Source organism: Cyanobium sp. LEGE 06113 (genome assembly GCF_015207615.1).
The window spans coordinates 108549-163423 of record NZ_JADEWM010000005.1 but is presented as its reverse complement, the minus strand read 5'-3'; the positions used below and the strand labels follow the sequence as shown (position 1 = coordinate 163423).

Annotated in this window: 54 protein-coding genes and 4 pseudogenes (2 of these 58 cut by a window edge); 35 read left to right on the top strand and 23 right to left on the bottom strand. The window is 70.1% G+C overall.

The genetic code is table 11. The features are described 5' to 3' along the window. Positions 1-17 carry the start of an aminotransferase class I/II-fold pyridoxal phosphate-dependent enzyme gene (locus tag IQ220_RS10260; protein WP_193914787.1) on the bottom strand. 1243 nt of this gene lie to the left of the window's left edge, so the window shows 17 of its 1260 coding nt (coding positions 1-17); it begins with the start codon at positions 15-17; its stop codon lies off the left edge, out of view. Positions 18-248: 231 nt separating this feature from the next. Between IQ220_RS10260 and IQ220_RS10255 the strand changes: the two genes are divergently transcribed. After that, a complete protein-coding gene (locus IQ220_RS10255; protein ID WP_370566433.1) occupies positions 249-1112 on the top strand; it encodes an acyl-CoA desaturase in 864 nt (287 codons plus the stop codon). A gap of 4 nt (positions 1113-1116) precedes the next feature. Here the strand turns inward: IQ220_RS10255 and IQ220_RS10250 are convergent, their stop codons facing one another. Next, on the bottom strand, positions 1117-1899 hold the full coding sequence (locus tag IQ220_RS10250; RefSeq protein WP_193814523.1) for a hypothetical protein: 783 nt from the start codon (positions 1897-1899) through the stop codon (positions 1117-1119). Between the two features lie 66 nt (positions 1900-1965). Between IQ220_RS10250 and IQ220_RS10245 the strand changes: the two genes are divergently transcribed. The 8 genes and pseudogenes from IQ220_RS10245 to IQ220_RS10210 all read left to right on the top strand — a co-directional run bounded on the left by IQ220_RS10245 (position 1966) and on the right by IQ220_RS10210 (position 10812). Continuing rightward, positions 1966-2943: a fatty acid desaturase gene (locus IQ220_RS10245; RefSeq protein ID WP_193914785.1), complete on the top strand. Its 978-nt coding sequence runs from the start codon at positions 1966-1968 to the stop codon at positions 2941-2943. A 56-nt stretch (positions 2944-2999) separates the two neighbouring features. Continuing rightward, positions 3000-3458, top strand: a complete 459-nt coding sequence (rplI, locus tag IQ220_RS10240) for a 50S ribosomal protein L9 (protein WP_193914783.1) — start codon at positions 3000-3002, stop codon at positions 3456-3458. A gap of 85 nt (positions 3459-3543) precedes the next feature. Further along, complete coding sequence (gene dnaB, locus IQ220_RS10235) at positions 3544-5010, top strand: replicative DNA helicase (protein WP_193914781.1); 1467 nt, start codon at positions 3544-3546, stop codon at positions 5008-5010. Further along, positions 5010-5762 (top strand): hypothetical protein, encoded by a 753-nt coding sequence (locus IQ220_RS10230; protein WP_193914779.1) that lies wholly within the window; start codon positions 5010-5012, stop codon positions 5760-5762. The genes dnaB and IQ220_RS10230 overlap by 1 nt, the downstream gene beginning before the upstream one ends. A gap of 33 nt (positions 5763-5795) precedes the next feature. Continuing rightward, complete coding sequence (gene mnmG / locus IQ220_RS10225; RefSeq protein ID WP_370566419.1) at positions 5796-7754, top strand: tRNA uridine-5-carboxymethylaminomethyl(34) synthesis enzyme MnmG; 1959 nt, start codon at positions 5796-5798, stop codon at positions 7752-7754. Positions 7755-7806: 52 nt separating this feature from the next. Next, complete coding sequence (locus IQ220_RS10220; protein WP_228009103.1) at positions 7807-8919, top strand: S-(hydroxymethyl)glutathione dehydrogenase/class III alcohol dehydrogenase; 1113 nt, start codon at positions 7807-7809, stop codon at positions 8917-8919. A gap of 22 nt (positions 8920-8941) precedes the next feature. Then, positions 8942-9813 (top strand): annotated as a pseudogene (gene fghA / locus IQ220_RS10215) (S-formylglutathione hydrolase). A 159-nt stretch (positions 9814-9972) separates the two neighbouring features. Beyond that, entirely contained in the window at positions 9973-10812 is an 840-nt protein-coding gene (locus IQ220_RS10210) for a hypothetical protein (protein WP_193914775.1), read from the top strand. Here the strand turns inward: IQ220_RS10210 and IQ220_RS10205 are convergent. Continuing rightward, a complete protein-coding gene (locus tag IQ220_RS10205; protein ID WP_193914773.1) occupies positions 10796-11890 on the bottom strand; it encodes a glycosyltransferase family 4 protein in 1095 nt (364 codons plus the stop codon). The two genes, IQ220_RS10210 and IQ220_RS10205, sit on opposite strands and share 17 nt — an antisense overlap. Before the next feature lie 56 nt (positions 11891-11946). On the opposite strand from IQ220_RS10205, the gene IQ220_RS10200 reads away from it, so the two are divergent. After that, complete coding sequence (locus IQ220_RS10200; RefSeq protein WP_193914771.1) at positions 11947-12531, top strand: chorismate lyase; 585 nt, start codon at positions 11947-11949, stop codon at positions 12529-12531. Positions 12532-12796: 265 nt separating this feature from the next. Next, on the top strand, positions 12797-13357 hold the full coding sequence (locus tag IQ220_RS10195) for a hypothetical protein (RefSeq protein WP_193914769.1): 561 nt from the start codon (positions 12797-12799) through the stop codon (positions 13355-13357). On the opposite strand, the gene IQ220_RS10190 is transcribed toward IQ220_RS10195, so the two are convergent. The 3 genes from IQ220_RS10190 to IQ220_RS10180 form a co-directional block, all read right to left on the bottom strand. Beyond that, positions 13278-13799, bottom strand: coding sequence for a DUF1269 domain-containing protein (locus tag IQ220_RS10190; RefSeq protein WP_193814512.1), 522 nt, complete (start codon positions 13797-13799; stop codon positions 13278-13280). The genes IQ220_RS10195 and IQ220_RS10190 overlap by 80 nt on opposite strands. A 25-nt stretch (positions 13800-13824) precedes the next feature. Continuing rightward, positions 13825-14481, bottom strand: a complete 657-nt coding sequence (locus tag IQ220_RS10185) for an RNA helicase (RefSeq protein ID WP_228009102.1) — start codon at positions 14479-14481, stop codon at positions 13825-13827. A gap of 152 nt (positions 14482-14633) precedes the next feature. Next, positions 14634-15206: a SprT family zinc-dependent metalloprotease gene (locus tag IQ220_RS10180; protein WP_186697565.1), complete on the bottom strand. Its 573-nt coding sequence runs from the start codon at positions 15204-15206 to the stop codon at positions 14634-14636. A gap of 54 nt (positions 15207-15260) precedes the next feature. Here IQ220_RS10180 and IQ220_RS10175 point away from each other — a divergent pair, with 54 nt between their 5' ends. Next, positions 15261-15680: a hypothetical protein gene (locus tag IQ220_RS10175; RefSeq protein WP_186697567.1), complete on the top strand. Its 420-nt coding sequence runs from the start codon at positions 15261-15263 to the stop codon at positions 15678-15680. A 31-nt stretch (positions 15681-15711) separates the two neighbouring features. Continuing rightward, complete coding sequence (gene ligA / locus IQ220_RS10170) at positions 15712-17859, top strand: NAD-dependent DNA ligase LigA (RefSeq protein WP_193914767.1); 2148 nt, start codon at positions 15712-15714, stop codon at positions 17857-17859. Here ligA and IQ220_RS10165 read toward each other — a convergent pair. After that, a pseudogene (locus IQ220_RS10165) lies at positions 17856-20593 on the bottom strand (HAD-IC family P-type ATPase). The gene ligA and the pseudogene IQ220_RS10165 overlap by 4 nt on opposite strands. Positions 20594-20737: 144 nt before the next feature. On the opposite strand from IQ220_RS10165, the gene IQ220_RS10160 reads away from it, so the two are divergent. Next, on the top strand, positions 20738-20905 hold the full coding sequence (locus IQ220_RS10160; RefSeq protein WP_186697572.1) for a hypothetical protein: 168 nt from the start codon (positions 20738-20740) through the stop codon (positions 20903-20905). 204 nt (positions 20906-21109) lie between these two features. After that, complete coding sequence (locus IQ220_RS10155) at positions 21110-22909, top strand: hypothetical protein (RefSeq protein ID WP_186697574.1); 1800 nt, start codon at positions 21110-21112, stop codon at positions 22907-22909. A 39-nt stretch (positions 22910-22948) separates the two neighbouring features. On the opposite strand, the gene IQ220_RS10150 is transcribed toward IQ220_RS10155, so the two are convergent. Further along, positions 22949-23527 carry a TVP38/TMEM64 family protein gene (locus IQ220_RS10150; RefSeq protein ID WP_370566432.1) on the bottom strand — a complete coding sequence of 193 codons (579 nt, stop codon included), beginning with the start codon at positions 23525-23527 and terminating at the stop codon, positions 22949-22951. A gap of 259 nt (positions 23528-23786) precedes the next feature. On the opposite strand from IQ220_RS10150, the gene IQ220_RS10145 reads away from it, so the two are divergent. From IQ220_RS10145 to IQ220_RS10120, 6 genes are all read left to right on the top strand, one after another. Beyond that, positions 23787-24335: a hypothetical protein gene (locus IQ220_RS10145; RefSeq protein WP_193914765.1), complete on the top strand. Its 549-nt coding sequence runs from the start codon at positions 23787-23789 to the stop codon at positions 24333-24335. Positions 24336-24380: 45 nt separating this feature from the next. Next, positions 24381-25079, top strand: coding sequence for a mechanosensitive ion channel domain-containing protein (locus IQ220_RS10140; RefSeq protein ID WP_193914763.1), 699 nt, complete (start codon positions 24381-24383; stop codon positions 25077-25079). 377 nt (positions 25080-25456) lie between these two features. Beyond that, on the top strand, positions 25457-26728 hold the full coding sequence (locus tag IQ220_RS16095; protein ID WP_193914760.1) for a mechanosensitive ion channel family protein: 1272 nt from the start codon (positions 25457-25459) through the stop codon (positions 26726-26728). Positions 26729-26760: 32 nt separating this feature from the next. Beyond that, on the top strand, positions 26761-27039 hold the full coding sequence (locus IQ220_RS16090) for a mechanosensitive ion channel domain-containing protein (protein ID WP_255510920.1): 279 nt from the start codon (positions 26761-26763) through the stop codon (positions 27037-27039). Between the two features lie 44 nt (positions 27040-27083). Next, positions 27084-27572, top strand: a complete 489-nt coding sequence (locus IQ220_RS10125; RefSeq protein WP_193914756.1) for a DUF1643 domain-containing protein — start codon at positions 27084-27086, stop codon at positions 27570-27572. A gap of 171 nt (positions 27573-27743) precedes the next feature. Then, positions 27744-28499 carry an STAS/SEC14 domain-containing protein gene (locus IQ220_RS10120; RefSeq protein ID WP_193914754.1) on the top strand — a complete coding sequence of 252 codons (756 nt, stop codon included), beginning with the start codon at positions 27744-27746 and terminating at the stop codon, positions 28497-28499. Here IQ220_RS10120 and IQ220_RS10115 read toward each other — a convergent pair whose 3' ends face one another. After that, positions 28500-29408, bottom strand: a complete 909-nt coding sequence (locus tag IQ220_RS10115; RefSeq protein WP_370566418.1) for a LysR family transcriptional regulator — start codon at positions 29406-29408, stop codon at positions 28500-28502. A gap of 93 nt (positions 29409-29501) precedes the next feature. Between IQ220_RS10115 and IQ220_RS10110 the strand changes: the two genes are divergently transcribed. Continuing rightward, positions 29502-30257 (top strand): SDR family oxidoreductase, encoded by a 756-nt coding sequence (locus tag IQ220_RS10110; RefSeq protein WP_193914752.1) that lies wholly within the window; start codon positions 29502-29504, stop codon positions 30255-30257. A gap of 11 nt (positions 30258-30268) precedes the next feature. Then, complete coding sequence (locus IQ220_RS10105) at positions 30269-30730, top strand: nuclear transport factor 2 family protein (protein ID WP_193914750.1); 462 nt, start codon at positions 30269-30271, stop codon at positions 30728-30730. Between the two features lie 11 nt (positions 30731-30741). Here the strand turns inward: IQ220_RS10105 and IQ220_RS10100 are convergent, their stop codons facing one another. Continuing rightward, positions 30742-33582: a valine--tRNA ligase gene (locus IQ220_RS10100; RefSeq protein WP_193914748.1), complete on the bottom strand. Its 2841-nt coding sequence runs from the start codon at positions 33580-33582 to the stop codon at positions 30742-30744. A gap of 165 nt (positions 33583-33747) precedes the next feature. On the opposite strand from IQ220_RS10100, the gene IQ220_RS10095 reads away from it, so the two are divergent. From IQ220_RS10095 to IQ220_RS10085, 3 genes and pseudogenes are all read left to right on the top strand, one after another. Next, positions 33748-34167 carry a nucleotidyltransferase family protein gene (locus IQ220_RS10095; protein ID WP_193914739.1) on the top strand — a complete coding sequence of 140 codons (420 nt, stop codon included), beginning with the start codon at positions 33748-33750 and terminating at the stop codon, positions 34165-34167. Further along, positions 34154-34417: a HEPN domain-containing protein gene (locus tag IQ220_RS10090; protein WP_193914737.1), complete on the top strand. Its 264-nt coding sequence runs from the start codon at positions 34154-34156 to the stop codon at positions 34415-34417. The genes IQ220_RS10095 and IQ220_RS10090 overlap by 14 nt, the downstream gene beginning before the upstream one ends. Positions 34418-34506: 89 nt before the next feature. Next, positions 34507-34680, top strand: a pseudogene (locus tag IQ220_RS10085) (IS5/IS1182 family transposase); the annotation flags it as partial. Here IQ220_RS10085 and IQ220_RS10080 read toward each other — a convergent pair. Continuing rightward, positions 34674-35306, bottom strand: coding sequence for a 2OG-Fe(II) oxygenase (locus tag IQ220_RS10080; RefSeq protein WP_193914736.1), 633 nt, complete (start codon positions 35304-35306; stop codon positions 34674-34676). The pseudogene IQ220_RS10085 and the gene IQ220_RS10080 overlap by 7 nt on opposite strands. 573 nt (positions 35307-35879) lie before the next feature. Here IQ220_RS10080 and IQ220_RS10070 point away from each other — a divergent pair. Then, entirely contained in the window at positions 35880-36134 is a 255-nt protein-coding gene (locus IQ220_RS10070; protein ID WP_193814128.1) for a hypothetical protein, read from the top strand. A gap of 6 nt (positions 36135-36140) precedes the next feature. On the opposite strand, the gene IQ220_RS10065 is transcribed toward IQ220_RS10070, so the two are convergent. Together IQ220_RS10065 and IQ220_RS10060 are read right to left on the bottom strand one after the other, a co-directional pair. After that, positions 36141-36473 carry a hypothetical protein gene (locus tag IQ220_RS10065; protein WP_193914733.1) on the bottom strand — a complete coding sequence of 111 codons (333 nt, stop codon included), beginning with the start codon at positions 36471-36473 and terminating at the stop codon, positions 36141-36143. Continuing rightward, on the bottom strand, positions 36467-37069 hold the full coding sequence (locus IQ220_RS10060) for an SGNH/GDSL hydrolase family protein (RefSeq protein WP_193914731.1): 603 nt from the start codon (positions 37067-37069) through the stop codon (positions 36467-36469). The genes IQ220_RS10065 and IQ220_RS10060 overlap by 7 nt, the downstream gene beginning before the upstream one ends. An 89-nt stretch (positions 37070-37158) precedes the next feature. Here IQ220_RS10060 and IQ220_RS10055 point away from each other — a divergent pair, with 89 nt between their 5' ends. Further along, positions 37159-39822: a cation-translocating P-type ATPase gene (locus IQ220_RS10055; RefSeq protein ID WP_370566417.1), complete on the top strand. Its 2664-nt coding sequence runs from the start codon at positions 37159-37161 to the stop codon at positions 39820-39822. Here IQ220_RS10055 and IQ220_RS10050 read toward each other — a convergent pair whose 3' ends face one another. The 3 genes from IQ220_RS10050 to IQ220_RS10040 form a co-directional block, all read right to left on the bottom strand. Then, a complete protein-coding gene (locus IQ220_RS10050; protein WP_186697603.1) occupies positions 39823-40401 on the bottom strand; it encodes a Crp/Fnr family transcriptional regulator in 579 nt (192 codons plus the stop codon). A gap of 350 nt (positions 40402-40751) precedes the next feature. After that, the gene (locus IQ220_RS10045) at positions 40752-41618 is read right to left on the bottom strand and encodes a DUF6671 family protein (protein ID WP_193914730.1); all 867 of its coding nucleotides are present in this window, start codon (positions 41616-41618) and stop codon (positions 40752-40754) included. Between the two features lie 5 nt (positions 41619-41623). Further along, a complete protein-coding gene (locus IQ220_RS10040; RefSeq protein ID WP_186697607.1) occupies positions 41624-42964 on the bottom strand; it encodes a cation:proton antiporter in 1341 nt (446 codons plus the stop codon). A gap of 405 nt (positions 42965-43369) precedes the next feature. On the opposite strand from IQ220_RS10040, the gene IQ220_RS10035 reads away from it, so the two are divergent. The 3 genes from IQ220_RS10035 (at position 43370) to IQ220_RS10025 (ending at position 46232) form a co-directional block, all read left to right on the top strand. Further along, the gene (locus tag IQ220_RS10035; protein ID WP_193914728.1) at positions 43370-45124 is read left to right on the top strand and encodes a SulP family inorganic anion transporter; all 1755 of its coding nucleotides are present in this window, start codon (positions 43370-43372) and stop codon (positions 45122-45124) included. 134 nt (positions 45125-45258) lie between these two features. After that, on the top strand, positions 45259-45504 hold the full coding sequence (locus IQ220_RS10030; RefSeq protein WP_186699286.1) for a hypothetical protein: 246 nt from the start codon (positions 45259-45261) through the stop codon (positions 45502-45504). 50 nt (positions 45505-45554) lie between these two features. Next, on the top strand, positions 45555-46232 hold the full coding sequence (locus IQ220_RS10025) for a CPP1-like family protein (protein ID WP_225875811.1): 678 nt from the start codon (positions 45555-45557) through the stop codon (positions 46230-46232). A 5-nt stretch (positions 46233-46237) separates the two neighbouring features. Here the strand turns inward: IQ220_RS10025 and hslO are convergent, their stop codons facing one another. Both hslO and IQ220_RS10015 read right to left on the bottom strand, forming a co-directional pair. Beyond that, positions 46238-47155, bottom strand: a complete 918-nt coding sequence (hslO, locus tag IQ220_RS10020) for an Hsp33 family molecular chaperone HslO (RefSeq protein ID WP_193914944.1) — start codon at positions 47153-47155, stop codon at positions 46238-46240. Between the two features lie 30 nt (positions 47156-47185). Next, positions 47186-47839 (bottom strand): ABC transporter ATP-binding protein, encoded by a 654-nt coding sequence (locus IQ220_RS10015; protein ID WP_193914726.1) that lies wholly within the window; start codon positions 47837-47839, stop codon positions 47186-47188. Between the two features lie 72 nt (positions 47840-47911). Here IQ220_RS10015 and IQ220_RS10010 point away from each other — a divergent pair, with 72 nt between their 5' ends. Next, complete coding sequence (locus IQ220_RS10010; protein ID WP_186699292.1) at positions 47912-48376, top strand: DUF3531 family protein; 465 nt, start codon at positions 47912-47914, stop codon at positions 48374-48376. Positions 48377-48383: 7 nt separating this feature from the next. Then, positions 48384-49220 (top strand): 16S rRNA (uracil(1498)-N(3))-methyltransferase, encoded by an 837-nt coding sequence (locus tag IQ220_RS10005; protein ID WP_193914724.1) that lies wholly within the window; start codon positions 48384-48386, stop codon positions 49218-49220. On the opposite strand, the gene IQ220_RS10000 is transcribed toward IQ220_RS10005, so the two are convergent. Continuing rightward, positions 49186-49590: a hypothetical protein gene (locus tag IQ220_RS10000; protein ID WP_193914722.1), complete on the bottom strand. Its 405-nt coding sequence runs from the start codon at positions 49588-49590 to the stop codon at positions 49186-49188. The two genes, IQ220_RS10005 and IQ220_RS10000, sit on opposite strands and share 35 nt — an antisense overlap. Before the next feature lie 177 nt (positions 49591-49767). Between IQ220_RS10000 and IQ220_RS09995 the strand changes: the two are divergent. Next, a pseudogene (locus IQ220_RS09995) lies at positions 49768-50486 on the top strand (TIGR00297 family protein). Here the strand turns inward: IQ220_RS09995 and IQ220_RS09990 are convergent. Together IQ220_RS09990 and IQ220_RS09985 are read right to left on the bottom strand one after the other, a co-directional pair. Next, positions 50426-51346: a sigma-70 family RNA polymerase sigma factor gene (locus IQ220_RS09990; protein ID WP_193914720.1), complete on the bottom strand. Its 921-nt coding sequence runs from the start codon at positions 51344-51346 to the stop codon at positions 50426-50428. The pseudogene IQ220_RS09995 and the gene IQ220_RS09990 overlap by 61 nt on opposite strands. Before the next feature lie 55 nt (positions 51347-51401). Then, positions 51402-52079 (bottom strand): GDSL-type esterase/lipase family protein, encoded by a 678-nt coding sequence (locus tag IQ220_RS09985; protein ID WP_193914718.1) that lies wholly within the window; start codon positions 52077-52079, stop codon positions 51402-51404. Positions 52080-52184: 105 nt separating this feature from the next. On the opposite strand from IQ220_RS09985, the gene mnmH reads away from it, so the two are divergent. Beyond that, entirely contained in the window at positions 52185-53267 is a 1083-nt protein-coding gene (gene mnmH / locus IQ220_RS09980) for a tRNA 2-selenouridine(34) synthase MnmH (protein WP_186699304.1), read from the top strand. Here the strand turns inward: mnmH and IQ220_RS09975 are convergent. Continuing rightward, positions 53194-54795 (bottom strand): ABC transporter permease, encoded by a 1602-nt coding sequence (locus IQ220_RS09975; RefSeq protein WP_228009101.1) that lies wholly within the window; start codon positions 54793-54795, stop codon positions 53194-53196. The genes mnmH and IQ220_RS09975 overlap by 74 nt on opposite strands. After that, positions 54792-54875: the final stretch of an ATP-binding cassette domain-containing protein gene (locus IQ220_RS09970; RefSeq protein WP_193914716.1), read on the bottom strand. It continues 672 nt past the right edge of the window; only the last 84 of its 756 coding nucleotides appear in the window; its start codon lies off the right edge, out of view; the stop codon is at positions 54792-54794. The genes IQ220_RS09975 and IQ220_RS09970 overlap by 4 nt, the downstream gene beginning before the upstream one ends.

Genomic DNA, 54875 nt, shown 5'->3' with positions numbered 1-54875 from the left:
CAGCAGGGGTTGGACATCGCTGGGGCCGGAGGGTCTCCCATGTTGCCCGTCTAGATTCCCGCCACTCGGGAGCCGGACACAGACGTCCAACGGCTTACGGCCTCCGCAGATCCCCAGACCGGCCGAGCCGGCCCGGGGGTGCACCGCCGCCGCACCGTCCACTCCCGCTCCCCACGCACTTGGTGATTCAGCTCAACCCCGCCCCGCCATTGCCGGCAACCACGGCCGGCAGCCAGCAGGAGCGCCAGCTGCTGGCTGCCCTGCGCAGCCGCCGCAAGCCCCTGCCCCCCCGGCAACGGCGCTACAAGCTCGGCACCACCGGCTTCATGCTGGCCATGCACGTGGGGGCCGTGGTGGCCCTGCTGCCGAGGTTCTGGAGCTGGCAGGCCCTGGTGGCCCTGGCGTTCCTCTACTGGATGACCGTGCTGGGCGTGACGCTGGGCCTGCACCGGCTGGTGACCCACCGCAGTTTCAGTACCCCCCTCTGGCTGGAGCGCACCCTGGTGCTGATGGGTGCCATGGCCTGCCAGAGCGGGCCGATCGAGTGGGTGGGCCTGCACCGCCACCACCACAAGTTCTCCGACCAGCCCAACGACCACCACGACGCCGGCCGCGGCCTCTGGTGGGCCCACAGCGGCTGGATGCTGCACCAGATCCCAGCCCTGGAGCACGTGGAGCGGCTCACCGGGGATCTGCAGCGCGACCCCTTCTACCGCTGGCTGGATCGCTGGTTTCTGCTGCTGCAGGCGCCCCTCGGCGTCGCCCTCTATGCCTATGGCGAGCTGGCCGGGGTGCACGGCGGCGGGCTGGGCCTGGTGCTCTGGGCCATCCCGCTGAGGCTGGTGCTCGTGTACCACGTGACCTGGCTGGTGAACTCCGCGACCCACGCCTTCGGCTACCGCAACTTCAACTGCCCCGACCGCTCGCGCAACTGCTGGTGGGTGGCGATCCTCACCTTCGGCGAGGGCTGGCACAACAACCACCACGCCTTCCCCCACTCGGCGCGCCACGGCCTGCGCTGGTTCGAGCTGGACATCACCTGGCAGCACATCCGCCTGCTGAGGGCCCTGGGCTGGGCGCGGCGCGTGCGGCTGGCCCACTACCGCCCCTGAGGGATCAGAGGCCGCCCAGCTGCTGGCGGATCGCCGCGCCAAGGTCAGCCTCGCCAGGGTCGGGCGCCAGGCCGCCGAGGCCCCGGGCCCGCTGACGCAGCAGATCGAGAAAGCGGGCCGGGCTGAGGTGCTGCTCCTCCACACCGCCCAGGGCCGCCAGGGTGCGGCGCAGGTCAGGCAGTTCGGCATCGAGCTCGGCGGCGCTGTAATCGCACTGGCCTGCGATCACCGCAGCAAAGCGCTCCCGCCGCGAGCGCTTGCTCACCGGATAGGCCGCCAGCACCGTGTCGCGGCACAGCCGCCAGGGGTGGCCGGCGGTGAGCAGCTCAGCCAGGGCGGCACTCAGGATCAGGGCCTCGCCCTCGGCAATGCGCAGGTCGAAGGCAGCCGGAGGATGGCGCAGACCCACGAACACCTCCAGCAGCTCGCCGGGCCCGAGCACCGCCTCGCCCGGCTCCTGCACCGGCAGGGCCGAGGCCTGCAGGTCGGCCAGCAGTGAGGGCTGGTCGGCGAGCTGCTGCCGCAGCGACTCGGAGAGGGTGCCATCCACCACCTCGGCGGCCAGCAACTGGTTGATGCGCCCCAGGGCCAGGAACACCTCCGGCCCCGGGGAGGCGAGCTTGCCGTTGCGCAACATCGAGAGCTGGGAATTGTGCACGCGGCCGAGATCGAGGGCCTCGGCCAGGGCGGGCAGCACGCGGTGGCTCCAGCCATTGCGGCCGTGCCAGAGGCGAACGAGATGGGCAAAGGCCACCCGCCCGGCCGCGAGGTCGTCCCGGTAACCCACTGCGAAGTCTTGCGATCAGGATTCGTATTGCTACCATCTTAGCCAGTGATCAGGAGTCGGTCCGTTATGACCGCAACAGCCTCCAGCCGAGCCCATCCGCGTCCCAGTGCCCGCAGCACCCGGCAGCCCGCCCGGATCAGCGGCGGCACCAGGGGACTGGTGCGGGCCGAGGCCCTGCGCCAACCCCGCAGCGGCGCAGCCGCGCCCCAGAGCGAACCGGGCATCAACTGGACCATCGTGGCCTACATGGGCGCGCTCCATGCGCTCGCCATCGTGGCCCTGCTGCCCCGCTTCTGGAGCCTGCCCGCCGTGGCCAGCTTCCTGGTGCTCTATTGGGTCACGGCCTGCCTCGGCGTCACCGTTGGCTACCACCGCCTGCTGAGCCACCGCTCCTTCCGCGTGCCCCACTGGCTGGAGCGCTTCTTCGCCACCTGCGGCGCCCTCAGCTGCCAGCACGGCCCGATCGACTGGGTGGGCCTGCACCGCCACCACCACAAGTTCTCCGACACCGACGTCGACCACCACAGCAGCCTCAAGGGCTTCTGGTGGAGCCACATGGGCTGGATGTTCGAGACCGTTCCCGCCATGGCCGCGGTGCCCCGCCTCACCGGTGATCTGGCCCGTGACCCCTACTACCGCTGGCTGAACAACTGGTTCCTGCTGCTGCAGCTGCCCCTGGCCGGCCTGCTGTTCTGGATCGGCACGGTCACCGGTGCCGGCGGCTGGGCCCTGGTGCTCTGGGGCATTCCGCTGCGCCTGGTGGTGGTCTACCACTGCACCTGGCTGGTCAACTCGGCCACCCACTGCTGGGGGAAGGTGTCCCATGACAGCGGCGACCAGTCCCGCAACAACGTGTGGGTGGCCGCGCTCACCTTCGGTGAGGGCTGGCACAACAACCATCACGCCTTCCCCCACTCGGCGCGCCATGGCTTCGGCCGCCAGCTCGACCTCACCTGGCAGCACATCCGGCTGATGCGTCGGCTGGGCCTGGCCAGGCAGGTGCGTCTCCCCGCCATCGCGGCCAGGCCCAGCCTGAGGGCCTGAGCCCGTCACGTAGGCTGCTGGATCGGCTCGTGATCAGACGTCTCTCTCCTTTTCCCATGGCCAAGCGCGTTCAAGTCGTTCTCAGCGAAGACGTCCTCAGCCTGGGCAAGGGGGGCGATCTGGTGGACGTGGCCCCTGGCTACGCCCGTAATTTCCTGGTCCCCACCGGCAAGGCCGTTCCCCTCACCCGAGCCGTGCTGCGGCAGGTGGAGGCACGCCGGGCCAAGGAGGCCGAGCGCCAGGCGGCCCTGCGGGCCGAGGCCGAGGCCTTCCGCACCGCCCTGGCCACGATCGGCCGCTTCACCGTGAAGAAGCAGACCGGCGGCGATGACGTGCTGTTCGGCACCGTGACCAACGGCGACGTGGCCGAGGCGATCGAAGCCGCCACCAAGAAGGATGTGGATCGCCGCGACATCACGGTGCCCGATATCCACCGCACCGGCTCCTACAAGGTGCACGTGAAGCTGCACCCCGAGGTGACGGCCGAGATCAACCTTGAAGTGATCAGCCACTGAGCGCTCGGTCCGCTCAGGCCAGAATGGGCGCCCACCGCCGCCAGCACCCCAGGGACTGGCCGGCCTCCCAGCGGGACATCCAGCCATGGTGAGCCTGCCGCTTTCAGAGCGCGAGCCCGACGGTCATCAAGCCGCCGATGCCGACCGCGATCCCGCTGCCGGGCAGAGCGACATCGCGCCGGTGCGGCCCGCCCCGCGGCGGGGACGGCTGCGGGATGAGGCCAGCTTCGAGGCCCTGCCCGACTCGGTGCCCCCCCAGAACCTGGAGGCGGAAGAGGCGGTGCTGGGGGGCGTGCTGCTCGATCCCGACGCCATCAGCCGGGTCGCGGATGTGCTCCAGCCGGAGGCCTTCTATCTGGGGGCGCACCGGGAGATCTACCGCACCGCCCTGATGCTGCACAGCCAGGGCAAGCCCACCGACCTCACCGCCATGACCGCCTGGCTGGCGGACACCGGCCTGCTGGAGAAGGTGGGCGGCAGCAGCCGCCTGGTGGAGCTGGTGGAGCGCACCATGTCCACCGCCTCGATCGACCAGGTGGCCCGCCTGGTGATGGACAAGTTCCTGAGGCGCCGGCTGATCCGCTCCGGCAACGAGGTGATCCGGCTCGGCTTCGATCAGGGCAAGCCGATGGATCAGGTGCTCGATGAGGCCGAGCAGAAGATCTTCGCGATCAGCCAGGAAAAACCAAGCCAGGGCCTCACCCCCACCGCCGAGATCCTCACTTCCACCTTCAACGAGATCGAGAGCCGCTCGCTCGGCACTTCGGTGGCGGGCATCCCGGTGAACTTCTACGACCTGGACGCCATCACCCAGGGACTGCAGCGCAGCGATCTGATCATCGTGGCCGGCCGCCCGGCCATGGGCAAGACCTCGATCGTGCTCAACATCGCCAAGAACGTGGCCCAGCTGCACCAGCTGCCGGTGTGTGTGTTCAGCCTGGAGATGAGCAAGGAGCAGCTCACCTACCGGCTGCTGTCGATGGAGGTGGGCATCGAGAGCGGCCGGCTGCGCACCGGCCGGCTGCAGCAGGAGGAGTGGCCCCTGCTCGGCCAGGGCATCAACAGCCTCGGCCAGCTGCCCCTGTTCATCGACGACAAACCCAATGCCGGCGTGCTGGAGATGCGTTCGCTCTGCCGCCGCTTGATGGCGGAATCAGGCAAGGAGCTGGGCCTGATCGTGATCGACTACCTGCAGCTGATGGAGGGCTCCACCCCCGACAACCGGGTGCAGGAGCTCTCCCGCATCACCCGGGGCCTCAAGGGCATGGCCCGGGAGCTCAACGTGCCGGTGATGGCCCTCTCCCAGCTCAGCCGGGGCGTGGAATCCCGCACCAACAAGCGGCCGATGCTGAGCGACCTGCGCGAATCGGGCTCGATCGAGCAGGACGCCGACCTGGTGCTGATGATCTACCGCGACGAGTATTACAACCCCGAAACCCCCGACCGGGGCATCACCGAGGTGATCGTGACCAAGCACCGCAACGGCCCGGTGGGCACGGTGAAGCTGCTGTTCGAACCCCAGTTCACCCGCTTCCGCAACCTGGCCGCCTGATGGCGCTGCAGGTGTTCACGGTGCTCACCGGCCGCAGCTACGGGCCCCACTACGCCGAGCGGCTGCAGCGCATGCTGAAGCGGCACCTGAGCGCACCCCACAGCCTCACGGTGCTGTGTGACGCGGCCAACCGTCCGGCCCTGGCCAGCCTCGGCCTGCAGCACCGGCAGCTGGAGCCCCTGGGCCTGCAGGGCTTCTGCAGCAAGATCCAGCTCTTCAATGCCGCGATCACCGGCGAGACGCCCTTTCTCTTCTTCGATGTGACCCTGGTGGTGCGCGCCGGCCTCGAGCCGCTGCTGCGGTTCGGCGCGGCCCATCCGGCCCCGCTGATCGGCGTGCGCGACTGGAGCTACCCCACCCTCAACTCCTGTGTGATGCAGCTGCGGCCGGGAGCGGCCACCGCCCGGGTGTGGCAGGCCTACCTGAACGGGGAAGACCACGGCACCCCAGGCCCCAACCAGAACTTCATCTACCGGGCGCTGCAGCGCCACTGCCCGGGAGCGCTGGCCACCTGGCCCGAGGGGCTGGTGGCCTCCTACCGGGGCCTGCGCAAGCTGGCCCGCCGCGATGCCGCCGCCGCCGAGCGGGCCCGCCAGGCGGCCTGCGTGCTCAAGTTCCACGGGCGGCCCCGCCCCCACGAGGTGCTGCGCCCCTGGCGCCATCCCAGCCAGACCGTGCTCAAGCACCCGCTCCGCCCGGATCTGTGGCGCTTCCTGGCGGAGGACATCACTGACCACTGGCTGCTGAGCTGAACAGCGGGGGCGTCCATACTCAAGGCTGTGCTGATGTCAAGGCCCGGGCCGACCATGACCCTTCCCCCCACCGAAACCTTCGACGTGATCGTCGTGGGCGGCGGCCATGCGGGCTGCGAGGCGGCGATCACGGCGGCACGGCTGGGTCTGAACACGGCCCTGTTCAGCCTCAACCTCGACCGCATCGCCTGGCAGCCCTGCAACCCGGCCGTGGGCGGGGCGGCCAAGAGCCAGCTGGTGCATGAGGTGGATGCCCTCGGCGGCGTGATCGGTCGTCTGGCCGACGCCACCGCCCTGCAGAAACGGGTGCTCAACGCCAGCCGCGGTCCGGCCGTCTGGGCCCTGCGGGCCCAGACCGACAAGCGCCAGTACGCCCGCCAGATGCTGCAGCTGCTGCAGCACACCCCGAACCTGTCGCTGCGCGAGGCGATGGTGACGGGGCTGGAGCTGGACGGCAGGCCGGGTGAAGGCGGCCGCATCAGCGGCGTGCGCACCTACTTCGGCAGCGTCTATGCCGCCCCGGCCGTGGTGCTCACCACCGGCACCTTCCTGGGCGGCCAGATCTGGGTGGGCAACCAGTCGATGAGCGCCGGCCGGGCCGGCGAGCAGGCCGCCGAGGGGCTCACCGAGGCATTGCAGGCCCTGGGCTTCCGCACCGGCCGCCTCAAGACGGGCACGCCGGCCCGGGTGGACCGGCGCAGCATCGCCCTCGACCAGCTGGAGGAGCAGCCCAGCGACGCGGCCGATCGCTTCTTCTCCTTCGATCCGGCGGCCTGGGTGAGCGGCGAGCCGATGAGCTGCCACCTCACCCGCACCACGGCGGCCACCCACCAGCTGATCCGCGACAACCTCCACCTCACGCCGATCTACGGCGGCTTTCTCGACAGCAAGGGGCCCCGCTACTGCCCCTCGATCGAGGACAAGATCGTGCGCTTTGAAGGCAAGCAGAGCCACCAGATCTTCCTGGAGCCCGAGGGCCGCGACACGCCCGAGATCTACGTGCAGGGCTGCTCCACCGGCCTGCCGGAGCGGCTGCAGCTGGACCTGCTGCGCACCCTGCCGGGCCTGGAGCAGTGCGTGATGCTGCGGCCGGCCTACGCCGTGGACTACGACTACCTGCCCGCCACCCAGCTCAAGCCCTCGCTGGAAACCAAACGGATCGCCGGCCTGTTCAGCGCCGGCCAGCTCAACGGCACCACCGGCTACGAGGAGGCCGCCGCCCAGGGCCTGGTGGCAGGGCTCAACGCCGCCCGCCTGGTGCGGGGCGAGGCGCCGGTGCACTTCCCCCGCGAGGGCAGCTACATCGGCACCCTGATCGACGACCTGATCACCAAGGATCTGCGCGAGCCCTACCGGGTGCTCACCAGCCGCAGCGAATACCGCCTGGTGCTGCGCGGCGACAACGCCGACCGGCGTCTGACGCCGCTGGGCCGGGAGCTGGGGCTGGTCGATGACCGCCGCTGGCAGATCTACAGCGCCAAACAGGAGGCGATCGAGGCGGAGAAGCAACGGCTGGCCACCGTGCGGCTCAAGGTGAGCGATCCCGCCGCCGCGGCCGTGGAGGCCCAGACCGGCGCCCCGATCCGCGGCTCGATCACCCTGGCCGACCTGCTGCGCCGCTCCGGCTTCCACAGCGCCGACCTGGTGGCCCATGGCCTGGCGGATCCGGCCCTGCCCCTCGAGGTGCGCGAGGGCGCCGAGATCGACATCAAATACAGCGGCTACCTGGCCCGCCAGCAGCAGCAGATCGACCAGGCCAAGAAACAGACCCACCGGCCCCTGCCCCCAGACCTCGACTACAGCGCCATCGGCACCCTCTCCCATGAGGCCCGCGAGAAACTCAGCGCCGTGCAGCCCCTCACCCTCGGCCAGGCCGGGCGGGTTCCAGGGGTGAGTCCGGCCGACATCACGGCCCTGATGCTGTGGCTGGAGCTGCGCAAGCGCCGTGAGGCCCAGCCCCTGGCCACCAGGCCCGCATCCCTGGGCGCCTGAGCCGCCGCGCCCTCCGGCCAAGGCTGAGGATGAGCACAGCCGCCCTGAGCCGATGATCCGCAGCCGAGCCGCCGTGGCCTGGGCCCCCGGCCAGCCCCTGGAGATCACCGAGGTGGACGTGGCGCCGCCCCAGGCGGGCGAGGTGCTGCTGCGCCTGGTGGCCACGGGGGTGTGCCACACCGATGCCTACACCCTCTCAGGCGCCGATCCCGAAGGGCTGTTCCCGGCGATCCTCGGCCACGAGGGCGGCGGCGTGGTGGAGGCAGTGGGCGCAGGCGTGAGCTCCGTGGCCGTGGGCGACCACGTGATCCCGCTCTACACCCCTGAATGCCGCCAGTGCCGCTTCTGCCTCTCGGGCAAGACCAACCTCTGCCAGGCGATCCGCAGCACCCAGGGCCGGGGGGTGATGCCCGATGGCAGCAGCCGCTTCTCGAAGGACGGCCGCATGCTGCACCACTACATGGGCACCTCCACCTTCTCCGAGTACACGGTGCTGCCGGAGATCGCCGTGGCGAAGATCAACAAGGCGGCAGCGCTCGAGAAGGTGTGCCTGCTGGGCTGCGGGGTGACCACCGGCATCGGCGCTGTGCTCAACACCGCCAAGGTGGAGCGCGGCAGCACGGTGGCGGTGTTCGGCCTGGGCGGCATCGGCCTGGCGGTGGTGATCGGGGCGGTGATGGCCGGGGCCTCCAGGATCATCGGCATCGACCTCAACCCGGCCAAGTTCGCCATCGCCCAGCAGCTCGGCGCCACCGAGTGCCTCAATCCCCGCGATCACGACGCCCCGATTCAGCAGGTGCTGATCGATCGCACCGATGGCGGTGTGGATTACTCCTTTGAGTGCATCGGCAATGTGGATGTGATGCGGGCCGCCCTGGAGGCCTGTCACAAGGGCTGGGGGGAATCCACGATCATCGGGGTGGCGGGAGCCGGCCAGGAGATCAGCACCCGGCCGTTCCAGCTGGTGACCGGGCGGGTCTGGCGCGGTTCGGCCTTCGGCGGCGTGCGGGGCCGCACCGAGCTGCCGCTCTATGTGGAGAAGGCCCAGCGGGGGGAGATCCCCCTCGACAGCTTCATCACCCACACCATGGGGCTGGAGGAGATCAACCGGGCCTTCGAGCTGATGCACGCCGGCGAGAGCATCCGGAGCGTGATTCACTTCTGAGCGCCACCCCAAGGCTTCTCCCGTGGCCCAGCTCGAACTGCTCAGCGACCAGCGCTGCTTCGGCGGCTCCCAGCGCCGCTACCGGCACCACTCCGGGCAGCTGAACTGCTCGATGCTGCTGGGGGTGTTCCTGCCCCCCGCGGCTCTGGCCGGGGAAAGGGTGCCGGCCGTGTACTGGCTGTCGGGCCTCACCTGCACCGATGAGAACGCCAGCCAGAAGGCGGGAGCCCAGCGGCGGGCTGCTGAGCTCGGCCTTGCCTGGTGATGCCGGACACCAGCCCCCGCGGGCCCGAGGTGCCCACCGACCCCGATGGCGGCTGGGATTTCGGCCACGGCGCCGGCTTCTATGTGGATGCCACCGAGGCGCCCTGGAGCCACCACTACCGCATGCACAGCTACGTGGTGCAGGAACTGCCGGAACTGCTGGAGGCGGCCTTGCCGCTGAGCGAGCGCCGCAGCCTCTGTGGCCACTCGATGGGGGGCCATGGCGCCCTGGTGGCGGTGCTGCGGCATCCGGGCCGCTTCTGCGCGGTGTCGGCCTTCGCCCCGATCGCCCACCCCTGCGCCTGTGGCTGGGGCCAGAAGGCCTTTGGCCACCTGCTGGGGCCCGATCCAGGCGCCTGGCAGGCCTGGGATGCCACCGCCCTGCTGCGCTCGGGTGCGCGGGCGATCGGACCGGACCAGGCTGCACCGCTGCCGATCCTGGTGGACCAGGGCCTGGCCGATCCCTTCCTGGACACCCAACTGAATCCGGAGGCCCTGGCCGAGGCGGCGGCGGCCGTGGGTCAGCCCCTGCAGCTGCGCCGCCAGCAGGGCTATGACCACAGCTACTTCTGCATCGCCAGCTTCATCGCCGACCACCTGGAACACCACGCCCACGCCCTGCGGTGCTGATCCGCCGGCTGGGGCGCCAGCCCGAGGCCGCTGCTGGCCGGGTTGCAATCCTTAAAAGAAATGGGTGTACTGTCGTTGGGATTCTCAATGGCAGGCGTGAGTCAAGGCAGGGGCATTTGCACCTCCAGGGCCTATTGGGAACTGCGGGCCGAGCAGGTCATGAACCGGGTCTTCTCACCGGAGATGGCGATCGAAGTGGAAGTCTTTGATCCGCCCTCCGCTCCGCCGCCACCGCCTGCTCCCCCGGCGCCGGGCCCCAGGACAGCGGCCAGCCCAGCGGCCACGCCCGGCGCCCGACGCACCGTGCCCAGAGGCCAAGCCAGCGCACAAGCACACCCCGCTGTCGGTCAATCGCCACCCTCGGCCCTGGTGCTGGCCAGCGTGAGCCTGGGCATCACCACCGTGGCTGGCCTTGGGCTCGTGGCACTGCAGCTGCGCAGCCAGGACCAGCAGGCCATCCGCCAGGAACGCAACCTGCTGATGATGGAACGGCTGCGCGCCATGGGCCCGGCCTCGCCCGATCCCGCGGCCTCCAGCGGCAACACCATCCAGGCCGGAGCCGCAGCTGGGGGCCTCGAAGCCCTGGCGGCTGCAGAGAATGGTTTGCCGCCACCGCCGCCAGCGGAGCCCTGGATGAAGGAGCTGGCCACCTTGCCGCCCAGCAGCGCACCATCGGCCCGAGTGCTCCAGGTGCCGATGAGCGGCAGCGTCGGCCGCTCGGCCCCGCCGGCTGGGCCGAGCGGGGCCCAACCCAGGCCTGGCGGCAGCACTGGCAGCGGCGGATCCGGGGGCGGCCCGGCACCGCAGCTGATTGGGGTGGTGAAGGCCCCGGGCCACGGCGGCTCGGCCATTTTTCAGGTGGGCAGCTCCTCCACCAGCGCGACGGTGGGGGAAACCATCGGCGCCTCGGGCTGGAAGCTGCACTCCGCCAACGCGGACAGTGCCGTGATCGAGCGCAACGGCGAGCAGCGCCTGATCAGCATCAGCAGCGGCGGCTGATCGGCGCCCTCGCCTGAGCGGCACCCTCCAGCAGCTGCCGGTAGAGGCCGTTGATCGCGCTGGCTTCGGCCTCGAGGGAATGGCGGGCCAGGGCGCGGCGCCGCGCCCGCCGGCCCATGGCCCGCAGCTCGCCGGGCTGATCGAGCAGCAGGGCCAACGCCTCGGTGAGCGAGGCGAGGTTGCCGGTCTGGAAGCGGCGGCCCACCTCCCCATCCACCAGCTCCGGCCAGGCTCCCGCCTCCGAGGTGAGCACCGCGCAGCCGCAGGCCATGGCCTCCAGGGGCGTCAGCCCGAAGCCCTCCCGGCGCGAGGCCGCCACGCACAGACACACGCGCCGGTACCAGTCCCGCACGGTGAGGCGGTCGAGGTCGCCGAGGAAGCGGATGCGCCGCTCCAGGCCGGCGGCGGCAATGCGCCGCTGCAAGCCGGCCAGGAACTCCCGCTCGGCGGGGCGCGCCAGGCCGGTGAACACGGCCCCGTAACCGGGGCGATCGGGCAGCAGGGTGATCAGGGCCTCCACCACCAGGTCCACCCCCTTGCTGGCGCGGATCCGCCCGAAACAGCCGATCAGCGCCGGGGGATCGGGATCCGCTGCCCCGCCCTCACCGCCTGGGGCGGCGGGCGCCGGACAGTAGAAGGCCGTGTCCACCCCATGGGGAATGGTGGCGCTGACGCACCCCTGGGGCAGGAACCCGGCCGAACGGCCTGAGGTGGCGATCACCGCGTCGCAGCGGCGGATCAGCCAGCGCAGCACAGGACCCGGCGGCTTGGGGGCCGCCGAGGTGAACAGCACCGCCCAGGGCTGGCGCAGCCCCTCCCGCAGCAGCAGACCCACCAGGATCTCCAGGTCACGGCGGGCATGCCAGACGCGGCGGGCCGCCCCTGGCGGCGGCCGCCAACCCTGCAGGAGCAGGTCGGCCGACGCCATGCCGACCTCCAGGCCCAGCTGGCCCCAGTCGATCAGGCCGATGGCCAGCTGGCGGCGCTGCAGCGGCACCAGGGCCCGCACCGTGGCGGACACGCCGGTGTAGCGGCGGTGGAGATTGGCGACCACCACCGGCGGCAGCAGCTGGGTCATGGCCGCGGCCCGCCAGGCGTGATTTCTAGGGTACGGAGGGACGATCGAGGATTCCGATGCCGGTGATGGCCCCAGCCCCCTCCCCGCAGGCCATCTGGCAGACCAGCCTGATCGGGGGGGCCCTGAGCCCTGGCTGCGGCGGCGATCTCACCGGGCCCTGGCGCTTGCTGCTGCTCGGCGATGGCAGCCCCACCCGACACCTGGAGGCCCTGACCGGCCTGCCCCTGGAGATCGAACTGATCGCCATGGGCCTGCAGCAGCCAGGCGATGGCGCCGTGCCGCCGCCGGAGGTGGAGGAGCTGGCGGCACCCCTGATCCGGCGCCAGGTGTGGCTGCGCTGCGGCCCTGACACCCTGGCCTGGGCTGAGAGCTGGTGGAACCATGACCAGGCCCAGGAGCATCTGCAGCGCCGGGACCAGCCGATCTGGCGCAGCCTCACCAGCAACCGCGCCGAGCTGTTCCGCGAGGTGGATGGACTGGCCCGGGTGGAGGCCCCCTGGCTGGCCCAGCGCTTTGGCCGCGAAGGTCCCTTCTGGAGCCGCCACTACCGCTTCTTCCGCGGCGGCCAGCCCCTCACCGTGATCCGGGAGGTGTTCTCCCCCGATCTGGAGCGCTGGCTGGGCCCGGCCGTCGTGCTTTGACAGCCGGCTTCAGGGCAGGCCTGCTGTCACCAAAAGCCGCGAAAACCACACCGGAGGGACGGCATGGCCCCCAGGGCCAGAGAGGGGAGGCAGCGCCCTGAAACCACGGCTCGCAGGGGTTTGGTGGCAGCAGCGCCGCCGCCGGCCAGCCAAGAGTTGCGGTGTAGAGATTGATGAAGTCTGTAACACTGGGCTACGCAGATCGCTTGACGAATTGACGGGAACCGGTGCGCAGTGATCATTGGGGCTGATCAGATCGAGGCCGATGGCCCCTACTCCTCTCCACCTGCGCCCCCGGGCACCGCTGCAGCAGCGGAAGTCAAGCGAGCCAAAGCCGGCCGACTGGCTGAGCCTCACCGAACTGGGCCGACTGTTCGGCATCTCGGCCGTGCTCTGCGGCCGCCAGCTCAGCGCAGCGGGCCTGCGCCAGCCCAATGGGGCCCCCAGCCGCCAGGCCCTGCACCAGGGGCTGGCCCTGCTGCCCCATCCCCGGGGCCATCACCGTTCTGCCCTGTGGCAGCGCCAGGGCTGCAGTGCGGTCCTGGAGGGTCAGGGGATGAGGCCGATGCTGCCCAACCGCCTGGTGACCCTCTGGGCCGACCTGTTGGAAGCCCTGATGCTGGGCTCCGAGGCGATCACCACCTCGGCGGAGGAGATGGCCAGCGACGTGCCCACGGAGCTGGTGAGCTCTGTGAACCAGGAGCTGCAGCAGCGGGGCAGTGGCTTCCGCGTGGCCCTGGCGGGCCTCAGCCGAGCCGCAAGGCCTCGGCCTGTTGGCGTGCCTTCTCCAGCAGATCCCGCAGCTGATCTTCGTCGGTGTGGCTGAGGTTGGTGCGCAGCAGGCGGGCATGGGGGGCGTGGGTCCTCAGGCGCTCGATCACCCGATCAGGGCTCGCCTCGCGCACCAGCAGGCAGAGGGCGGCGGTACCGGGGGGCAGGGTTTCCCCCAGTTCCCGCATGAAATCGTCGTTGATGCCGACATCGGAGAGGGAGCCTGAGGCGGCGCCGACGCCGGCCCCCACGGCCGCTCCCAGCAGGGGATTGAGGAACAGCAGCCCCACCAGGGTGCCCCAAAAGCCGCCGCCGAGGGCGCCGGCGGCGGTGAGGTTGAGGGCCTGGCGCAGGTGCACCTGTCCGTCGTTGTCGTGATCGACCACCACGGCATCCTCAAGGGCGATCAGTTGCTCGCGCTGGATCGTCACCAGTTCGCGCCGCACGGCTTCGGCTTCCTCGATCTTGGGGAAGCCCACCACCACCAGGCTGCTCATGAGGGGGTCGCAAGAGTTCTCCAGGCTACTCAGTAGACCGGCGCCGGCTTGAGCGGGGCAGGGAGCGCCCCGACGCCGCAGGGGCCTTGGCGGCTGGCCGTTGCCGCTCCGTGGGACCCGCCGCCGTCTCCGGACGGGAGGTGAGGGGGCGCTGCCAGCGGGGCAGGGCGAAGCTGTCCTCATCGGGCCAGTCTTCTCCCTCCCCATCCTGCCGCGCTGGCGGCTCAGCGCTGGGCCGGGAGGCGCCGCGGCGGGAGATCGCCTCCAGCGGGCGGCGCGGAGCCTGGGCTGGGCTGGGGTCAGCCCCTGCAAGCGACGATGCCGATGGCGCCGGCGATGCCGGTGGGAAGCGGCCGGGGCCGGATCGGGAGCGGCCCGAACCGTCCTGGGACTCCTCCCAGGGTTCGCGCCAGGAGTCCTCCTCATCGAGGATCCAGTCGAGCTTGGTCTCCACCCAGCGGCCCAGTTCGTTGAGGCGTGGCAGCCCGCCGGCGCCACGGCCGGCAGCGCGAGCCGACGGACGCGAGCCCGGGCGAGCCCCCGACACCCCATCCACCAGGTGGCGTCCTGCCGACACCAGCCGATCCAGCCCCTGCTCCAGGGCTTCGCCGCCGCCCCCGGAGGACTCGGCGGGCCGTCCGCGCCGCGGCGGTGGTTCAGGCTCGGACCAGGATTCGCGCATGGGGTAACACCATTGACCCCACGCTATCGAGCCTCAGCGACGCCGGGCCGCCAGCCAGCGCTCACGGCTCAGGCCCACCAGGGCGATGCCGAGGCCCGCAAATTGCAGGGTCCAGAGAAAGACGTCCACGCCGAGCCCCCACCGGTCTGACCCTAGACACCCTGCCCAGGGGTGCGGCCCGGCTCGGAAAAGTCGAGCAGGCAGCTGGCATGCCAGCGGCCGCCGTGGTGGCGCTCGCAGCAGACGCGGCAGGCGAGCCCACGCACGCGGCGGCGGTAGGGGGCCGTGAGGCCGCAGCGGGGGCAGCGGGCGATCCAGCGGCTGGCGGTGCTGGTGCCGCCACCCGGCAGGGGGTAGCGGTGCCGCAGGCTCACCTCGAAACCCTGCTGGGCCGCGTTGATGGCGGCCATGCGGGCGCGGAAGTGGGGGCCATGCACCTCCCGCACCTGCAGCACCCGGTCCACCCAGGCGTGGATCATCTCGTGGCAGAGGGTGCTGAGCAGGGCCTCCCGGGGCAGGGGATCCAGCAACGGCCGCGACAGCACGATCTCGCAGAGGTCGCGGCCGTCGGCGCGGCGCCCGCGGCGGTAGAGGCCGGCGGTGCGGCGCATGCGGCCATCGCTCCAGCGCAGCTCGAGCAGGGGCACGCCGCCAGGGGCGAGGCGGGCCTCGAAGTGCTCCCGGTTCAACCGGTGAAACAGCGGCAGCAGGGGCTCGAGCGGCACGCCGGGGCCTGGTCAGTCAGACTCTGGGGCCATTCAACACAGATTCACCGGCCTATGGACTGGGCTCTGACCCGTGACATCGGCAGCAAGGCCCTCCTGGCCGGCGCCGGAGCCCTGCTCCTCTACTGGACGATCACGGCCGTGAAGCTGGTGCTGAGCGCCCGCGGCATCAACCCGCTGCTGAAGCAGTTCTTCGCCCAGGTGGCCAACGGCCAGGTGGACGGCGCCTACCTGCTCACCACCAAGAACTACCGCAGCCATGTGAACCGCAAGCAGTTCATCCAGTACCTGGCCGGCCTGAAGCTGAACCGCTACCGCAACCTCAAGTCGGGGCGGCCGAGGCTGCAGGAGGGCCAGCTGATCCTCACCGTGAAACTGCTCACCGAGGCCAAGGAGGAACTCCCCCTCGACTTCACCTTCGTCAAGGTGGAGGAGCAGTGGCGGATCGACCGGATCCGCACGGTGGGCGCCTGACACTGCTGCAGACTCCTTCTCCCAGGGCCTGATGAGCAGCAGCAGGGCAGCCGCAGCCGGTGCCGAAGCCGGCCAGGGCCGGATCGCCGAGTTGCAGCGGCTGCTCAGCCAGGCCGCCCACGCCTACTACGTGCTCGATGCTCCCCTGATGGAGGATCCGGTCTACGACCGGCTCTACCGCGAGCTGGTGGCGCTGGAGACGGCCCACCCCGAGCTGATCCGGCCCGACAGCCCCACCCAGCGGGTGGGGGGGAGCCCGGCGGAGGGCTTCACGAGCGTGGAGCACCGCATCGGACTGCTCAGCCTCGACAACGCCTTTTCACTGGAGGAGCTGGAGGAGTGGTATGGGCGGCTGCTGAAGCGGCTCGAGCGCAGCCCAGCCCCCGGTGAGCCGCTGCCCGCCCTGGCGCTGGTGGGCGAGCTCAAGATCGACGGCAATGCCCTGGCGCTGAGCTACGAGCAGGGCGTGCTGGTGCGGGCTGCCAGCCGCGGCGACGGCGAGCGGGGCGAGGAGATCACGGCCAATGTGCGCACGATCGGCAGCGTGCCGCTGCGGCTGCAGCTGGAGCAGCCGCCGGCCTGGCTGGAGGTGCGCGGCGAAGCGCTGATCCCCGATGCCACCTTTGCGGCGATCAATGCCGAGCGGGAGACGCGCGGCGAGACCCCGTTCGCCAATCCCCGCAACGCCTGCGCCGGCACCCTGCGCCAGCTGGACCCGAAGGTGGTGGCGGCGCGGCGGCTGGATTTCTTCGCCTACACCCTGCACCTGCCCCCCGACTGGCAGCCCCAGGCAGATGGGGCCGGCGGCACGGCGCCCCTCCGCCCCAGCAGCCAATGGGAGGCCCTGGCCTGGCTGCGAACAGCGGGCTTCAAGGTGAACCCCAACGCGGCCCTGCTGCCGGACCTGCCGGCGGTGCAGGCCTTCTGTGCCCACTGGGAGGAGGCGCGGCAGCAGCTGCCCTACGCCACCGACGGCGTGGTGGTGAAGCTCAACGACCTGCGCCTGCAGGCCGAGGCCGGCTTCACCCAGAAGGCACCCCGCTGGGCGATCGCCCTCAAGTACGCCCCCGAGGAGGCCCCCAGCCGGCTGCTGCGCCTGGTCTGCCAGGTGGGACGCACGGGGGTGATCACGCCAGTGGCCGAGTTCGAGCCCGTGCCCCTGGCCGGCACCACGGTGAACCGCGCCACCCTGCACAACGCCGATCGCCTCGCTGAGCTGGATCTGCACGGCGGCGACACCATCGTGGTGCGCAAGGCCGGCGAGATCATCCCCGAGGTGGTGCGGGTGCTGAGCGAGCTGCGGCCGGCGGCGGCCCAGCGGCTGGAGCTGCCCCACCACTGTCCGGCCTGCGGTTCGGAGCTGGTGCGGGAGCAGGGCGAGGCGGCCACCCGCTGCGTCAATTCCAGCTGTCCGGCCATCCTGCGGGGCGCCCTGCGCCACTGGGTGAGCAAGGGGGCCCTGGATGTGGACGGCGCCGGCAGCAAGCTGATCGAGCAGCTGGTGGACCGGGGCCTGGTGGCTTCGATCGCCGATCTCTACCGCCTGGATGGGGCCCTGCTGGCCAGCCTGGAGCGGATGGGAGCCAGGAGCGCCGAGAAGCTGGTGGCCGCCCTGGCCGCCTCCAAGGGGCAGCCCTGGCACCGCCAGCTCTACGGCCTCGGCATCCACCACGTGGGCGAGGTGAACGCCAAGGCCCTGGCGCGGGCCTTCCCCTCGGCCGCGCAGCTGGCGGCGACCGCCGCCGCAGAGCCTGAGGTGATCACGGCGGTGTTCGGCATCGGCGCCGAGATCGCCCAGAGCCTGCAGCAGTGGTTTTCCACGCCGGCCAATCAGGCGTTGTTGGAGGAGTTGCGGGAGCAGGGCCTGTCCCTGGCCGCCAGCGAGGCGGAACGGGCCGCCAAGGCCGCCGCGGCGGGCGGAAACGAGGCAGGCCGGGAGCGCCCTGATTCCCCCCTGAGCGGCCAGACGTTTGTGCTCACGGGCACCCTGCCCAGCCTCAGCCGCCGCCAGGCCCAGGAGTTGATCGAGGCCGCAGGCGGCAAGGTGAGCAGCTCCGTGAGCAGGAAAACCAGCTACCTGGTGGCCGGCGAGGAGGCGGGCAGCAAGCTCAGCAAGGCCGAGGGCCTGGGGGTGGCGGTGCTCAGCGAGGCAGGCCTGCTGGAGCTGCTGGGGGCTTAGGCGTCGGGATCGAGCCGGTTGGCCAGCCAGGCCACCGGCAGCATCGCCCCCATGGCCAGAGCACAGACCAGGAGCTGCGGGCCGGCGATCGGCACGGTGCTGAACAGGCTGTTCATCGGCTTCCACTGGCTGAACAACAGCTGCAGCCCCGCGGCCAGGCCGATCCCGAGCAACAGCTGGGGAGCACGCGCCACCGCGTCGGCCCTGCCCAGCAGACGCCTTGCCAGGCTGCGGCCCAGCTGGCTGATGCTGAGCAGATAGATGATCCGGGCGGCGACGAGGGCCTGGATGGCGGCAGTGCGGGCCAGTTCCAGGCTGCCGCCGCCGCCCCGCACCCACTCGAACACGCCGAAGATCAGCACCCAGTTGTAGAGGGACACGACCAGAATCCGGCGCAGCAGGCGCGGCGTGATCAGCGCTTCGCCCGGATCCCGGGGCGGCTGAACCATGGTGTCATCGGCCTTGGGCTCGAACGACAGCGGCACGGTCATCGTGATCGAGTTGATCATGTTCAGCCACAGCACCTGAAGCGCCAGGATCGGCAGATCCCTGGCCAGCAGGGCACTGATCAGGATCGTCATCGACTCGCCGCCATTCACCGGCAGCAGGAAGGCGATCGCCTTACGCAGGTTGCGGTACACCGTGCGCCCCTCCTCCACCGCCGCCTCGATCGAGGCGAAGTTGTCGTCGGTGAGGAGCATGTCGGCAGCCTCGCGGGCCACTTCGGTGCCCCCTCTGCCCATGGCGATGCCGATATCGGCCTGCTTGAGGGCCGGAGCGTCGTTGACGCCATCGCCGGTCATCGCCACCACGGCGCCGCCGGCCTGCAGCGCCTCCACCAGCTGCAGCTTCTGGGCCGGCGCCACCCGGGCGAACACCTGACCATCGCGGGCCGCGGCGGCAAAGGCGGCGGCATCCATGGCCCCCAGGTCCTGGCCGGTGTAGGCCCGCAGCCCCTCGGCAGCGGCCGGGCCGATGCCCATGCGGGTGGCGATGGCGGTGGCCGTGGCGGCGTGGTCGCCGGTGATCATGCGCACCGAGATGCCGGCCCGCTGGCAGGCCTGCACGGCGCTGATCGCCTCGGGGCGGGGTGGATCGAGCATCCCCTGCAGGCCGAGAAACACCAGTTCGCCGTCCAGGTCGCTGCGTTGCAGGTCGTGGCGGTGATGGGGCATCGGCCGCGAGGCGAAGGCGATCAGCCGCAGGCCCTCTCCGGCCAGGGCCTCCACCCGGCGATGAATGGCCTCGGCCTCGAGGGGCACCACGGCGCCATCAGCGGCGAGCATGCCGCCGCAGCGCGGCAGCAGCGCCTCCACCGATCCCTTCACCTGCAGCGACCGCTCCTGCCCGTCGTGGAGGGTGGCCATGTACTGGTATTCGGAGGCGAAGGGAATCGCATCCAGTCGGGGAAAGGAGGGCTCCAGCCCGGTCTGGGTGAGACCGCCTTTCTCGGCTGCCGCCAGCAGGGCGGCCTCGGTGGGATCACCCTCCATGGTCCAGGCGCCGTGCTGCTGCCGGAGGCGGGAGTCGTTGCAGAGCACTCCGCAGCGCAGCACCTGCTCCAGGGCCGGCGGCAGGGGATCCACCACGGCTCCCTTGTCGTCGAGCAGATCACCTTGGGGGCTGTAGCCCGTGCCGCTCACCCCGTAGCTGACCCCACCCGCCACCACCACCTGCACCGTCATCTGATTTTCAGTGAGGGTGCCGGTCTTATCGGAGCACACCACCGTGGCGCTGCCCAGGGCCTCCACGGCCGGCAGCTTGCGGATGATGGCGTGGCGGGCGGCCATGCGGTTCACGCCGATGGCCAGGGTGATCGTGACCACCGCCGGCAGGCCCTCGGGGATGGCGCTGACCGCCAGGGCCACGGCCGCCTCGAACACCGCGGCGAAGGGCTGACCGCGGCCCAGGCCGATGGCCAGGGTGAGCGCTGCCACCGCCAGGATGAAATACAGCAGCACCCGGCTGAAGCTGGCGAAGCGGCGGGTGAGCGGGGTGCTCAGCGACACCCGCTGCTGCAGGGAGCGGGAGATCTCGCCCATCTCGCTGGCTTCGCCGGTGGCCACCACCACACCCCGGCCCTGGCCAAAGGTCACGAAGCTGGCGGCGTAGGCCATGCAGCGGCGATCGGCCAGGTCAGTGTCCTCCGGCAGGAGCGCCGGGTCCTTGGCCACCGGCAGGGATTCGCCGGTGAGCCCGGATTCATCGATCTGGAGGTCGCGCACCGCCAGCAGGCGCAGGTCGGCCGGCACCTTGTCGCCGGCCGACAGCAGCACCACATCCCCAGGCACCAGGTCCCGCGAGGGGACGCGCAGAGTCTGGTCATCGCGCAGCACGGTGGTTTCGGTGCTCACCGAGCGGGCCAGGGCGGCGATCGCCCCCTCGGCCCGGGCCTCCTGCACGTACCGATCACGGCATTGATCACCGCCACAGCCCAGATCACCAGGGCGTTGGTCCAGGAGCCCAGCAGGGCCTTGATCAGGCCGGCCGCCAGCAGGATGTAGATCAGGGGCTGGTTGAACTGCAGCAGCAGCTTCATCCAGGCCGGCTGGCCGCCCACCTCGGGCAGTTCGTTCCAGCCGTAGCGCTCATGGCGGTGGGCCACCTCGGCGGCATCGAGGCCACCATCCGGAGTGCTGCCCCACTGGCTCAGCACCGCCTCGGCTGCCTGGGCATGGGGCTGCTCACTGGCCTGCGGAGCGGTGCTGGGCGCGGCGGTGGTGGCAGGCGGCATGTCCTTCGGTATGGCTGCGGGGGGCTGCGGGGGGCTGGGACAGCGATGGCCGCAACCTAGACAGATCGCGCCGGGCCCACCGCCGCCGCCGCGGCCGCCACACTGGGATCACCAGACCCCCACCGGCCCAGCGGAGACGCAGCCATGGACGCCCCCAACGCTCCCGCACCAGCCCAGGCGCCGCGCTGGATCAAGACCGATTGCGGCCGCGCCAGGTATGCCGAGCTGGCCAGCCGCTCCGGCCCGCTGGCCTGGGTGCGGCTGGGGTGGTTTGTGCTGATCGCGGCGATCCGCGACTGGCGGCTGCCCTAGGTCGCGTCTGAACCCAGCAGCACTCTTTAACAGACGCGTTCGGCTGGCTTCATCGCCCCTTAACCCCTCACACAGTGAGAGGTGAGAGTGTTTCGGGTGGTTCTATAGCGCACGCTACCAATGGCAGCAACCTTCCTCGTGCCGCCCCTGGGATCCCTACTCGGCAGCCGCAACCGCGGCCGAAGTCCCGAGATGGAACCGTCCATGCCGCTGACGAGCCTGACCAACGACACCCTGTTCTCCGAGGACGTCAGCTTCGCCAGCTTCAAGAACACCTCCATTTCCGCCTTCTTCAAAAAATTGTTCAGGCAACGCCCCTGGATTGAACCGGCCATGCCACTGGTGGGCCGCATCGACCTCACGCCGTTCTCCCAGGACCCCAGCGGCGACGACGATGGACTGGTGGCGGAAATCAGCGCCTCGGTGTTCATCGGCCACAAGCTCTTCACCCTCTCCAGCGGCGGCAGCAATCTGGTGAGCCTCACCGACTGGAGCAATTCGGCCGATCCGGTGATGGCCGATCAGCTCGACTTCGCCGGCTTCGAAACCACCTCCATCGCCGCCTTCGGCAACTTGTTCGCCGTAGCCGCCACACCCGACGGCTACGGCGACTCCGGTGCCGACGGGAACACCGATCCCACGCCGGAGAGCCTGGTGCGCTTCTTCAGCATCAACCCCCGCGGCAAGCTCAAGGAACTTGGTGAAGTGAGCACCGGCTTCCTCAGCGACGGCACGGCGTTCAGCCGCAACGGCCGCCAACTCTATGTTGCCAACGAGGGCGAACCCAATGCCGATTACAGCGTCGATCCGGTCGGCAGCGTGTCGATCATCGAACTCAGCGGCAAGGGCAGAAACAAGAACTTCGAGGAAATCGAGATTGCCCTGCCCGATCTGAATTCAGACGTGGAGCTGCTGGGCTCGGGTATCCGCTTCGGGGGCAATCAGCCCGGCGTCACCGATAGCTTCGGCCAGGACGCCGAACCAGAGTACGTGGCGGCGGCCGGCAGCTACCTGTTTGTGACCCTGCAGGAAACCAACACGGTGGCCCGTATCGATTTGGACACCAACAAAGTGGACGCCTATATCGGCCTGGGCTGGGTGAATTACAGCAAGGTGTCGGTGGACCTCGATGACAGAGACGACGGTTTCGAGCCCAAGACCGGACAGCTGGTGGTTGGCCTCCGCCAACCGGATGGCCTGGCGGCCTGGGAAGCCGGTCGCTCAGTGTACTTCGCCACCGCCAACGAGGGCGACGGCCGCGAATATGGTGATTTCGAAGATGCGCGGCGTAACAGCAGCCTTGGCTATGTCAAAGTTCCAGAAAGGCTCGATCTGATCGTCGACGGCAACAACCGCGATCGGGCCCTGGTGCTGAGCAATGCCCTCGGCGACGCTGATGCCAGCAACGACTTCAGCTTCGAGGACACATCCGGCGCCCCACCTTCAGGCACCCCGGTAAGCTTTGGCTCCCGCAGCCTCAGCATCTACGACGGCATCACCGGCCAGCTGTTATGGGACAGCTGGATGACCGACAGCATCAACGGCACATCCTACAATACAAGCCTGCAGAACATCGCTCAGTTCGCTGGCATCTACGACGACGGGCGCAGCGATGCCAAGGGCGTAGAGCCCGAATCGGTGTCGGTGGTGAATTATCGGGGTTCCCGCTATCTCGTGGGCTCCCTAGAGCGCACCGATGCCGGTGATGCACCCGATGAGATCACCCAGGGGGGCCTTCTGGTGGTATATGACGTCTCAGAGACTAGCGACGTCGATTTCGTCACTTACCAGCAGGTGAGCCGCAGCCCGGAGGGTCTGGAGGTGATCGAAGCTAGAGAGAGCCCAACCGGCCGGCTGCTGCTGGGGGTGAGCAGTGAGTTCAACTCCAATTCCGTGGAGCTGCTCGATTTCGGCGCGTTGCTCAACAACGGCAACGGAGTCGATTACCTCAACAGTGATTTGGCCAACGCCAACCTCTACCAAACCCTTGATCCCATCATCTGAGACCGGAAGGCCTCAGCCCCAGGCTGATCAGCCCCTGGCTCAGCCCCTTCGATGGGGGGCTTTCTGTCCGGGCCCTCCACCGGCTCCAGCGCCCGCCGTGGCGGCCACCCCCACCAGCCGCAGGGCCCAGGTGGTGGCGTCGGCCCGACCGCTCAGCAGCTCGCCGAAGCGGGCCACATCGCCGGCCAGGCCCCCGAGGCTGCAGAACAGCACCGTGCCGGGCACGATGCCGATCAGGCCGATCGAATAGTCGCGCAGGCTCACGTCGCTGAGGCCGTAGGCGAGGTTGAGCAGGGAGAAGGGAAAGGCCGGTGACAGGCGGGTGAGCAGCACCAGCCGCAGGCCTTCGCGGCTCACGGCCCGCTCGATCGCCTGGAGCTTCGGTGCCGATGCCAGCCGCCGGCGGGCCCACTCCCGCAGCCAACCCCGGCCCAGCAGGAAGGCGGCCTCGGCCCCCAGGCTGGCCCCCACCAGCACCACCAGGCTCACCCACCAGGGGCCGTAGAGGGCCCCGGCCAGCATCGAGGCCCACACCCCCGGCAGCAGCAGCGTCACCCAGAGGGCGTAGAGGGGCACGAAGGCCACCGCTCCCAGGGGAGAGCGCAGCAGGCGCAGCAGCTGATCAAGCTGATCGGGGGGGCCATACGTTGCGGCGGGGCCCTGATGGGCAGCGGACCCCTTGCCTAGCCTGCACCCCCATGCCCGCCGCCATGAGGCCTGCCCGCCGCCGCTCCACCCCGCGCGCGCCCTGGCGATCGCCACTGCTGGCCGCCCTGCTCGCCCTGGTCCTCAGCGTGGCTCTGCCCCTGCTGCCGGCGCCGCTGGGGAACGGCGGCCCGGCGGGGGCGGTCCGGGCCCAGTCGGTGGCCCCCCGGCGGTGGGCGGCACGGTGGAGGAGCGCACCGCGGCGACCATCGAACTGGACGGCCGCAAACTGTTCCGCATCTGGCCCTCCAGCAACCTCAGCGCCGAGCAGCGCAGTGAGGCCATCAACCAGCAGCTGGCACAGGCAGCGGAAGCCCAGGGGGCGCTGACCCTGGAGCTGCGCCGCGCCAACAACCTGCCGGTGCTGGTGCTCAACGACCGCACCCTGCTCAGGGTCACCGAGCGCGACGTGGCGGAGGGCCTGGAGGCCATGGAACAGGCCGAGGCCTGGCGGCAGCAGCTGGAGCGGGCGCTGGCCCGCGCTCGGGCCGAACGGCGCCCGGACCACCTGCGCCGCCGGCTGCCCGCCCTACTGGCGGTGCTGGCCCTGGCCGCCGCCAGCCACTGGGCCCTGCAGACCTTCTGGCGGCGCCGCTTCCCCGACGCCTGGGCCCTCCAGAGCGAGGGTCAGGGGGAGCGGCAGCGCCGCGGCAGCCGCTTCCTGCAGCGGGCGGCGCTGCTGCTGCTGCAGACCGGCGTGTGGATCGCCGCTCTGGTGTGAATCAGTGACCAGTTCCCCCTCAGCCGGCGCCTGCTGAGCACCGCCGTGGAGACAGCCACCCACTGGTTGGCGGTGCCCTTCCTGCCCTTGGGGGAGCGCAGCTATTCGCTGCTGGATGTGGTGATTCTGGTGGCGCTGCTGGTGCGGGCCGTGTGGCTGGTGCTGCAGCTGTTGCGCAGCCGCGTACTGCGCTACACGGGCATGAGCGCCGGCGGCCAGGAGGCCGTGGCCTTTGTGGCCCGCTATGGCCTGCTGCTGGTGGGCACCTTGGTGCTGCTGCAGCTCTGGGGGCTGGATCTCACCTCCCTCACGCTGTTCGCCAGCGTGCTTGGGGTGGGCGTGGGCCTCGGCCTGCAGGGGATCACCAAGAACTTCCTCAGCGGCCTGATCATCATTTTCGAGCGACCGATCCAGGTGGGCGACTTCGTGGAGATCGGCGACCTGCAGGGCAGCGTCGACAGCCTCGGCCTGCGCAGCACCAAGGTGACCACCCTGCCGGCGGGCCACCTCGGCGGCCTCCAGGCCGCGGTCGGGCTGGCTGCCGAACTGAAGCAGCACCGCCTGGCCGTCCTCGGCGTGGGGCGGCCCAGGCCGCAACTCCGGGCCGTCGGGGCAAGCCTGGCTGGGAGGAACCGGCGGCATCGTTCTTCTGCACAGGCACCACTTCTGCAACTGTTGCAGAGTTGCCGAGGTGTTGTGTCTCAGCCGGTTGTTCAGCAAAGCCGCTCTCTGAGCTGCTGCTGAGGTGAGCGTCAGGCAAGGGCTGAGTGTGTCCTGAGGCGGTGTTCGATCAACCAGGAGCGCGGCAGCCACAGGCTGCTCTCGGTGTTCTGAAAGGCCTTGGCATCGGCCTACTCCCGGCGGAGGGTCTGGGTGTCGATGCAGTCGGCCGGTGACCATGCCGCTGGGCTTGGCCGCTGGTGCGGATGGGCCTGAGTCCCAGGGTGCGGCCGATGGCTTCCCTAGCGACCAGCGGCCCGGTTGCTGAAGTCAACGGTGGTGCGCTGGCCCCGGCCTGCCGGGGGTTGCCGGTTGGGTTCCTAACCTGATCGCAGTGCCGAGAAGCCATGACAGCGCGGAGGGGCCCGGCGGCACCGGCGGCGGGTCCATGGCTCAGCCGGTTGCTCCGCCCACTGTTCAGCCTGGTGCTGAGCCTGCTGCTGGTAGCCGGCCTGGGGCTCCCGGCCCTGGCGGAGCTGGGGGCAGGAGCCAACCCTGCCGCCAGCTCCGCCCCGATCGTGCTGGATGGCCGCCGGCTGTTTGAACTCTGGCCATCGCGCACGCTCAGCGCCCAGCAGCGCAGCGACACCGTGAACGAGCGGCTGGAGGAGGCGATCGCCTCCGGCGGGCCGGTGCAGCTGGAGGTGCGCCAGACCAACAACCTGCCGGTGCTGAGCCTCAACGGCCGCACCCTGGTGACGGTGACCGAGCGGGACGTGGCCGAGGGCCTCGAGGCCCGGGATCAGGCCGAACTCTGGCAACGAAAACTCGAGCAGGCCATCGCCACCGCCCGGCGGGAGCGCCGCCCCGAACACCTGGTGCGGATGCTGCCGGTGGCCCTGGCCATCCTGCTGGCGGCCCTGGGCCTGCACCTGCTGCTGCGGCGTCTGTGGCAGCGCTGGTTTCCCCGGGCCCTGGTGCCCCTGGGCATGGAGGGCGAGCGCCGCGACCGCTCCAGCCGGTTCCTGCTGCGCGCGGCCCTCTTACTGCTTCAGGCCGGGGTGTGGGTGGCAGCCGCGGCGGCCGCGATGGATCTGTTCCCCGCCAGCCGCCGGCTCAGCGCCGGCCTGGTGGCCGCCACGCGCAGCTGGCTGGGGTCCCCGTTCCTGCCACTGGGGCAGCGCAGCTACTCCCTCCAGGACGTGGCGGTGCTGCTGCTGCTGTTCGTGGCGCTGACCCAGGCCGTAGGGGTGCTGCAAAGCCTGCTGCGCAAACGGGTGCTGCGCTACACGGGCATGAGCGCCGGCGGCCAGGAGGCCGTGGCCTTTGTGGCCCGCTATGGCCTGCTGCTGGTGGGCACCTTGGTGCTGCTGCAGCTCTGGGGGCTGGATCTCACCTCCCTCACGCTGTTCGCCAGCGTGCTTGGGGTGGGCGTGGGCCTCGGCCTGCAGGGGATCACCAAGAACTTCCTCAGCGGCCTGATCATCATTTTCGAGCGGCCGATCCAGGTGGGCGACTTCGTGGAGATCGGCGACCTGCAGGGCAGCGTCGACAGCCTCGGCCTGCGCAGCACCAAGGTGACCACCCTGGATGGGGTGACGATCATCGTGCCCAATTCGGAATTCCTCGAATCGCGGGTGGTGAACTGGAGCCACGGCAGTCCGGTGTCGCGGCTGCAGGTGCCGGTGGGGGTGGCCTACGGCTCCGACACCTCGGCGGTGCGCGACGCCTGATCACCGCCTGCCAGGGCAACCGGGCCGTGCTGATGACGCCGACACCCCAGGTGTTCTTCAGCAGCTTCGGGGATAGCTCGCTCAACTTCACCCTGCTGGTGTGGACCCGGGAGCCCCGCCGCCAGTACGAGATCGTGAGCGACCTCAACTTCCGCATCGAGGCGATCCTGCGGGCCCAGGGGATCACCGTGCCCTTCCCGCAGCGGGACCTGCACCTGGGTGGGGAGGGGCTGCGGCTGCAACTGCCACCGGCCCTGGAAGCAGCGCTGCAGGCGCTGGTGGACCGCCGCGAGCCCCCCCCGGAGCCCTGAGCATCGAGGGGCTGCCGCGGCAGCGGAGCCAAGAGGATGGCGCCATGGAGAGGAGCGCCCTTCTCAGCCCCTGTGGCCGTTACCGCTACACCCTCTGGCGCCGCTGGGAGGCCAGCGGCGGCGTGCTGATGGTGATCGGTCTCAACCCCAGCAGCGCCGATGCCGTGCGCGACGATCCCACCCTGCGGCGTTGCCTGAGCTTCGCCCGCGACTGGGGCTTCGGGGCTCTCTGCCTCACCAACCTGTTCGCCTTGCGGGCCACCCAACCGGCCGCCATCAAGGCTGCGGCCGATCCCGTGGGACCGGACAACGACCGGCAGCTGCGGACGATGGCCCAGGCGGCAGACCTGAAGCTGGCCGCCTGGGGCGTAGGCGGCCAGTACAAGGGGCGTGCTGCCGCAGTGGCGGCCATGCTGACAGGCCTGCACTGCCTTCGCCTCAGCCGGGATGGCCATCCCATGCACCCGCTGTATCTGCCCAGGGGACTGGGGCCGCAGCCGTGGTCGCCAGCCGGTATGCCCCCAGAAGCATGAAGGAATCAATCGAAGCGAGGCCGCTTGACGCTTCCTCCAACCGACACCACTAAACTAGGTTTGCCAAGAAAAAGTTACCTCCAAGAATTACCAGATGCTTTCGCAGGTTCGCCAGCGATCTTGAGAGCGGCAACTTCAGCATGGCCAAGTCAAGACGTCAGGAGAACTCCCATGATCAGCATCGACAGCAGTCAGGCCCATGTCCTGAGTGTGCGCCTTGAGGGGCTGGTTGAGAAAGCCGATATTCAGACCATGGAGAAAGCCTTTGAAGCGGCCTTCGCCAGCCAGGATCGCGTCAATCTGATCGTGGACATGGCGCAGTGGTCGGACATGACAGCCGATGCCATGGCCGCGGATGCCCGCTTCGAGTTCAGCCAGCTCGACAAGATGGAGCGGGTGCCGCGCATGGCCATCATCTCGACCAAGCAGTTCATGCAGGCCTTGATGTCTCTGGTGCACGCCTTGATGCCGATGGTGGACATCAGGATGTTCGCCCCCGAAGCGATGGATGCCGCCGTGGCCTTCGCGGCCGAACTGCCTCCGATCGCGCCCGCGCCGAAACCAGCCCTGACGCTGATCGAGACGGGCAGCCCCAGCCTCATCGCCTACGAATTGGATGGCACCATCAGCGAAGACGACATCGACACCGTGATGCCGGTGTTGAACAAGATGTTCGCCCAACAGGAGCAGATCGACCTGCTGGCGCGCATCAAGAAGTTCCACGGCATCGTGCCCAGCTTGCTCACCAACGCCTCCCTGCTCTCCGCCAAGTTCACGGCCATCGGCCACGTGCGCCGCTACGCCATCGTCGGGGGACCCGGCTGGCTGGGCACGTTGACGCAGATGATGGGCTCCATGCTGCCGATCAGCATGCGCCACTTCAGCGCCGAGCAGGAAGCAGACGCCTGGGCCTGGCTGAAGTCTTGATCAGCTTGGCTGCTCAGGCCTCTGCGCAGAGATGGCCGTGCAGATAGGCCGCCAACTGCTGGATGAACTCCTCGGTCTTTCTTGGCCTGTAGGCCCGCTCGACGTGCACGGCCTGCACCGGGAAGCTCTGCAGGGGGTGGGCGGGCAGCAGGCGGCGAACCTCGCCCTGGCCCAGGCTTCGCGGAACACCCAGGCGGGCCCGAGGTGAACGCCCAAGCCATCCCGCACCAACTGACGGATGGCGTTGACGCTGTTCACGGTGATGTTGCTGCGCATCTTGGTGTGGGAAAACCTGCGGCCATCAGCAAACACAACGTCGCTTCTGGCCTGAACGGGGGAATAGAGGATGAAGTTGTGGTCGCTGAGGTCTTCGGGATCTTCGGGGGCACCATGGCATTTCAGGTAGCTGTCGCTGGCCACAAGCACGCGGGGAACCTCGCCGATCGGCCTGGCAATCAGGCTTGAGGTCGGCATCGATCCAATGCGCACGGCCACATCGATGTTGTCTTCCACCAGATTGGCGAAGTGGCTGCTGAACAGCAGCTCCACAGAGAGCTCCGGCGCCCGTTGCAGCATCTCTTGAACAACCGGAACCACGAATTCAGCACCGAAATCCACCGGCGCGCTCACCCTGAGCGTGCCCCTGAGCAGCTCAACACCGCTGGTGAGTTCCTCCTCCAGGGCAATCTCTTCATCCAGCAGTTGGCGCAGGCCTTCGTAGTAGCGCTGCCCGAGGTTGGTGGGCCGGGTGTGGCGCGTGGAGCGGTGCAGCAGTTTCACCTTGAGGCGTTTCTCGAGGGCCACCATCTTGCGGCTGAGCGAGGAGGGCTCCAGATGCAGCTGTTCGGCCGCCTGCTTGAAGCTGCCCGCCTCGACGATCTGAAGAAAGAGCTGCTGCAGGCTGTGCACGCTTCTTGCACTCAGCGCAATTTATAAATGACATCTTCCCCACTACCCCCATTCCTGTCAACTAACTAGGTTGGCGTCGTCAGCGAAAACGCCATGTCCAGTTGTGATCTCAAGAACGCCGTCGTGCTGATCGCCGGTGGCGCCAAGAACTTAGGAGGCTTACTCAGCCGCGACTTCGCCAGCCGTGGGGCCAACATTGTGGTGCACTACCACAGCCAGGCCGCTCAACAGCAGGCCGAGGCCACCGTGCAGGCCGTTCAGGATCTGGGCCGTGAGGCCTTTGCCATCCAGGCCGATCTCACAGCAGCAGCGACGGTTCAGCGGGTGTTCGAGCAGGCCAGGGATCACTTTGGCGGTGTGGATGTGGCGGTGAACACCGCGGGCATGGTGCTGCGCAAGCCGATCGTGGACACCACCGAGGCGGACTACGACACGATGTTCGACATCAACGCCAAGGCCGCTTACTTCTTCATCAAAGAAGCCGGACGCCAGCTCAACGACAACGGCAAGATCATCACGATCGTGACCTCGCTGCTGGCGGCCTTCACCGACGGGTACTCCACCTACGCCGGCAGTAAATCGCCGGTGGAGCACTTCACCCGAGCCGCGGCCAAGGAATTTGCCGCCCGCGGCATCTCGGTCACGGCGGTGGGCCCCGGCCCCATGGACACACCCTTCTTCTATGGTCAGGAAACACCCGAGCGGGTGGGATTCCACAAGTCCCAGGCGATGGGAAATCAACTCACCCAGATTGAAGACATTGCCCCGATCGTGCGCTTCCTGGCCACCGAGGGCTGGTGGATCACCGGCCAGACCATCTTCGCCAACGGCGGCTACACCACCCGTTGAGGATTCATCCCATGCGTCAGCAGTTCTGCAGCGTCTGGCCGGCAACCCTGGCCGGCATGCTCGTCTTCGCCGCCATCCCCCAATGTGGCCGCGCCCAACCACCTGCGGCCGAGCCTGGTGCTGCCCCCGGGGCTCCACTGGCCCAGGCGCTCCCGTCGGATCCAGGGGCGGTGGTGCGCCAGTTGCTGGAAGCGATGGCCAGCAACGATCCCGCACAGATCCGTGCCCTGTTCGCCGCCAACGCCTCCCAGGCCTACGGCAGCGGCCCTGCCAAATCAGGCGAGGCCTTTTTCCGCTGGCTCGACAGTGACATCATCGAGCGGGGCGGACGCGTGAACGACCCGCAGGTGGTGGTGACGGGTAACGACGTGGTGGTGACCGGCCAGTACAACAGCAGGGGTTATACGAGCCGGGCGGACTTCCTGTTCCGCGTCGAAGACGGGCGCATCGTCAGCTGGCGCATGCGCTACTGATCCAGCCCGCTTCAGCCCAAGCCCTCCAGCCGTCCCCGCGCCAGCGCGGCCTGGGCTTCGGCCTCGGCCAGGTTGGCGCGGCACTCGGCCACCACCTCAGGCGGTGCCTTGCCGGCGAAGTTGGGGTTGGCGAGGCGACCGGCCAGGCCCTTGATCTCCTTCTCGGCCTTGGCGATGTCCTTTTCCAGGCGGCCGCGCAGGGCGGCCAGGTCCACCAGGCCCTCGATCGGCAGCAGCACCTGGAGCTCCCCGCTCACGGCCGCCAGGCAGCGCTGGGGCCCCGCCGCCTGGGCTTCGGCTGCATCGCCTGCCGCGGCGCCCGGATCGCGCACCTCCACCGAGGCGGCGCGGGTGAGGGCGGTGATGTCGCCCGTGGCCTGGCGCAGCACTGCCGCCAGCTCCGGCCGGCCGGTGAGGAACACCACCGGAGCGCTCTGGGACGGCTTGAGCCCCGCCACGGCGCGCAGGTTGCGCACCACCCGGATCGCCTCGATCAGCTCGGCGAACTGGGCTTCGAGGGCGTCATCGAGGGCGGCTTCGTTCACGGCGGGCCAGCTCTGCAGGGCGAGGAAGCTGTCTTCCGCTTCGCCGCTGAGCCCGTGCCAGAGCTCTTCGCTCAGGTGCGGCATCAGCGGGTGCAGCAGCACCAGCAGTTCGGCGAGCACCTTGGCGAGCACCTGGCGGGCGACCCGCTGGTCGGCCAGGGCTTCAGCGCTGAGGGGCTCCCCTTCAACGGCGGGGCGAGGATTGAGGCGGCGTTTGAGCAGCTCGATCGTCCAGTCGCACACCTCATTCCAGGCGAACTCGTAGAGCCCCTTGGCCGCTTCGCCCAGGCCGTAGCTGCCGTAGCGCTCGGCGGTTTCGCGGTTCACCCTGGCCAGGCGGGAGAGGATCCAGCGGTCGGCGAGGGTTAACGCGGCCGGATCGGGCTCGCCGAGGCTGGCCGGGGTTTCACCGCCCAGGTTGAGCAGGGCGAAGCGGGTGGCGTTCCAGAGCTTGTTGGCGAAGTTGCGGGCCGCCTCCACCGTGGCTGAGCTGCCACTGGCGCGGTCGTAGTCGAGGCGGATGTCCTGGCCGGCGCCGGCCACTTCGCGCACCAGGGCGAAGCGCAGGGCATCGGCGCCGTAGCGCTCGATCAGTGGCAGCGGGTCGATGCCGTTGCCCGCTGATTTGCTCATCTTGCGGTTGTTCTCATCGCGCACCAGGCCGTGGATCATCACGTCGGCGAAGGGCATGCGGCCGGTGAAGGCGCCGGCCAGCATCGTCATCCGCGCCACCCAGAAGAAGATGATGTCGAAGCCGGTCACCAGCACACTGGTGGGATACCAGGTGGCCAGGTCGGCGGCGCTCTCATCGGGCCAGCCCAGGGTGGAGAAGGGCCAGAGGCCGCTGGAGAACCAGGTGTCGAGCACGTCGGGGTCCTGTTCCAGCTGTAACTGGCGGCCCGCCGCCGCGCTGGCGGCACCGAACTGAGCCTCCGCCTTCGCCTGGGCTTCGGCCGCATCACGGGCCACCACATAGGGCGTGGCCTCGGTGATCACGCCGCCGGTTTCACTCACCACGAACCAGGCGGGGATGCGGTGGCCCCACCAGAGCTGTCGGCTGATGCACCAGTCGCGGATGTCGGTGAGCCAGTCGCGGTACACCTTCTCCCAGCGCTGTGGCACGAAGCGGGGGGCGCCGCCATCGAGGGCCTCGCGGCAGCGGGCGGCCAGGGGCTCAGCCCGGGCGAACCACTGGGTGGAGAGCAGCGGCTCCACCGGCACCTTGCCGCGATCCGAAAAGGGCACGCTGTGGCGGTGGGGCTCCACCTTCACCAGGAAACCCTCGGCCTCCATCGCCGCCACCACCGCCTGGCGCGCCTCGAAGCGATCCAGCCCGGCGAAGCGGCCGGCGGCGGCGTTCATGCTGCCGTCCTTGGCCATCACCGTGATCAGCGGCAGGCCGTGGCGGGCGCCGATGGCGAAGTCGTTGGGGTCGTGGGCGGGGGTCACCTTGACGCAGCCGGTGCCGAAGGCCGGATCCACGTGCTCATCGGCCACGATCGGGATCTCGCGGCCCACCAGCGGCAGGGTGAGCGTGCGCCCCACCAGGGCGGCGTAGCGGGGGTCGTCGGGGTGCACGGCCACGCCGGTGTCGCCCAGCAGGGTTTCGGGGCGAGTGGTGGCGACGACCAGGTGGTCGGTGCCGTCGTCGGCGGCGCCGTCACTGAGGGGATAGCGGAAGTGCCAGAGGTGGCCGTCGAGCTCCTTCATCTCCACCTCGAGATCGCTCACCGCCGATCCCGAGGCCGGGCACCAGTTCACCAGGTACTCGCCCCGGTAGATCAGGCCCTGCTCGTGCAGACGCACGAAGGCCTCCACCACGGCTTTGTTGAGGCCGGGATCAAGGGTGAAGCGCTCCCGCCGCCAGTCCACCGAGTAGCCCAGCCGGCGCAGCTGGCCCACGATCGTGCCGCCGCTCTCGGCCTTCCAGGCCCAGGCGCGCTCCAGGAAGGCGTCGCGGCCGAGGTCGTCCTTGCTGCCGCCTTCAGCCTTGATCTGCTTCTCCAGGATCGACTGCACCGCGATCGAGGCGTGGTCGGTGCCGGGCAGGCACAGCACGTTTCTGCCCTGCAGGCGCTGGAAGCGCACGATCGTGTCGATCAGGGCCGTCTCGAAGCCGTGGCCCATGTGCAGGCTGCCGGTCACGTTCGGCGGCGGGATCACCACCGAAAACGGCTCACCCGGGGCCTCCGGATCGGGATGGAAGGCGCCGGCGGCTTCCCAGGCTGCCTGCCAGCGGGCTTCGGTGCTGGCCGGGTCGTAGGTCTTGGGCAGGGCGCCGTCAGGAGCTGGGGTGGCCTCAGCCATGGAAACGGTTCACTGGCGATGGCCCCATGGTCTCAAAGCGGTTCGCCGGCCGCCTGGCCGCGGTTCTGGGGAAGCGTGACCGGCACCTCAAGCAGGAATGCGCAGAACCTGGGAGGCGAGCAGCGGGCCAGGCTGCGGACGAGGGAGTGCCGATAGCATTGCCGCATGGCAAGCGCCGTTGCCCAGCCCTTTCAGCCGCCGGCGATCCCGTGGCGGCAGAGGCGGACGCTGCAGCCGCTGGTGGATCTGGGGCCGGGCTTGGATCCGCACCTCTGCGGCCTGGCCCTGGCGCGGCTTTGCGCGGAAGCGGATGTGCAGGCCGTGCTGGCCTTCGGGTCGCGGGCACGGGGCCACGCCCATGCCGATTCCGACCTGGATCTGGCCGTGATCGTTCGCCAGCCCCAGCTCACACCGACCGAGAAGGCCTCCTGCTGGCACCGGTTCCGGGAGCGGATCGGCCTGCTGGGGGTGGGGGTGGACCTGGTGGTGGCCGGCAGCACCGACGCTGAGCGACTGAGCGGCTCCCGCTGGCATGTGTTCGGGGATATTGCCCGGGAGGGGAGGGTGCTGCATGTCGCCTGCTGAAGACGCGCGGCTGCTGCTGGCGATCGTGCGCCGGCATCTGCGCAGCCTGCGCTTCGGCCTGGATCCCGCCTACCCAGAAGAGGACTGGGGCTTCACGGCGCAGCAGGCCCTTGAGAAGCTCCTGAAGGCCTGGATCGTGCTGGCCGATCGCCAGCCGCCAAGAGCGCACGATCTGGCTGATCTGGCGGTGCTGGCTTTGCTGGAGGTGGAGCTGGGTCGTTGCGAGCAGGCAGTTGAGGGGTTGGGCTGAGCGTTGCCACAAACTTCACCCTCCTTGAATCGCGCCTGGAGCACCTCCGCTTCAACAGAGTTCGTGCCGTCGGCATCGACCAAGACCCCCGTCAATCCCGTCGTCAATTCTTGGCAGTGGCAAAGAAGAAGCGTCCGCGCATCAGCACGTTTCAAAAAGCCATTGGGCAGCAGATCCGGTATCTGGCGCGAAACCTGGCCAACATCGATGCTCTGATCGCCTGCGGTGCAGAAGTTCTACCGCCTGGTCATCTCCGTCACTTCGCCGCCAGACGAGCCACGTAGGCCTCCAGGGTGCCGGCATTGATCCAGCCCGTGGCGATCGTTTTGCTGTGGTCGTGGCTCACCCGGCCGCGGTGGATGTGGGAGAGCCCAGCGGGGAAGAGCAGCAGCTTGCCCGCCTCGGCCTGCTCGTGGTGGCCCTGCCAGTGGAACTCGGTGCCCCCCTCGGGCAGGCTGTTGCAGTAGAGGATCCAGGCCAGCACGCGGCGATTCGGCTCGGTGTCCTCGTCGCTGAGGGTCCAGTCGCAGTGCCAGGCGTGGAAGGCCTCGCCGGGGGCGTAGCGCTGCAGGTTGAAGATCGGGTTCACGAACAGGGCCTGCTCCGGGCAGCACTGGCGCAGCAGCGGCCGCTCCCTCAGGTATTGGTTGAGGCCGGCCGTCACCCCCCGCAGGATCACCTCGGCCAGGGCGAAGGCCTCCGGATCGCTGCGGTCGATCGCCACCAGGCTGATGTCGGTGGACACCTTGGCGGGCGCGGCCCCGGGCCCAGCCTCCGGCCCGAAGGCCACCCCCGGGCGTTGCAGGTCGCTGCGCCGCTCGAAGAAGGCCATCACCGCATCGGCCAGGGCGCTGTAGCCGGGGTTGGTGTAGGTGGCGATCAGGGTCATGGCGTGGCGGCGGGCGATGGCAGCTGCCAGGGAATGGCCACCGCGCCCTCCAGGCTGCTCCAGCGCCCGCGGTCGGCCACCAGCTGGGCCTCCAGGCCCGCAGCGGCCACGGCCGCCGCCGCCCGCTGCAGATCAACGGGGGCCCGCCGGGGGCCAGCGGCAGCACCAGCGCCGCCCCCTCGGCGGGATCGGCCACCACCTGCAGCTGAAGGAGCTCCAGCTCCCGCGTGAAGAACTGCTGCCGCAGGCGGCGGCTCAGGGCCGGATCAAGGCAGGCCCGAAAGGCCCGCAGCCCGGCCTCGTCGCCGCTGCAGCCGCAGTTGAGCGCCAGCCAGATCAGCAGTTTCACCCAGCTCTCAGTGCTCCAGAGCGGCGCAAAGCTGCTGCGGTGCTGGCGCACCAGCTCGCCGATGGCGAACGCGGCAAGCCGGTCCCGGGTCGCCTCAGGAGCGCTTTGGCGAGGGGGCTGGGCAGCGGGTTCGGGCATGGTCTCGGTCAGGACAACCGGGAACAAGGGCTGCGCCATCCTCGCCAGTGGGCAAACTGCAGAGGCAACGTCCCTGGAGACGCCCAATGGCCCTGGATCTGAACGACCCGGAGCTCGAGTTCGCCGATCTGGTCACCGCCTATCAAAGCTGGGTGATGGCCGTGATCAACGACGAGAAGCTGGGCGGTGACCCCCTGCTCACCGACGACATCGCCGATGACGCGATCAATGCGATGCGCTTCCTGCCCGACGTGGTGACCAGCGCCATCGAGACCACCCTGGCCCGCGTCTATGACGTGGATCCCGAGGAGCTCGATGGCCTGCTCTATCCCGACGACTGAGCCTGATCAGGCTGAGAAGCCATAGCTGCTGAGGTCTCTCGAAGCGGCGATCCGCCGCACCACGGCATCCGCCAGCCGGCCTGCCGTGGCGGCCGTGGGGTGAACGTCGTCGAGGAAGCGGGGCCTGGCCACGCTGTTCCACACCTGGAAACCATCGATCACCTCCACCCCGTCGTTGCGGCGGGGGGCGTTGTAGCGGCGCGCGAGCTGGCGGTTGACCCGCCGGGCCGTCTGGTCGACGAAGCGGCGCAGGCCCCGGCCCAGGGCGGGTTGCAACCCGGCGGCCACCCCTTTCACCGCGGGGGTCTGGCTCAGGGGCGCCAGCCCCAGAATCACCACCTCATCGATGGCGAAGCGCCCCGGCTGGGGTTGCCGCTGATCGTGTCCACGGCCCGGCGGGTGTTGGCCACGATCCGGCGGGCCTGCTGGCGGCTCAAGCGCCGGTCATCCCGGCGGCCCGCACTGCGCAGCGCCCGCAGCACCCGGCCGGGGCGGTCGACCAGGTCGAGCAGGTCGTTGCTGCCCGCCACGATCAGGGCATCGACATTGGCGCGGCGCGGCGCATTGGCCGCCACCACCCGAGCCTGGGAGCGGAGCCCGAGCGGGAAGCGGGCCAGGGCGGCCCGGCGGGAGCCCCTCAGGCCGGAGTTGGCGCCCGCATAGGCGAAGTTCCAGAGCTGGGTGCTGCTGTCGAAGCCACCGGCCAGGCGCTGCAGGGGCAGGCTGAGCAGGTTGACCCGGGTGGTGGAGCTCAGCCTGGCCCCGAGGCGGCGGGCAATCTGCTCAGCCAGCACCGGGCCATCGGAGGCCTTGCGGTTACCGCCACGGTTGTAGATGCGGTCCGCGAAGGGATCCTGCCCCACCAGCCTGGCCAGGGCGGTGGTGTTGCCCGTATCCACCAGGCTGTCCCCCAGAAGCACCAGAGAGGAGGTCATCGGCGGCGGCGGGGTTCTTGGCTGTGGACCCATGCTGCCGGCCAGGCGGGCAATCTGAGCACACTGGTGAAGCTCGCCCTGCCGTGCCCGTGCCGCCAACTGCTCCCTCGGCCGGTCAGCCCCCCGAGCTGCTCGATCAGGCCCACAGCACCGCCGCTGCAGAGCTGATCGACGCCCTCGGCAGCGACCCGGTGCGGGGGCTGAGGGGCGCGGAGGCGGCGCAACGGCTGCAGCGCTGGGGCCCGAACCAGCTCAGCCAGCGGCGCGGCAGGCCCGGCTGGCTGCGCTTCCTCGGCCAGTTCCACGATCCCCTGCTCTACACCCTGCTGGCGGTGGGGGCCGTGAAGCTGCTGCTGGGCGAGGTGAGCGAAGCCTGGGTGATCTGGAGCGTCACCGTGATCAACGCCGTGATCGGCGATGTGCAGGAAAATCGCGCCGAGACGGCCATCGCGGCCCTGGCCCGCTCGGTGCGCACCAGCGTCGAGGTGGTGCGCGGTGGGCAGCCCGCCCGGCTGGCCTCCGAACAGCTGGTGCCGGGGGATCTGGTGCAGCTGGAGGCCGGCAGCAAGGTGCCCGCCGACCTGCGGCTGTTGACGGTGCAGCAGCTGCAGGTGGATGAATCGGCGCTCACGGGTGAGTCGATGCCCGTGCGCAAGGCCACGACGCCGGTGGAGCCGCGGACACCCCTGGCGGAGCGCCACGGCATGGCCTACGCGGGCAGCCTGGTGACCGCCGGCCGGGCCAGCGGCCTGGTGGTGGCCACCGGCAACGCCACCGAGGTGGGCCACATCTCCCGTTCCCTGGCCGACCAGACCAGCCTCAGCACTCCCCTCACCCGCCAGTTCCGGGGCTTCACCCACACCCTGCTGCAGCTGGTGCTGGCCCTGGCGGGAGTCACCTTTCTGGTGGGGCTGGCCCGGGGCCGAGCCGCCGCCGAGATGTTCGATGGCGCCGTGGCCCTCGCCGTGGGCGCCATCCCGGAGGAACTGCCGGCGATCGTCACCATCACCCTGGCGATCGGCGTGAACCGCATGGCCCGCCGCAACGCCATCATCCGCAAGCTGCCGGCCGTCGAGGCCCTGGGCAGCACCACGGTGATCTGCTCGGACAAAACGGGCACCCTCACCCAGAACCGCATGACGGTGCAGCAGATCCATGCCGGCGGGGAGCGCTGGCCGCTTGATCAGTTGGCGGGAAGCGAGCACAACCTGGCCCTGCGCGACACCCTGCTGGCCGGGATGCTCTGCAACGACGCCCGGCCCAGCCAGCATGAGGGCCTGGTGGGGGATCCCACCGAGACAGCCCTGCTGCAGGCGGCCGCCGTGGCCGGTCTGGATCGGCAGGGCTGCCTGCAGCGCCAGCCTCGTCTGGACGTGATTCCCTTCGCCTCGGAACACCAGTTCATGGCCACCCTGCATGGCGATGGGCGCATCCTGGTGAAGGGCTCGCTGGAGGCGGTGCTGGCCCGCTGCGACAGGCAGCTCTCGGCCGCGGGCGAGCCCCAGCCCCTCGATGGCGCGGCCATCAGCGCCGCCGTGGCCGCCATGGCCGGCGCCGGGCAGAGGGTGCTGGCCTTCGCCTCCGGGCAGGCCGCCCTCCACCAGCGGCAGCTGCGCCCGCAGCAGTGCAGCAGCGGCCTGGTGTTCCTGGGTCTGCAGGGCATGCTCGACCCACCACGTCCGCAGGCGCGCGCCGCCGTGCAGGCCTGCCAGCAGGCCGGCATCACCGTGAAGATGATCACCGGCGACCACCGCGACACCGCCCGCTGGGTGGCCACTGAGCTGGGGCTGGGCCGGGGTGGCGCCGTGCGGGCCATCGAGGGCCGCGCCCTGGAGGACTGTCCCCCCGAACAGCTGGGCCGGCTGGCGCAGCAGAGCGATGTGTTCGCCCGGGTGGCGCCGGCCCAGAAGCTGGCCCTGGTGCAGGCGCTGCAGGCCGGCGGCGCCGTGGTGGCGATGACCGGCGATGGCGTCAACGACGCGCCGGCCCTCAAGCAGGCCGACATCGGCATCGCCATGGGCGAGGGCGGCACCGAAGTGGCCCGCGAAGCCGCCGACATGCTGCTCACCGACGACAACTTCGCCACGATCGAAGCGGCTGTGGAAGAGGGCCGGGCCGTGTACCTGAACCTGCGCAAGGCGCTCGCCTTCGTGCTGCCGGTGAATGGGGGTGCCTCGATGACCATCCTGCTGGGAGCGGTGCTCGGCCTGCAGCTGCCGGTCACAGCGCTGCAGGTGTTGTGGCTGAACATGGTGTGCTCGCTGAGCCTGTCGGTGCCCCTGGCCTTCGAGCCCCAGCCGCCGCACCTGATGAGCCAGCCACCGCGGCCGCCCGGCGAGCCCCTGCTCAGCGGCCGTCTGGTGCGCCGGGTGCTGCTGGTGTCCGCCTTCTACTGGCTGCTGATCTTCGGGGTGTTTCTGCAGGTGTCAGGGTCTGGGGCCAGCCTGGAGCTGGCGCGCACGATGGCGATTCAGGCCCTGGTGCTGGCCCAGGTGGTGTATCTGATCTGTCTGAGCCAGGCCAGCCGCGGCGGCTGGCGCCAGTGGCGGCGGGTGCCGGTGCTGGTGGGCGGCATCAGCCTGGCTCTGCTGCTGCAGCTGCTGTTCAGCCAGTGGAGCTGGATGAACCGCTTCTTTGCCACCGCGCCCCTCAGCGGCAGCCAATGGCTGCTGTGCGGCCTGGCGATGCTGGCCATGCTGCCGGTGGCCTGGATCGGGGAGCGGCTCGACCCCACAGCGGGCTTCAGCGGCTGATCACTCCTCGCCCCAGAGTTCGGAGGCGGGCACCCGCAGCAACAGCCCACCGTTGCCATCACTGGAGAGCACGCCGGACTGGCGGAACTGGGTGAGGGCCTTGGTCACGGTGACCCGGGTCATGCCGGCGATGTCGGCGAGCTGCTGGTGGGTCAGGGGGCGTTCGCCGAAGCAGAGCCGCACGCCTTTGGTGGTCATCGTGCCGAAACGGGTGCCGAACCAGTCGAGCAATTGCAGCAGGCGAGCCTCAGCGGGGCGTACGCGGCTGAGCAGCAGCAGCAGAGCCGCCTGCCGCAGTTGATCCTCCAGAAAGCTGCGCTCCATCGGCACGGTGGTGTCAGCTTCTTCCACCACCACCACGGGGGAGAGGGAGCGCAATTCGATCGAAGGCAGACCGATCAAGGCGGGCATCACCATCTCGCCCGGGCCCCACACGCCCAGGGTGAGGGGATCGCAGCCGGGAACCCAGCGGGCAAGCCAGACGTAGCCCTTTTCCACGCGCCAGCAGAGATTGGCGGGAAGCGTCTCGCCGGCCCGGAGGCTGAGGCGCAGACAACGGCTTGACATGGAGACGGACATGATGGCAAAGGAGAAAGATGGAGAGATAGAGCGGCAGCGCATTGGAGCTCAGCGATACAACGATGTGCCGCTGGGCTGTGATGACTCAACTGTGGTTAACCAGGGATCTTGATCAACCCAGGCAAACCGCATCGTGTATTTCAACCTGGTGCAGTCATAAAAAGAATGTTGTTCAAATTTGGGTCTGCAAACCTTAAAGCCTCTGTCAGGAAATGTGCCAACTGACACGCGCAGGATCCCCGATTGGATGCATAAGCCGGCGTAATCGGCAGTGGTTGACCGTGGCTTCAACCACAGCGATCCGTGCCTCAGCCACGCACAATCCCGCCCCCCTCAGCTGCCTCTCAGCGTCAGGGGTTGCACCAGGGGCAATGGCCTGGATCGGCCTGCTGCAGGCCGTCGCGCCGGGGCCGCAGCTCGGTGTGGGGGCAGGCGGCACAGCCCCAGCGCTCCTGGGCTGTCAGGGCCGTGGCCGTGCCGCAGCAGCTGCAGGGCAGGCCGGGCAGCGTCGCCTGCAGCCCCCAGCCAGGGGCCCCGCAGGCGGGGCAAGGCCGCCCCAGGCGGCGCACCAGCTGGAAACCCAGCCGCCGGATACTCGCCATCCGGGTGGGGTTGCAGTGGGCGCGCATGTCGGTTTCGAGCCACACGCGCCCCTCAGGGCTGGCCGCCGCGCAGCGGGCCACCGCAGCCTCCAGCTCCACCTGGCTGCGAATGGCCTTGAGGCAGGGGCCGGGATGGCCGTCTGCCGGGCGGGCGATCAGCGCATGGCTGGGGAAACGCACCTGGGCCAGCCAGGCCTGAACGCCCTCTGTTTCGAGCTCGCCGGGCTCCAGGCTGCGGCGGGCCAGGCTGGTGGCCAGATCGAGGCGCTGCTCCAGCACGCTGAGGCCCCGCTCCAGATCCACGAAGAGCAAGAGCTCCTGGCCCACCGAGAGCAGGGGCACGGCGGGATGGGGGCCGAAGCTGGCCTCGCTGGCCAGGCCGAGGCTGAGGCCGCTGGCCTCGAGACCGAGCAGGGCCTTGCGATGACAGGTGGCGCGGGCGTCGCCCAGCCGTTCCACCTCACCGCTGAAGGTGCCGAGCTGGTCGGTGTCACAGGGCGCCACCTCGAGGATGGCGCCGAGCCCATGCAGGAAGGGCCTGGCCAGTGCCCGCTCCTTGCCATGGCGTGTGGTGAGGCAGACCCTGCGTCCCGCATAGGGCGACGGGGAGCCCATGGTGCTCAGCCGGGCTGGGTGGCCGGTTCGGCCTGGGAGCTGATCACCACCCGCAGCAGGATCGGGGCCAGGAAGGTGGTGCCGATCACCATCAGCAGGATGGCGGCTTCCAGGGACGGGGTGAGGATGTTGGCTTGAGTGCCCAGCCCGAGGAAGATCAGGCCCACCTCGCCGCGGGGCATCATCCCCAGACCCACCACCAGGCGGTTGGTGGGTTCCTTGCTGGTGTAACACCAGCCCGCCGCCACCTTGCCGGCCACGGCCACCACCAGCAGGAACATGGCCACGATCAGCCCTTCGCGGTTGGCCGGATCGAAGGGGTTGAGCACCGAGAGGTCCATGCCGGTGCCGATCAGCACGAAGAACACCGTGGCGAAGAGGGCCACCAGAGGTTTCACCGCCGTGTCGATGTCATGGGTGTGCTTGGAGGCACTGAGGATCAGGCCGGCGGCAAAGGCTCCCAGGGCCGCCTCCAGACCGATCGCCTGGGCCGCGAAGCAGCACAGGGTGAGCACCACGAAGCTGGCCACCGCCACATCGCCGGGGGCCTTGAGGCGGTCCACCACCCAGTCGAAGCCCGGGGCGGCCGTGCGGCTGAGGAAGAGCGCCGCCGCCACGAACACCACAGCCGCCGCGCAGAGCTTGAGCAACGGACCCACGGTGAAGGCGCCACCGCCGGCCAGGGAGACCACCACGGCCAGGATGACGATGCCGAGGATGTCATCGAGCACGGCGGCGCCGATCACGATCTGACCTTCCTTGCGCTTCAGCCACTGCAGCTCACCGAACACGCTGGCCGTGATGCCGATCGAGGTGGCCGTCATCGCCGCGCCGGCGAACACCGCCGGGATCAGGGGCACATGGAAGAAGTAATAGAGGCCAACGGTGCCGAGGGCAAAGGGCAGCACCACCCCGGTGAACGCCACCGTGCTGGCCTGAAGCCCCACCGCCACCAGCTCGTCGAGCTCGCTCTCGAGGCCTGTGAGAAACAGCAGGGCGAACAGGCCGAGCTGCGACACAGCCTGAAGGCTGGGGAAGGTCTCCCGGTAGATGGAATCCACCGTTTCGGGAGAGACATCGGCCAGGGAGCCCACCAGGTTCAGCACCGCGCCACTGAGTTCCGCCTGGGCCTCGGGGGGCAGAATCAGATGCAGGCCGCTGGCGCCGATGAGCACGCCAGCCACGAGTTCGCCGAGGATGGTGGGGAGCTGGAGCCGCACCATCACCTCAGCGATGGCTCGAGCGGCCACAAAAATGACGAGAAAGCGACCGACCCCGATCAGGGTTTCAGCCACTTCCGCCTGGTGACTGCCGATTTCCATCAGCAGCGTGGGCAGGGGAATCATTCACGAGAGAACAGGAGCGTGTCTTTTTAATGGGAAAAGCCGCATCGCGGCTGAAATGCCGGCATCGGAATCTCGGGCTTCCCAGGCCGGTCTGATCAGCTGGGGTGATCAATGACACCGGCAGGGGCGTGCGGCAGGCGGCAGCGCAGGACCGGGTCGGTGGCCAGCAGGGGGTTCCAGGACAGGGCCGCCTGGGCAAAGACAGAGGCAGCAACCAGTCCGGTGGCAGCGACGAACGCCGCTGATTCACGCCTGGCGGAGGTGCTGTGGGGGCACGCTCCAGGACCAATGATCACCCCAGCTGATCATTGCAATTCCCAGCCGTGGCGGTGCCGCGGGGGCTGAACGGCGCCGGCGCCAGCATTTTCGCCAGTAATGTGCCGGCCACCACACCCCCCTGTAGCGATGGCCACTGATACGGCCCCTCCGGGGCGCTCACCCCTGCAGCTGCTGAACCACTTCAGCGCCAACAACATCAAGGGCGATCTGTTCGGGGGGGTCACCGCGGCGGTGATCGCCCTGCCGATGGCCCTGGCCTTCGGGGTGGCCTCCGGCGCCGGCGCCGCGGCCGGCCTCTGGGGGGCGGTGCTGGTGGGTCTGTTCGCCGCCCTGTTCGGCGGCACCCCCACCCTGATCTCCGAGCCCACCGGCCCGATGACCGTGGTGATGACCGCCGTCATCGCCAGCCTCACCGCCCAGGACCCGGAGAACGGCCTGGCCATGGCCTTCACCGTGGTGATGCTGGCCGGGGTGTTCCAGATCCTGTTCGGCCTGCTCAGGCTGGGCCGCTACGTGACCCAGATGCCCTACACGGTGATCTCGGGCTTCATGAGCGGCATCGGCCTGATCCTGATCATTCTCCAGATCGGCCCCTTCCTGGGCCAGGCCATCCCCAAGGGCGGTGTGCTCGGCACCCTCGGTGCCATCCCCTCCCTGCTGGCCGGGGCGCGCCCGGCGGAAGTCACCCTGGCTGTGGTGACCCTGGCGATCCTGTGGCTGACGCCGGCGCGGCTGAAAAAGGTGGCGCCGCCCCAGCTGATCGCCCTGATCGCCGGCACCGTGCTCTCGCTCACCCTGCTGAGCGGCGCCGATGGCTCGGCTGAAGTGGAGGGCATCCGCCGCATCGGCGCCATCGCCTCCGGCTTTCCCCGGCTGGTGATTCCCCATGTGGAACTGCCCCAGCTGCAGCTGATGCTGATTGATGCCGCCGTGCTGGGGATGCTGGGCTGCATCGACGCCCTGCTCACCGCCGTGGTGGCCGACAGCATCACCCGCACCGAGCACAACTCCAACAAGGAGCTGATCGGCCAGGGCCTCGGCAACCTCGTCTCCGGCCTGTTCGGCGGCATCGCCGGCGCCGGCGCCACCATGGGCACCGTGGTGAACATCCAGGCCGGCGGCCGCAGTGCCCTCTCGGGCCTCAGCCGTGCCCTGATCCTGATGCTGGTGATCCTGGCCGGCAGTGGCCTCGCCGCCCAGATCCCCCAGGCCGTGCTGGCCGGCATCGCCCTGAAGGTGGGCTTTGACATCGTCGACTGGAGCTTTCTCAAGCGCGCCCACCAGATCTCGCTCACCGGCGCGCTGATCATGTATCTGGTGATCGGCCTCACCGTGCTGGTGGACCTGATCGCGGCGGTGGGCATCGGCGTGTTCATCGCCAACATCCTCACCATCGACAAGATGAGCGCCCTGCAGAGCCGCTCGGTGAAGTCGATCTCCACCGGCGATGGCGACCTGCTGCTCAGCGGCGAGGAGAAGGCGCTGCTGGATCAGGGCAAGGGCCAGGTGCTGCTGTTCCAGCTCACCGGCGCCATGATCTTTGGTGTGGCCAAGGCGATCGGCCGCGAACACAACGCCATCGGCGAGTGCAAGGCCGTGGTGTTCGATCTCACCGAGGTGTCCCACCTGGGCGTCACCTCCGCCCTGGCGGTGGAGAACGCCGTGGAGGAGGCGATCGAGAAGGGCCGTGAGGTGTTCGTGGTGGGGGCCAGCGGCACCACCCGCCAGCGGCTCGAGAAGCTCGGCCTCTACGCCAAATTGCCGCCGCAGCACCATCAGCTCAGCCGGGAGGAGGCCCTGCGCAGGGCTGTGGAGGGCCTCGCCATCAGCCCTGGCGCCAGAGCCGCCGCGGTCACCGATCTCCATCCCGCGGGGGCCTGAGGGCCTGGAAGCCCACAGCGGTGATGGCCCTGGGCCGTGCTGGCCCAGCGCTGCAGTGGGCCGGGATTCGGTGGCTGGTCTTCGCAGTCGCCTGACGGCTGCGCCAGAGTGTTGTGTAACGAACCATCACGGCGATGCTCAAGCCGCTCTGGCTGGTGCGTCCCCGCCCCGACGGGGGTTGCGACTACGTCAGTTTCCAATTCGAGACCCTCGGTGGACCACCCCTCACCGGCTCTGTTGAGATGCGGGAAGGCAGCCATCTCCCACCCCAGATGCCCCTGCTCAAGCGGCGGCATCGGCTTGATCCCGATGAGGCCGAGCGCTGGAGGCTGCGACTGGAACAGGAAGGTGGCTTCCGTTTCAGTGAGCCCCTCTTCTAGGCCGGCCTCGATACGCTCTATGCAGGCTTAGTTGTCCGCCGGCGATGGTGATGCCCGACCCTTCCGATCCGCAACCCCCAGCGGCCGAGCCATTGGAGCCCTATCAACGCCTTGGCATCAGCCCCGACGCCAGCTTCGAGGAGGTGCAGGCGGCCAAGCAGGCCCGCCTCGACGAGGCCGGTGAGGACACCATGGCCCGCTCGCGCATTGAGGCGGCCTACGACACCCTGCTGATGGAGCGCCTCAAGCAGCGCCAGCAGGGTCGGGTGAGCACGGCGGCCCGAACGGCTTCGGCACGGGAGCAGATCGCTCCGCCTCCGCCTCGCCTGGCGATGCCTGCCCTGCCCCAGCTGCCCCTGCCCAAGGTGGCGGCGCCGACCCTGAGCATGCCCGGGCTGGAGCTGGCCGAGGGCGGTGTTCTGAACCTGGCCCTCGGCGGCTTCGGGGTGCTGCTGGCCCTGCTGTTGCTGGTGCCCTCGGCCTCACCGGAATTTCTGCTGGCCCTGGCCACCGCCCTCACGGTGGTGTGTCTGCAACGCCGCCGCCGCCGCTTCCTGGCGGCTGTGGGCTGGGGCTTCGGTCTGCTCACGCTGGGGCTGGTTTTGGGTGGCCTGGTGGCCGGCCTGGCCGGATCCGGCCTGCCCCTGGGGCTGCCGCTCTCCCTGCAACAGCTGCAGAGCTTGCCCGCCTTCGTGCTGCTGCTGTTGGCGGCGCTGTTTGTGGCCTGAGCCGCTCAGGCGAAGGCAGCCTCCTCCAGTTCGGCGATCAGGCCCTCGAGCTCCCGGCCGCTCACCTCATAGACCGAGCTGCAGAAGTGGCAGGTGAGCTCAGCCCGGCCATCCTCCTCGAGGATGCTGCTGAGTTCGTCGCGGCCCAGGAGCTTGAGGGCGCCAAGGCTGCGCTGGCGGCTGCAGGGGCAGTGGAAGTGCACAGGCTGAGCCTCAGCTTCCAGAGGCTGGGGGTCGAGGTCGGGAAAGATGGCCTCCAGCAGCGTCAGCAGGTTGCCCTGGCAGGCCTCCAGGCGGGCACTGAAGCCCTGCACCGCCCGGCACCGCTCCTCCAGCAGGGCCACCAGGGCGGGCTCCCGGGCCGCCTTGGGCAGCACCTGCACCAGCACCCCGCCGCTGCAGCGCAGGCCGCCGCTGTCCATCCGTTCACCCACGAACACCGCCGAGGGGGTCTGCTCGGAGTGGAGCAGGTAGGTGGCCACGTCATCGCCGATGCCACCGCTCACCAGTTCCACCGTGGAGCTGAACGGCTGGCCCCGGCCCCAGTCGCGCATCACGTGGAGATAGCCCGTTCCGGTGGCGCCGGCCAGATCGAGCTGGGGTGAGCCGTCGGCGCCGGTGATCGGGTCGAGCTCCAGGGCCGGATTGCCCACGTAACCGCGCACGGTGCCATCCCGGCCGGCATCCACCATCAGGCCCTTCAGCGCACTGTCTGAGGAGATGCGCAGGTTCACCCTGCCGTGGCGGATTTTCATCGAGCTGGCCAGCAGCAGAGCAGCTCCCATGGCCCGACCGAGCAGGGCCGTGGTGAGAAAGGAGAGCTGGTGGTGCTCGGCGGCGGCGCGGCTGGTGGCTGTGGTGGACACAGCCACCAGCCGGATGCCGCCGTCGGCAGCTGTGGCCCGCAGCAGCCTGTCGCTCAGGCAGGACTCGCTCATGCAGCCGGTGCTCATTCAGACCATCGTAAGGAGCTCGCTCGTCTGCAGATCGGTGAGGGTGCCCTGCTCCAGGCGCCAGGCCCTGCCTGCTGCGCGCTGGAACAGCTCCGGTTCGTGGGTCACCACCAGCACGGCCCGCTCCCGGGCCAGCCCCTCCAGGAGTGCCACGATCTCGCCCCGCACCGTCCAGTCCAGCCCGGCGGTGGGTTCATCCAGCAGCAGCACCTGGGGGTGGCGCAGCAGCTGCACCGCCAGGGCCAGGCGCCGCTGCTGGCCGCCGCTCAGTTGTTCGGGCCGTTGCTGGAGGCTGAGCCCAGCGAGGCCCACCCGCTGCAGCACCGCCTCCAGCCGCTCGGACTCCACGCGGCGCTGGCCCAGCCGCAGTTCCTGGCCCACCGTGAGCCCGAGAAAATGGCGCTCGGGAAACTGGAACACCAGGCCGCACAGCCAGCGGCGCTGGCGAGCCCGGAAGCGTTCTCCGTTCCAGTGGATCGTGCCCTGATCCGGGTCGGCCAGGCCGCTGATCAACTCCAGCAGGGTGGTTTTGCCGCCGCCGCTGCGGCCGGCCACCAGGCCGATCGCCCCGGGCTCCAGCACCAGACTCACCTCGCGCAGCACCGCCTGGGGTGCTGTGGCGGGCTGGTAGCCGAGGCCGCGCAGTTCAAGCATGGCTCCAGCATGCCTGCGGTGGGGGAGAGTGGCCACTGCTGTTGTGGCTGCGGCCCAGCCCGATCGGTGCCGATGGACGTTCAATTTCGTGAGCTCGACCCCTTCAACTGCTGGATCTGGATGCGCTTTGCCGATCCCCTCGGCAGCGGCGAGAAGGGCTATCTGGAAACCGTCTTCGACAGCTGGTTCTTTCTGGGCAAGCTGGGTGGCTTCAATGCCGAGTCGCTCCAGGTCCATGAGGAGGGGGCGGAACTGAGCTGGATGGCCTACGACCAGCAGGCCGCCGCCACGGCCCTGCCGGCCCTGATGCACAACATGGGCCCGATGGAGTATCAGGGAGTCTGGGCGCGCTGCTGGCTGGATCTGGGCACGAGTGATGCCTTCGCCCTCGACGTGCTGATCAACACGCTGCGCCAGCTCAACAACGACGTGGTGGAGGTGGAGCAGGTGCTGATCGGTGGCCTCAACGACGACTGGGCCATCGACGAGCAGCCCGAGACCATTGACCAGCTGCTGGATTCGATCCCCGATTCCTGAGCGCGCCATGGTCCGCGAGCTGCGCCGCCTGCTGGTGGAGCGCCCTCGCCTCGAGGGCGCCGAGGGGCGTCTGGCCCTTGAGGCTCAGGAGCTGCACTACCTGCGGCGGGTGCTGCGGCTGCGAGCGGGGCAGGTCTTCGGGCTGGTGGATGGCTGCGGCAGGCTCTGGTCTGCGGCTCTCGAGCCGGGCCCGGTGCGGCAGCAGGGCTGGGCCGTGCTGCAACAGAGCCTGGAGGCGCCTTTGCTGAGCGTTCCGGCCCCACAGCCCAGCCTGCAGCTGGCCGTGGCCCTGCCGCGCCGGGATCCGGAGGTGATGCTGCGCATGGCCTGTGAGCTGGGCATCGACAGCTTCCAGTGGCTGCAGGCCGAGCGCAGTGTGGCGGAGGCAGCGATCCGCCCGGAGCGCCAGCAGGCCGTGCTGCGCGAGGCCCTGGAGCAGTGCGAACGGCTGTGGCTGCCCCACTGCCTGCCGGCGCAACCGGCCCTGGCCTGGCTCTCGGCGGCAACGAGCGGGGTGCGGCTGCTGGCCACCAGCCGCCGGCCCACGGCCCTGCCGCTGGGCGAGGCCCTCGAGGCGCTCTGGCCTCGGGCGTCAGCCGCGCAGCCCAGTGGTGCCAATCAACCCAGGGGTGCCCCTCAACCAGTGAGGCTGGCCATCGGCCCGGAAGGGGGCTGGAGCCCCATGGAGGAAGCGGCAGCCCTGGAGCGCGGCTGGCAGGCGGTGCAGCTGGGCGAGGGGATCCTGCGCACCTCCACGGCCGCCGTGGCAGCGGCGAGCCTGCTGGCGGCCTGGCGGGGCGGGCTGGGGTTCAGTTGCGGAACATCTCCGACACCATCCCTTTGAACACGCCCAGATTGGCCCCGGGCCGCCGCCGACCCATCGGCAGGGCGTTGGCGGGGTTGAGGCAGTCCGGGGCGTAGGTGACCTGGGACGAGGGCGGCAGAGCCTCCTGGGCGGCCCGCAGTTCGGCGGCGATGGCCTCGGCCGTGGTGAGAGGACTCCCGGCCGGGGATGGGGGCGTTGCGGCCGGGGGCGCCGTGCTGGCGGCGGCCGCTGCAGCGACGGGCTCGGGAGCGGCGGTGACCTCAGCCGTGCTGGTGCCCTTGGAGCTGGCGGGGGGGGCCTCCGTGATCGCCACCTGCACCGGTTCAGCCTTGGTGTCGCCGGCGCCGGTGAGGTCGAGGAAGAAGGAGCCCTTGCGCTTGAACACCATCGCGACTGAGCCGGCAACATCTGTGGCCGATTATCCGTTGGGCCGGCGCCGCCATGGCCTGCTGCTTAGGGCAGTGCAACACATGCTCCCTGCCACACACTGGGGAGCCCCGCCGCGATCCCTCGGCGCCGCCCTGCGTTCGTGTTCGTTCCACCTCCCCAGCAGCCACTCCCCTGGATGGTCGCCCTGGCGGTCAATGCCGCCCTGATCAGCGCGGCCCAACGGCTGCCTGTGCTCACCCGCGCCGGCTGGATCCATGCCGGCGCCCTCGGCACCGTCCTGTGGGGCTGCCTCGGGCCCCTGGGCTGGCTGGCGGTGGTGGGCTATCTGGCCCTGGGCTCGGCCGTGACCCGGCTGGGCCTGCGCCACAAGCAGCGCGCCGGGCTGGCGGAGGCGCGCGGCGGCCGGCGTGGACCCGAGAACGTGTGGGGCTCGGCCGCTCCCGGCGCCGCCCTGGCCATGCTCACCGCCCTGGCGCCCATGAGCTGGCTGGCACCGTTGCTGGTGGCTTCGCCGCCAGCTTCGCCGCCAAGCTCGGTGACACCTGTGGCAGCGAGATCGGCAAGCGCTGGGGCCGCCACACCCTGCTGATCACCACCTTGAGGCCCGTACCTCCCGGCACCGAGGGGGCGATCAGCCTGGAGGGCACGGCGGCCAGCCTGCTGGGCAGCGTGGTGATGGCCGCCTGGATGCTCCTGCTGGGCCTGCTGGGCGGCTGGGCAGACGCCGGGCTGGTGGCGGCCGTGGGACTGCTGGCCACCCTGGTGGAAAGCCTGATCGGTGCCACCCTGCAGCCCCGCCTCGCCTGGCTCAGCAACGAGCTGGTGAATGGCCTTCAGACCACCCTGGCCGCGGTGCTGGCGATTGTGCTCTGGCTCTGGTGGGCCTCGCCCTGAAGCTGGGCCAGCAGCTCACCGCCCCGCTGCCGGCAGTGTTGGGGGGCCAGCCCCAGCTGCCTGGCCAGGTCGCTCCAGGTGAGGCCATCGATCCAGCGGCCTTCCAGGAGCTGCCGGTCCAGGGGCGCGAGGCGGGCCAGGTGTCGGCGCAGCCAGGCGAGCTGGGGATCGTGCTGGTCCGCCGCGTGGTCGCAGGCGGAGCTGGCGGGATCAGCGAGCAGGTCGAGCCGGCACAGTGGGGTGCCCTCGTCGCCATCGCTGCCCAGGGGCGCATCCAGGCTGCTCAGCTGCAGGGCCCGCCGCACCCGGGCGGCCTCCTCCAGCTGGGCCTGCGTGCAGCCCAGGGCGGTGGCCATTGCCGCCAGGTTCAGCGGCGGCAACCCGGCGCTGCGACGCTGCTCCAGCCAGCGATCGGCCCGCTGGTTCAGCTCCCGCAGCCGCCGGGGAGTCTGCAGGGGCTGCAGCCTGTCGCGGCGCTCCATCTGCATCGCGCCCCTGACGCAGGGCACCGCATAGGTGCTGAGGCTCACCGGGCGGCTGGTGTCAAAGCTGTCCACGGCCCGCACCAGCCCCTCGTAGCCCACGGAGCAGAGGTCGTCGAAGGGCTGGCCGGTGCGGCGGCTTTCGCGCTGGGCCACCATCCGCACCAGGGCCAGGTTGTTCACCACCAGGGCGTTGCGCCAGTGCAGCTGCACCGCCCTGGGCCCGGAGCGGCCCAGCCGCCGCAGCAGGGTGCGGTTGTGGCTGCTGTGGTCGGGAGAGGCGGCCCGCAGCCGGGTGGAAGCGGTGCGGAGAGGAGGGCGGCGCCGAGGGGCGGCAGTGTTGGCCTGCATGGCGGTGGAGCGGGGACGGGGATCCATCTCCACGCTCCGTGGCCTGGCGCCGGACTGGCTCGCCGCCGGGAGTGATTCGCTCTCACCCGAATGGGTGAGGCGCGGCTGCCGAGGTCAGTCCAGCCCAGCTGTTGAGGGCGGGCCACTCGCGCAGGCGACGAAACACCTCCGCATGGCCGCTGCCGTTGAGGTGAAGGCCGTCGGCGCACAGCCAGCGGGGCCAGCTCCTGTCGCAGAGCAGGGGGCGCAGCAGGGGCAGAAAGGGCACGTCGGCCTCGAGGCAGGCCAGCTCCAGCAGGGCCTCGTAGCGCCGCAGCTGCTCCTGGGAATACCACAGCACATCGGCGAAGGGCATCGCCTGCTCCACCACCGGGGTGAGGCCCACCACCAGCACGGGGGCCAGCTGGCCCGCCCGTTGCAGCAGCTGCTGCAGGCCATAGAGAAAGCCATCGGCATCGAGCTGGGGGCGCCCGTCCGGACGCCCCACCCGGGCCGTGTCGTTCACCCCCACCGACAGCAGGATCCCCTGGGGCCTCTGGCGGCGCAGCTCACCCCTGCAGCCCACCTCCCGCTCCAGCCGGGCCGCCACCCGCTCCAGCCCATCGCCCCGCACCCCCAGTGGGTACACCACAGGGGCCTGGGGCAGGGCCATCCAGTGCCGCCGCAGCCGCTCGCACCAGCCCCCCTGCTCGGGATCGCCCCAGCCGTACACGCCGCTGTCCCCGATCACGATCAGCTTGCGGGGAACCTGGAGACCCATGGCGAGACGGCCGGGAAGGGAACCGCTGCTGATCCTGCAGCACCCCGGTGCCGGCCGCTGCGGCCCACGGCCGGGGAGGATTGGCTCCCTGACGCCGCGATCGCCATGGCACCCCGGCTGACGGTGGCCGCTTTCCTCGCCCAAGCCGGGCCGCTGCTGGACGTGCGCAGTCCAGCGGAGTTCAGCCAGGGCCATCGGCCCGGGGCGATCAACCTGCCCCTGTTCAGCGATGAGGAGCGGGCCGAGATCGGCACCCTCTACAAGCAGGCCGGTCGCGAGGCGGCCGTGCTGCGCGGCCTGGGCCTGGTGGGCCCGCGGCTGCAGGCGATGGCGGCGGAGCTGGCGGCCCTGCCGCCGGGGCCCCTGCGGCTGATGTGCTGGCGGGGCGGCATGCGCAGCGCCAGCGTGGCCTGGCTGGCGGAGCAACTGGATCGGCCGGCCCTGCTGCTCGATGGCGGCTACAAGGCCTACCGCCGCTGGGTGCTGGAGCTGTTCGAGCGGCCCTGGCCCCTGCGCCTGCTGGGCGGACGCACGGGCACGGGTAAGACCGACCTGCTGCTGGGCCTGGCCCAGCGCGGCGTGGCGGTGGTGGATCTGGAAGGACTGGCCCACCATCGCGGCAGCAGCTTCGGTGGTCTGGGCCTGCCACCCCAGCCCAGCAGCGAGCACTACGAAAACCGGCTGGCCACGGCCCTGACCGCCCTCGACGGGGCCGCTGAGATCTGGCTGGAGGCCGAGAGTGCCCAGGTGGGTCGCTGCCGCATCCCGATCGGTCTCTGGCGCCAGATGGAGCAGGCGCCGGTGCTGGAGGTGCTGCGGCCCCTGGAGGAGCGGGTGGAACAGCTGGTGCGGATCTACGGCGGCCAGGATCCTGAGGCGCTGGCGGAGGCCACCCGCCGCATCAGCCGCCGGCTGGGGCCCCAGCGCACGGCCGTGGCCCTGGCGGCGATCGCTGCCGGCGACTGGCCCCTGGCCTGCCGCCAGATGCTCGACTACTACGACCGCTGCTACGACCACGACCTGGGCCGCCATGGAGGGCGCCAGTCCGTGGCCCTGGAGGGGCTGGATGAGGCCCAGGCGGCAGACCAGCTGCTGGAGCAGGGACTGGTGCGGCTCAGCCGGTTGCCGGCCGGGGCGCCAGCAGGCGCTGCCGGGCCCGATCGCTGCCCTCCTCCCCCAGCAGGGTGAGCAGGGCGTAGACCAGCACCAGGGCCAGCAGCTGGTCGTAGGCGAAGGAACTGAGGGCCTCCATCAGCTGGCTGCCCAGGCCCGTGGCGCCCACCAGCCCCACCACCACCGATTCCCGCAGGATCACATCGGCGCGGTAGGCGCCGTAGGCGAGGTAGGGACGGGCCAGGCCACTGAAGCGGCCGTAGAGCAGGGCCTGGCGGGGGCCCGCCCCGGCACAGCTCAGGGCCTGCTGGGCTGCGGCGGGGCTGGATTCAGCGCTCTCCAGCAACAGGCGGCCGAGCACGCCCAGGTTGTGAAAGCCCAGGGCCAGCGCTCCGGTGATCACGCCCGGCTCCAGCACGAACAGCAGCAGCAGGGCCGTGAGCGGCGGCGGCCAGAGTCGCCCCATGGCCCAGAGCCCCCGCAGCGCGGTCTGGGCCATGGGCCAGGGCTCCACCAGCAGCAGCAGCAGGGGCGCCACGCCCACCGCCAGGGCAGCGGCCAGCAGCGTGAGGCTGAGGGTATTGGCCACCAGCCTGGGCCAGGGCAGGGCTGCCACGGCAGGCCAGTCGGCGGGTCCCATGGGGGGCCAGCTCTGCCACTGCAGCAGGCTGGCCGGATTCACCTGCAGGGCCCAGGCCAGCGCCAGCAGCAGCGGCAGCAGCAGCCCGCCGGCCAGCAGCAGCTCTCGCCCCCGCCAGCCCACGCCGCCACGGCCGAGGCTGAGGCGCTCCGGCATCGCCCAGCGACAGCGCAGCCAGCCCAGCAGCGCCTCCAGCGCCAGCATGGCGGCCAGCAGCAGCCACAGCCCACTCCAGAGCTCGTGGAAGGCGAGCGACTGCAGGGTGAGCCGCAGCTCCGTGCCGAGCCCGCCAAGCCCGAACACCCCCAGCAGGGTGGCGCTGCGCAGGGCGCATTCCAGCCGGTAGCCGCCGTAGCTGATCAGCTGGGGCAGCAGCGGTGGCCCCAGGGCGGTGAGCAGGGCCGCCGGTGCCGCCGCCCCGCTGGAGCGCAGGGCCTCGAGGCCCGTGGTGGGCAGGTTGTCGATCTGATCGCTCACCACCCGGGCCACCAGGGCGCCGAAGGGCAGGGCGATCGCCGCGATCGCCACCACCGGCTGCAGCCCCAGCAGCTGCAGCAGGGCCAGGCCCCAGAGCAGCTCGTGGATCGAGCGGGGCAGAGCCAGCAGCCGCCGGATCAGCCCGGCCGGCCGGGCCGTTCCCAGGCAGGTGAGCCACACGCGCCGCGAGCTGGCGACGCCCAGGCTCAGGCCAAGCACGATGCTGAGGGCCCAGCCCAGCAGGGCGATGGCGAGGGTCACCCCGAGCCCCTCCAGCACCGAGCGCAGCACCACCGGGTCCAGGGAGGGCTGGAGAGCGCCCAGCAGGAACCGCCCGATCAGGCTCCAGCCCCCGCCATGGCTGATGCCCGGCAGCGCGATCAGCAGCGGCACCGCCGCGAGGGCGGGCAGCAGCAACCACAGCGGCGCCGCCGGCCGCAGGGCCCCACTCCTCATCGCCCCACTGCTCATCGCTGCACTGCTCATCGCCCCACGGGCGCTTCGGCGTAGAGCGCCTCCAGCCTTGCGCTGGTGAGGCCCCTCACCGGCAGGTCGAACACGAGTCG

Coding starts and splice junctions, on each gene's coding strand:
- IQ220_RS10080 (WP_193914736.1), bottom strand. CDS start 35,306: ATGACCCTGATCGCCACCTACACCAACCCCGGCTACAGCGCCCTGGCC.
- IQ220_RS10060 (WP_193914731.1), bottom strand. CDS start 37,069: ATGACCTCCTCTCTGGTGCTTCTGGGGGACAGCCTGGTGGATACGGGC.
- dnaB (WP_193914781.1), top strand. CDS start 3,544: ATGGTGAGCCTGCCGCTTTCAGAGCGCGAGCCCGACGGTCATCAAGCC.
- IQ220_RS10125 (WP_193914756.1), top strand. CDS start 27,084: ATGGAGAGGAGCGCCCTTCTCAGCCCCTGTGGCCGTTACCGCTACACC.
- IQ220_RS10090 (WP_193914737.1), top strand. CDS start 34,154: ATGTCGCCTGCTGAAGACGCGCGGCTGCTGCTGGCGATCGTGCGCCGG.
- IQ220_RS10175 (WP_186697567.1), top strand. CDS start 15,261: ATGGACTGGGCTCTGACCCGTGACATCGGCAGCAAGGCCCTCCTGGCC.
- IQ220_RS10030 (WP_186699286.1), top strand. CDS start 45,259: ATGCTCAAGCCGCTCTGGCTGGTGCGTCCCCGCCCCGACGGGGGTTGC.
- IQ220_RS10105 (WP_193914750.1), top strand. CDS start 30,269: ATGCGTCAGCAGTTCTGCAGCGTCTGGCCGGCAACCCTGGCCGGCATG.
- IQ220_RS10110 (WP_193914752.1), top strand. CDS start 29,502: ATGTCCAGTTGTGATCTCAAGAACGCCGTCGTGCTGATCGCCGGTGGC.
- IQ220_RS10100 (WP_193914748.1), bottom strand. CDS start 33,582: ATGGCTGAGGCCACCCCAGCTCCTGACGGCGCCCTGCCCAAGACCTAC.
- IQ220_RS10015 (WP_193914726.1), bottom strand. CDS start 47,839: ATGCTTGAACTGCGCGGCCTCGGCTACCAGCCCGCCACAGCACCCCAG.
- ligA (WP_193914767.1), top strand. CDS start 15,712: ATGAGCAGCAGCAGGGCAGCCGCAGCCGGTGCCGAAGCCGGCCAGGGC.
- IQ220_RS10205 (WP_193914773.1), bottom strand. CDS start 11,890: ATGACCCAGCTGCTGCCGCCGGTGGTGGTCGCCAATCTCCACCGCCGC.
- mnmH (WP_186699304.1), top strand. CDS start 52,185: ATGGCACCCCGGCTGACGGTGGCCGCTTTCCTCGCCCAAGCCGGGCCG.
- IQ220_RS10200 (WP_193914771.1), top strand. CDS start 11,947: ATGCCGGTGATGGCCCCAGCCCCCTCCCCGCAGGCCATCTGGCAGACC.
- IQ220_RS10185 (WP_228009102.1), bottom strand. CDS start 14,481: ATGCGCGAATCCTGGTCCGAGCCTGAACCACCGCCGCGGCGCGGACGG.
- IQ220_RS09975 (WP_228009101.1), bottom strand. CDS start 54,795: ATGAGCAGTGCAGCGATGAGCAGTGGGGCGATGAGGAGTGGGGCCCTG.
- IQ220_RS10220 (WP_228009103.1), top strand. CDS start 7,807: ATGATCCGCAGCCGAGCCGCCGTGGCCTGGGCCCCCGGCCAGCCCCTG.
- IQ220_RS10120 (WP_193914754.1), top strand. CDS start 27,744: ATGATCAGCATCGACAGCAGTCAGGCCCATGTCCTGAGTGTGCGCCTT.
- IQ220_RS10195 (WP_193914769.1), top strand. CDS start 12,797: ATGGCCCCTACTCCTCTCCACCTGCGCCCCCGGGCACCGCTGCAGCAG.
- IQ220_RS16090 (WP_255510920.1), top strand. CDS start 26,761: ATGACGCCGACACCCCAGGTGTTCTTCAGCAGCTTCGGGGATAGCTCG.
- IQ220_RS09985 (WP_193914718.1), bottom strand. CDS start 52,079: ATGGGTCTCCAGGTTCCCCGCAAGCTGATCGTGATCGGGGACAGCGGC.
- IQ220_RS10070 (WP_193814128.1), top strand. CDS start 35,880: ATGGCCCTGGATCTGAACGACCCGGAGCTCGAGTTCGCCGATCTGGTC.
- IQ220_RS10230 (WP_193914779.1), top strand. CDS start 5,010: ATGGCGCTGCAGGTGTTCACGGTGCTCACCGGCCGCAGCTACGGGCCC.
- IQ220_RS10095 (WP_193914739.1), top strand. CDS start 33,748: ATGGCAAGCGCCGTTGCCCAGCCCTTTCAGCCGCCGGCGATCCCGTGG.
- mnmG (WP_370566419.1), top strand. CDS start 5,796: ATGTCAAGGCCCGGGCCGACCATGACCCTTCCCCCCACCGAAACCTTC.
- IQ220_RS10155 (WP_186697574.1), top strand. CDS start 21,110: ATGCCGCTGACGAGCCTGACCAACGACACCCTGTTCTCCGAGGACGTC.
- IQ220_RS10035 (WP_193914728.1), top strand. CDS start 43,370: ATGGCCACTGATACGGCCCCTCCGGGGCGCTCACCCCTGCAGCTGCTG.
- IQ220_RS10245 (WP_193914785.1), top strand. CDS start 1,966: ATGACCGCAACAGCCTCCAGCCGAGCCCATCCGCGTCCCAGTGCCCGC.
- IQ220_RS10025 (WP_225875811.1), top strand. CDS start 45,555: ATGCCCGACCCTTCCGATCCGCAACCCCCAGCGGCCGAGCCATTGGAG.
- IQ220_RS10160 (WP_186697572.1), top strand. CDS start 20,738: ATGGACGCCCCCAACGCTCCCGCACCAGCCCAGGCGCCGCGCTGGATC.
- IQ220_RS10190 (WP_193814512.1), bottom strand. CDS start 13,799: ATGAGCAGCCTGGTGGTGGTGGGCTTCCCCAAGATCGAGGAAGCCGAA.
- IQ220_RS10210 (WP_193914775.1), top strand. CDS start 9,973: ATGAACCGGGTCTTCTCACCGGAGATGGCGATCGAAGTGGAAGTCTTT.
- IQ220_RS10050 (WP_186697603.1), bottom strand. CDS start 40,401: ATGTCCGTCTCCATGTCAAGCCGTTGTCTGCGCCTCAGCCTCCGGGCC.
- IQ220_RS10010 (WP_186699292.1), top strand. CDS start 47,912: ATGGACGTTCAATTTCGTGAGCTCGACCCCTTCAACTGCTGGATCTGG.
- IQ220_RS10040 (WP_186697607.1), bottom strand. CDS start 42,964: ATGATTCCCCTGCCCACGCTGCTGATGGAAATCGGCAGTCACCAGGCG.
- IQ220_RS10045 (WP_193914730.1), bottom strand. CDS start 41,618: ATGGGCTCCCCGTCGCCCTATGCGGGACGCAGGGTCTGCCTCACCACA.
- IQ220_RS09990 (WP_193914720.1), bottom strand. CDS start 51,346: ATGGATCCCCGTCCCCGCTCCACCGCCATGCAGGCCAACACTGCCGCC.
- IQ220_RS10000 (WP_193914722.1), bottom strand. CDS start 49,590: ATGGTGTTCAAGCGCAAGGGCTCCTTCTTCCTCGACCTCACCGGCGCC.
- IQ220_RS10005 (WP_193914724.1), top strand. CDS start 48,384: ATGGTCCGCGAGCTGCGCCGCCTGCTGGTGGAGCGCCCTCGCCTCGAG.
- rplI (WP_193914783.1), top strand. CDS start 3,000: ATGGCCAAGCGCGTTCAAGTCGTTCTCAGCGAAGACGTCCTCAGCCTG.